Here is a 57,671-nt window from a genome sequence, read left to right as displayed (position 1 = left end):
GGCACGGCGGCGATCGCCTCCGGCTACAGCAACCTGATGGACTACCTGCAACAGCTGTTCTCGTTCTTCAACGCGCCGCTGTTCGCCACCTTCATCCTCGGTATGTTCTGGAAGCGGATGACGGCGACGGCCGGCTGGGTCGGCCTGGTCAGCGGCACGTCGACCGCGATCCTGGTCTTCGTCCTGTCCGAGACCGGCACGATCGACCTGCCGGGCCAGGGCGCCAGCTTCGTCGGCGCCGGCGCGGCCTTCGTGGTCGACATCCTGGTCAGCATCGTCGTGAGTATGGCGACCAGACCGAAGTCGGACGAGGAACTCAAGGGCCTGGTCTACTCGCTGACCCTCAAGGAGGACCGGACCGAGGTGGCCGAGGAGGGCGACCACGGCTGGTACCGCAAGCCGACCGTGCTGGCCGGTATCGCGCTGGGTATGGTCGTCGTCCTCAACATCATCTTCGCCTGACCCGGAAGGAGTAAACGAGATGGCAGAGAAGAAGAAAGCCGGCGCGTTCGACATCCGGGTGGTGATCGCGCTGCTGATCGGGATCTACGGCGCGGTGCTGACGATCCTCGGTCTGATCGCCGACCCGGCCGAGGTGGCCAAGGCCGACGGTCTGAACATCAACCTGTGGGGTGGGATCGGCATGCTCGCCTTCGCCGCCCTGTTCACCTTGTGGGCCCGGCTGCGCCCGATCGTGGTCGCCGCGGAGCCCACCGACTGACTGCGTGTCCGTTTGACGAACATCGGCGTCCGGGCAGATCCTGCTGCTCGGGCGCCGTTGTTCCTAGGCTCGGAGGTACCCGATCAGGAGGGATCCGAGATGACGATCACGCAGCATCGAGCGGAGCTGCCGGCGCTCGCCGCGCAGTACGCCGAGCAGGGTTTCGTGCTGGTGAAAGGCCTGCTCAGCAAGGCAGAAGCAGCGGCGTACCGGGAGACCAGCCATGCGCTGCTGGCCCGGCTGAACCGCGACGACGACCCGACCTGGCAGTCCGCGATGGGGATGTCGGACGCCAAGACCCGGCTCCAGCACCTGCACGACGCGCAGTTCTACGACGCGGCCTTCTCGAAGCTGCTGGTGGACCCGCGCTTCACCGATGTGGCCGCCGCGGTGATGGGGGTGGAGGACGTCCAGCTGCACCACACGAAGCTGTTCGTGAAGCCGCCGGAGAACGGTTCGCCGTTCCCGCTGCACCAGGACTACCCGTTCTTCCCGCACAAGTACCACCGGGTCGGCGCCGCGATCTTCCACTTCGACGACGCCCCCGAGGAGAAGGGCTGCGTGCGGGTGATCCCGGGCAGCCATCACGCCGGGCCGCGCGAACACGACCCGGAGGGCTCGTTCCACCTGCCCGACGTGCCGTTCGAGGACGCGGTACCGCAGCCGGCCGAGGCAGGCGACGTGCTGTTCTTCACCTACCTGACCGTGCACGGCTCGGGTGTGAACGTCAGCAGTGAGCCACGCACCACCTGGCTGGTCCAGTACCGCGACCCGTCCGACCCGCCGACCGTCCGCACCCACGAGCACTCGCTGGGCCAGGGCATGATCCTGCGCGGTATCGACCCGACCGGCAGGAGCAGTATTTGAGCCTCCCGGCTTTGGCGACGGCGGACCGGTTCGTCGACCTCGCGGGCTTGCTCGAGTCCTGCGAGGTCGGCGGATTCCGGGCCGACTTCGTCAGCTGGGGGCACTACCGGCCGGAGTACTGGCGGAACTACTCGCACACCCACTCGTTCCACGAGGTCTGTCTGGCGTACTCGGGGGAGGGTCGGTTCAACTGCGGCCCGGCGGAGTACGACGTTGCCGCCGGCGACGTGTTCCTGGCCCGGCCGGGGGATGTGCACGAGATCGAGTCGAGCCGAGCGGCGCCGCTCGGGATCGCCTTCTGGGGTTTCACTTTTCGCCCGGTCGTGGGTGTCGCCGGTACTGGCTGGTGGTCGGGGCTGACTCGCTCTGACGGGCCGGTGCTCTCGCGTGAGCTGGGTGGGCTGCCTGGTGTTGTTGCAGCGTTGGCCGGTGAGGCAGCGGAGCCGCGATCCGGCTACGGCGAGGCAGTGTCGGCTCTAGGGGCCGCACTGGTGCTCGACACCGCCCGGGCCTTCGCGCTGCCGTCGGATCTGTCGGTGGAGCCCGTGGCGCGGGATCGAGGCCCAGTAGTAGTGGAAGCGATGCAGCGGCACCTGCTGGACAACCTGGCTCGGCCGGTGACCGTGCGGGAGGTGGCGGCCGCAGTACATCTGTCGGAACGGCATGCGGAGCGGCTCTTCCGTCAGGCGGTGGGCGCCTCGATGATGGCGACCCTGCGGTGGCTCCGGTTGGAGTTGGCCGCACAGTTGCTGCTGGAGCCCTCGCGCAGCATCACCCAGATCGCTCACGCCTGTGGGTACTCCGACGTGCGGCCGTTCTCCACCGCCTTCAAGCGGCACTACGGCCGGACCCCGGGGGAGTTTCGGAGAACCGGCGGGACGTCGTTCGGCTGATGCGCTAACCTGGTGCTATGCGAGTGAGCCTTCTCCTTAGCTAGCCGTACTGGGCGCCTTCTGAGCGCTGACCACTACGGCGTCCCCTCCCTGTGTGAGGGGTTTTTTCATTTCCGGGCATATGAGAACGCAGGAGTACGACGGTGAGCGACCAGGTGGAGCACGAGGCGGACGACGCGATCGATCGCGGCGGCTACGACTTCAACGCCATGCAGGCCAAGTGGCGGCCGGTCTGGGAGAAGCTCGACCCGTTCAAGGCGAAGGACGACGGCTCGGCCGAGCGCCGGTACGCGCTGACGATGTTCTCCTACCCGTCCGGCGACCTGCACATGGGGCACGGCGAGGTGTTCGCGCTGCACGACGTGCTGTCGCGGTACTGGTTCCAGCAGGGGTACGACGTGCTGAACCCGATCGGCTGGGACTCCTTCGGGCTGCCCGCCGAGAACGCGGCGATCAAGCGCAACGAGCACCCGGCGACCTACACCTACGCCAACATCGAGACCCAGGCCGAGTCGATCCGCCGGTACGCGCTGAGCTTCGACTGGTCGCGCCGGCTGCACACCTCCGACCCGGAGTACTACCGCTGGACGCAGTGGCTGTTCCTGCGGTTCTACGAGCGCGGGCTGGCCTACCGCAAGGCGTCGTACGTGAACTGGTGCCCGAACGACCAGACCGTGCTGGCCAACGAGCAGGTCGTCCAGGGCCGCTGCGAGCGCTGCGGCTTCGAGGTGACCAAGCGCGAGCTGACCCAGTGGTACTTCAAGACCACCGACTACGCCCAGCGGCTGCTGGACGACATGGACCAGCTGGAGTGGCCGGAGGAGATCCTGCTGCAGCAGCGGAACTGGATCGGCCGCTCCGAGGGCGCCTTCACCGGCTTCGTGGTCGAAGGTCACGAGGAGCCGATCAAGGTCTTCACCACCCGGCCGGACACGCTGTTCGGGGCCACCTTCCTGGTGGTCGCGCCGGACTCCAAGCTGGCCGCCGACTTGGTCACGCCGGAGCAGCAGGAGGCCTTCGACGAGTACCTGAAGGCGGTCAAGGCGTCGACCGAGATCGAGCGGCTGAGCACCGACCGGGAGAAGACCGGTGTCTTCCTGGGCGCCTACGCGACCAACCCGGTGACCGGTGAGCGGATCCCGGTCTGGGCCGCCGACTACGTGCTGTCCGACTACGGCACCGGCGCGATCATGGCCGTGCCCGGCCAGGACTCGCGCGACTGGGAGTTCGCCGAGAAGTTCGGCCTGCCGATCGTCCGGACCGTCCAGCCGGACGAGGGGTTCGACGGCAAGGCGTTCACCGGCGACGGGCCGGCGATCAACAGCGCCAACGCCGAGATCAGCCTGGACGGGCTGGGTGTCGCCGAGGCCAAGTCGACGATGATCGACTGGCTGGAGGACAAGGGGCTGGGCGAGCGGACGATCAACTTCCGGCTGCGCGACTGGCTGCTGAGCCGGCAGCGTTACTGGGGAGCGCCGATCCCGATGATCCACTGTCCCGACTGCGGCGAAGTACCGGTGCCGGACGACCAGCTGCCAGTCGAGCTGCCCGACCTGCGGGGTGAGGCGCTGGCTCCCAAGGGCGTCTCGCCGCTGGCTTCGGCGCGCGACTGGGTCGAGGTGGCCTGCCCGAAGTGCGGTGGCGCCGCCGAGCGGGACACCGACACGATGGACACCTTCGTCGACTCGTCCTGGTACTACCTGCGCTACATCTCGCCGGACTTCACCGAGGGGCCGTTCGACCGGGCCGCGGTGGACCGCTGGATGCCGACGTACCAGTACGTCGGGGGCAAGGAGCACGCCGTACTGCACCTGCTGTACGCGCGCTTCTTCACCAAGGCGCTGCACGACATGGGGCTGCTGAACGCGACCGAACCCTTCACCCGGCTGATGAACCAGGGCCAGGTGATCAACGAGGGCAAGTCGATGAGCAAGTCGCTGGGCAACGGGGTGAACCTGGGCGACCAGCTGGACGCCTTCGGGGTCGACGCGATCCGGCTGACGATGGTCTTCGCCGGTCCGCCGGACGACGACATCGACTGGGCCGACCTGTCGCCCGGTGGCTCGGCCCGGTTCCTGCAGCGCGCCTGGCGGCTGGCCGGTTCGGTCGAGTCGCCGGTCGGGGTGGACTTCTCCACCGGTGACCTGGCGCTGCGCAAGGCGACCCACAAGACGGTGGCCGACGCGTCCGAGCTGATCGACTCGTACCGGTTCAACGTGATGATCGCCCGCACGATGGAGCTGGTGAACATCACCCGCAAGGCGATCGACTCCGGCCCGGGCGCCGCTGACCCGGCGGTCCGCGAGGCGGCCGAGACGGTGGCGATCCTGCTGAGCCTGGTCGCGCCGTACACGGCCGAGGACATGTGGGAGAACCTGGGCCACGAGCCCACGGTCGCCAAGGCGGGCTGGCCGAAGGTCGACCCGGCGCTGCTGGTCGAGGACTCGGTGATCGCGATCGTGCAGATCGCCGGCAAGGTGAAGGACCGGCTGGAGGTTTCGCCCGACATCACCGATGCCGAGCTGGAGCAACTGGCGCTGGCGTCCGAGGCCGTGCAGAAGGCGCTGGACGGCCGGGGTACCCGCAAGGTGATCGTCCGCGCGCCGAAGCTGGTCAACATCGTCCCTGCCTGACACGCTGCACGGATGCGTTCAGAGCTGATCGACGTCGGGACGGGCGGCTGCGAGGTCGTCTTCGATCTGACGAGCAAGTGCGAGCAGTTCGTCACCGCTCAGGCCCACCAGGCCCAAGGTGACGGACTGCTGCACGTGTTCGTGCCGCACGCGACCGCCGGGATCGCGATCCTGGAGACCGGCGCGGGGAGTGACACCGACCTGCTGGCCGTGCTCGAGGAGTTGCTGCCACGCGACTTCCGCTGGCAGCACCGGCACGGCACCCCGGGCCACGGCCGCGATCACGTGCTGCCCGCGCTGATCCCGCCGTACGCGTCGATCCCGGTGATCGGGGCGCGGCTCGCGTTGGGGACCTGGCAGTCGATCTGCCTGGTTGACACCAATGTGGACAATCCGCAACGGCAGGTGCGGCTTTCCTGGTTGCCGAGTTAGCTGCTTTTTCAAGTGACTCGCGGATTGTTCGTGACTTATCGCGATGTTGCCGAATGCGTTACGTATGCGAAACACGTCTCCGCTTGAATACTCGGCATGGCGGCCCTGGAGAACCTGCGTGAGCACTGGCTCGCGGTCGGTACCGAGTTCCTGGTCCACGCGACCAGAGGTATTTGTGACCGCAGTCTGCTGAATGCGGATTCGGGCCGGGCGGTCACCAGTGCGCGGATCGAGGAATGGTCCGGCGTGCTCTCGCTTTACGCCCCGGTCGATGAAGCGAGTTCGGTGCGCGTCAGCGCCTGACGCGGCAATCAATCGCTTGTCCCGCGCAGCGCCCCGAAGTGTGGTCACCGGGTGCGTTCGGGCCCGACACCCCTGTCACGCTATGTTGTGCGGGGGACTGTGAGGCTCTGAAGGGGTGACGGGCTTTGTCGGACGCGGATGGCCGGGCTGAGGGACGGCGTGGTTTTGCCGATCTCTTGCTCGACTTGAGGGTCCAGGCAGGACTGTCGCAGGAGGAGCTGGCCGACCAGGCCGGGCTCAGCGTGAGGACCATCCGCGAGCTCGAAGCTGGCCGGGTTGCGCGGCCGCGCAAGGACTCCGTCCGGTTGCTGGCAGAGGGTCTCGGACTGCGTGACGGTGACGCCGGCCGCTTCCTGGCTGCCGCCGGTCACGCGAGCGTGCGACCCGTGATCGCCATGGCCGACCCGGCTCCGACCGGATTGCGCTGGCGAGGGACCAGGCCGATCCCGGACGGGCTCGTCGGGCGTGACGCCGAGTTGGAGGAGATCGAGAAGCTGCTGCGGCAGAACCGGCTCGTCACGCTGGTCGGCCCGGGCGGGGTCGGCAAGACCGAGCTCGCGCTGGCCGCCGCGGACCGCGTCTCGTCGGTGGACACCGCGGTGGTGGTCGTCGACCTCACGACGGTGCAGCGCGATGCCGCAGTACCGTCGGCGATTCTTGATGCGTTCGGCACCGCTCCTGGTACTTCGGACCTCGACGATGTGTTGTCCGGGCGGAAGCCGGGCGACCTGGTGATCGTGGAGGACAACGCCGAGCATGTGCTCGACGGGGTCGCGACGGTGGCCAACCGGATGGTTCGCAGCTTCCCGGGGATCGGCGTACTGGTCACCTCGCGGATCCCGCTGGGGTTGCCGGACGAGGTGGTGCGGCGAGTGCAGGTGCTCGGCGTACCGGGCAATGACAAGGATCTCGAGGAGATCGCCGCGTCGCCTGCGGTGGAGATGTTCTGCCGGCGGGCGGCTCGGGTCCGGCCAGACTTTGCGTTGACCGCTGAGAACGCGGCAACGGTGGCCCGGCTCTGCCAGCGGTTGGACGGGTTGCCGTTGGCGCTGGAGCTTGCGGCCGCTCGGGCGGGATCGCTGTCGGTCGACACGATCCTGGCGGCTCTGGACGACCGGTTCAGGCTGCTGTCGGGGCCGCGGCGCTTCGGGGCTCCGCACCAGCGGACGCTGGCCGACACGATCGCGTGGAGCGTCGACGCTTTGTCGGATCCTGCGCGGCAGTTGCTGTACCGGGCCTCGATGCTCGGGTCGCCGTTCACCTTGGACGCGGTGGTCGGGGTCTGCACGGGTGAGCCGATCGACCCGCTGGACGTGCCGATGCTGCTGGCCGAGCTGGTCGACAAGTCGCTGCTGCAGCCGGTGATGGAGTTCGAGCAGCTGTACGGCGCGCGGTACAAGATGCTCGAGACGATCCGCGAGCACGCCTACGCGGGGTTGTCGTCGCAGGGGGATGACCTGGTCGAGTTCAAGGACCGCACGGTCACCTGGGGCTCGACGTACGTGGAGGGTCTGGACGGGGCCTGGTCGAGTCCCGATCGTGAGCAGCGCTATCGGGCGGCCAATGCGAACTCGGCGACCTTCGAGGTCGCGCTGGAGCAGGCGACGTCACTGAAGCAGTGGGACACGGCCGCCGCGATCGTGCTCGGGTTCCGGATCGCCTGGCAGTACCAGGCGAGCGTGGCCGAGAGCGGGATCCAGTGGGCCAGCCTGTGTGCTGAGAACGTCCAGGACAAGGAGGTCAGCGGCAGACTGCTGGCCATCGCCGGACGGCTCTCCAACCTGACCGGCGACGTCCGAGCAGCCCGCCGGTACTACGGCGAGGCGCGGACGCTGATCTCGCCTTCCTCCGAGATGGGCCTGATGGCTCGCGGCGGCTGGGTGTCTTCCGGCTCGCTACTGCTCGACACCCAGAGCCTGGCCGAGATCCCGGCGCTGGTGACGGACGCCCGCTCGCATGGCGACGTGCAGCGCTCCGCGACAGTCCAGGCGATCTGCGGACTCGCGCTTGCCCGCTGGGGACGCCTCCCAGAGGCCAAGGAGCTGCTACTCGCCTGGGAAGCCGCGCTGGCCACCCCTGGCGTGCACCCCGACGACACGGCGTACATGGCACTAAGCCGGATCGACCTGGAGCTGGGCAACCTCGACGAGGCCCGCCGCTGGGCCGAGCTCGCCCGTGGCAGCCAAGCCTCCGACGACCCGGAACGCACGAAGGTCGCCGGCTGCCTGGCGATGGTCGAGTTCCAGGCCGGGCATTTCGATCTGGCGCAGACACTGATCGACGAGGCCGACGCGGACATCCGCGGACATCGCGGCTACTTCGACTACTTGGTGATGCTGTACCGAAGCCGCTTGGCCCGGCGTACGGGAGACCTGGAACAAGCCCGAGCCGCCATCCGCGACGCCGTCAGCCGCCTACTCGTCGAGGGCCGAGTCGTCTACCTCCTGGACGTCATGCCAGAAGCCGTAGCCGTCCTGCACGCCCTCAACCACCACGACCAAGCTGACGCCCTGTGTGGGCAACTGCTCTCATGGCAACGCACCATGGACCCGCCCATGCTGCCGACCGCCTGGTCAGTCCTCCAGGAGTCCTGCAGCCGCGCCACGGCCGCCGAAGGCTGGCCCCACCCCAACCCAGCAGAAGCAGTCGGCCAAATGGCCGACGCAGTACTAGCCGCCCTCGCCTAACCCCGCACCGCGCGTCTTGCGCGCACCCGCACCGCGCGTTGCGCGGACCCGCACCGTGCGCGTTGCGCGGACCCGCACCGTGCGCGTTGCGACGCCTACCGCCGCGACCTGGCCGGCATCACCACTCTGCGCACCCCGCCCTTGCGCGCACCCGCCTGCGCCTACGCTCCACCGCGGCGTGCCCACACCGTAGGCATGCCCGCCGCCAGCGCACCCGCGGCGCCGGCTTTCGGGCTGCGGCACGCCGCCAGCCCCCGGCAACGGTCAGCCAACAGCCGTGTCTCCCACGCAACCAGCGTGCTACCCAACCCCCGGCGCCCGCCTCCCCAGGCCCGGCACCCACCCCCCTGCACTGCACCGCGCCAACAACGTGCCTGCGCGCCAGCGCCCATGGCAGCCCGCACCCCCTCACCCCCCGGCAAACAGTCAGCCAACAGCCGTGTCTCCCACGCAACCAGCGCCCTATCCAACTCCCGGCGCCCGCCTCCACCAGCCACCCACCACCACCCCAGCCCCCGCCCAACCCACCCCCGACGACCCACCACCAATTTCGTGACGCCACCCCCCAGAAGCTGCCGGACAACTGCCGGTCCTTCTGCCTCGCCCCCCACCACCCCCCAGAACAAGAATTACCCCCGTAAGACAGGTTCCACGAACCAGAGATCCGAGACCGGCTTCGAGCCAACGAGCAGAGAAAGCGGTGGTGACCATGACAACCAGATCCTGGCCCACCACCCTGCTGGGGAGCACTTCGAATCCGGAGCAGGCGACGCGGAGGGCATCCGACGGCCGGGCGGTGGGGGCGCCGTACGGCTGTCGAGATCTCCGGAGTGCTGGTTCGTGCGGCCCTGTCCTACCTCACACCGGGGGCCGTGCACCGTCAGGGCACGTGACCCGGGGCGGGGTCCCAGCAGTGACCAGGCACACGACACAGGGGACGAGTGCCGGTCCGGTCGATACGGGAAAGCCGGCGGGTTTGGTCACCCACCGGTGGGTCGACCGCTGGGGCTCCCCGGGGGGACTCTTGTGGTGAGACGAACAGGGGACGGCTCACCGCACCAGCCGGTACCGGGTGTCCTGAGTCGAAAGTTCGTGCACATCTCCGGCGCCCAGGCACGCGCCTCGCGGCACTGGCCAAGCATCCACGATGCTCCGCATCGAGGACGCTCGTCCAGCACCGCGATGCACGCACCTGACCACCGGAGCTGAAGCACCAACTTCCGACTCAGGACACCAGCCAAGTGAGCTGACACCGAGGGGGAGTCAGCTCTATCGGCGAGGTGGAGGACCACACAGGGGATGGTCCCTCCACCTCGCCGCGGCGCCAGCTCAGCGCAGTACCGCGCTCTTGTCGTGCGCATAGCCGACCATCCAGTGCGGTTGGAGCCGGCAGTAGACGATCTCCTCGGCCCAGGTCGACGGCGAACTGCCGTAGTGAGCAACCAAATGCGCCTCGATCTCAGCAAAATCCGGGTGCTCGCCGGTGAGAAACTCCACCTGACCGTGACTGAAGACCCCGAGCCGCTCACCATCGACGTACGAAACGCTCGCCGCCGGTCTGGCCTTCAACTGCCGCGCCTTGGCCGCCTGCCCCGACGTCGTGAACACCCACCGAGCATGGAGGAAGTGCCCGTCGACAGCACTGATCCGCGGCTCGCCACCCGCAGTGACAGTCGCCAGGTTGAGCGTGCACATGCCCTGCAGCACCTGCACCAACTCCGCCGCCGTCAGCCGGCGCTCGTCGGAGATGATGTCCCGCAAATGCTCCGTGGACCGCTCGTACGCCCCCTCGAGCAGCCGCTGGAGTTCCTCGATTTCCTCCCGGGTCTCCTTCATTCACCGAGTCTGACACCAGGCGCCGACGAAAACTGTCCGGTAACCTCACTGCATGTCAGCCCGCGTGCACGTCGTCACCGACTCCACCGCGGGTCTGTCGGCGCACGAGGTGCTCCGGCTCCCGCTGACCGTCGTACCGCTGCAGGTGGTGATCGGCGGGACGTCGTACGACGACGGCTCGACCAGTTCGGACGCGGTCGCCGAGGCGCTCAAGACCTTCACGCCGGTCTCGACCAGTCGGCCGGCTCCGCAGTCGTTTGCCGACACGTACGCCGAATGCGCCGCCGCCGGGGCCGAATCCATCGTCTCGATCCACCTGTCCGGAGACATGTCGGGAACGTTCGAGGCCGCCATGATCGGCGCCAAGGAGTCGCCGATCCCGGTGCGCGTCGTCGATTCACGCTCGCTCGGCATGGGACTGGGCTTCCCCGTCCTCGCCGCAGCGGTCGCAGCCGCAGGCGGCGCTGACCAAGCCGACGTCGAGGCAGCAGCCCGTGCCCGGATGGCAGCCGTCTCGTCCTATTTCTACGTCGACACCCTGGAGTACCTCCGCCGCGGCGGCCGAATCGGCGCAGCCCAAGCACTCCTCGGTACTGCGCTCGCAGTCAAGCCGCTGCTCACCATCAGCGGCGGCCGGATCGTCCCGCTGGAGAAGGTCCGTACCTCGAGCCGCGCGATCGCCCGCCTGGCCGACATCGCCGTACAGCGGGCCGGCGACGGTCCCTGCGAGGTCGCGGTCCATCACCTGGCCAACCTCGACAAGGCCCACACCCTCGCCGACGGCCTGGCCGAACGCCTCCCGCAGGCAGACGAGGTCGTCCTCCGCGAGGTCGGCGCCGTGATCGGCGCCCACGTCGGCCCGGGAATGCTCGCCGTAGTCATCGCTCCGCGCTGATCGGCCTGATTCACCCGGTTGTCCCCAGGCTGACAAGTCGATCCGCCGATCACCGGAAAGACTCGTAACTTCCCTGGCGTGAAGCTCCCGCCGACCCCCACCACCGGACCCGGAAGCCCGTCGGCAAGCCCTCGCCCGACTCCACGCCGCGAGTCCCCGACCCGACCCCCAGGAAGCCCCCACCGAACCTCCCGAAGAAGTCAGAGGCGGCTGGACACCATCGCCCACCGCCCTGCCCGATCGCTTGAAGGGATCGCTATGGACCTTGTCACCACGTCATGTGGTCGTGCTCGCCCTAGTCCTGCTCGCCGGCCTGATCTGGGCTGCTTTTACCCTCCTGCGCACCAGCCCCGAGCCGATCCCCAACACCCCCAGCACCCTGACCTCAGGCTCGCCGGTAGCCACGCCTCCGTCCGGTACCGCCCCACCTGGCCCAAGCACTGGCCCAGACTCGGGCCTGGGGACGGCTACGGGCCCGGGCACGGGTACCGCCTCCGCCGGGACGACCGGGAAGCCGGCGACGGTTGTCGTCCACGTGGCCGGGAAGGTCCGAAACCCCGGCCTGGTCCGTACGCCGGCCGGCTCCCGCGTCGCCGACGTACTGGAAGCGGCGGGCGGAGCACTTCCCGGCGTCGACCTGACAACGCTCAACCTCGCCCGCCCAGTCACCGACGGCGAACAGATCGTCGTAGGAATCCCAGCGCTAGTGCCTCCAGCCCCACCGACCACTGGCGCGCCCACCGCAGGCTCGACCGGTACACCGGGCACCTCCACCGCAACGCCGATCGACCTCAACACCGCCACGCTCGCCCAGCTAGACGGCCTGCCAGGCGTAGGACCGGTCCTAGCCCAGCGAATCCTCGACTGGCGTAACGAGCACGGCCGATTCACCAGCACCGACGAATTGCAGGAGGTCCCCGGAGTAGGCCCCAAGAAGTTCGAATCACTGAAGCCCCATGTCCGGGTCTGACGCCGAGAACGGCGGGCAGAAGCACCCCACCGATCTACGGCTGCTCGCCCCGGCAGGCGCAGGCTGGCTGACCGCTGCCGTGCTCCTGGCCACCAGCGCATCAACCGCGCTCTGGGTCGCCGGTGGGGTAGCCGTTCTACTGGCCCTCACTTTGCTGACATTCCGGCTGCGGTGGGCGGGTCGGGGAGCGCGGGGAGGTCTGGGTCGTTGGGGCTTCGTGCGAATGCCTTCGGTGCTGGTGACCGGGGTTGGGATCGGCGTTGTGGTGGCGGGGATGGCGCTGGCCGCTGGGTTACAGCTGGAGCGGCTTCAGGCCGGGCCGGTGATGGACTTGGCCGGGTCGGGGGCCGCGGTGAAGGTTCGGCTGAAAGTGACGGGGGATCCGGCTGTTCGGAGTAGTGAGGGAAGTCGGCGGCCGCCGTACGTGGTGGTGCGGGCGACGGTGGAGGAAGTGGTTGGCAGGGGAGCGGCGACGCGGGTTCGTACGCCGGTGTTGGTAATTGGGGCGATGCAGTGGAAGGAGGTGAGGTTCGGGCAGCATGTGGAGGCGACTGGGCGACTTCAACCGGTCGACAAGGGTGGCGATGTCGCTGCGATGTTGTCGTCGCGAGTGGCTCCGCATGTGCTCGATGAGCCTGCGTGGTGGTTGCGGGCGGCTGAGCGGGTTCGTGCTGGGCTAAGGCAGTCGGTTGCTGATGAGCCGGAGTCGGTGCGCGGCTTGGTGCCGGCTTTGGTGATGGGTGATGAATCGGGTCTGCCACCTCAACTGGCGGAGGACTTCCAGACGACCGGCCTCACGCATCTGTCGGCAGTGTCCGGCACGAACCTCACGTTGCTGTTGGCGTTCGTGCTTCCGCTCGCTCGACTTCTCGGGGTGCGTGCCCGCGGACTGACCGCGGTCGGGCTCGTCATGGTCGTCGTGTTCGTGGTGCTGGCACGGCCGCAGCCCAGTGTGCTCAGAGCAGCCGTGATGGGGCTGGTCGCCTTGGCTGCGATAACGAGCGCCGCCGGAGCACGGCGGGCGGTGCGGAGTCTGTCGGTCGCGGTGATCGCGTTGCTGTTGGTGGATACGTCGCTCGCGAGATCCGCCGGGTTCGCATTGTCCGTGCTCGCGACCGCGGGCATCGTCTTGTTCGGGCCGGGCTGGCGTGATGCACTGGCGCGTTGGATGCCGATCCGCCTGGCGGAGGCGGTCGCCTGCCCGCTGGCCGCGCAGATCGCCTGTACTCCGATAGTCGCCTGGCTGTCAGGGCAGGTCTCGATGGTCGCCGTCGCGGCAAACCTGCTGGCCGGTCCGGCGGTGGGACCGGCGACGATTCTCGGCTTCGGTGCGGCAGGGGTCGCCTTGCTGAGTGCAGATCTGGCGCGGCTCGTCGGCTGGTCGGCAGGCTGGCCGGCTCGATGGATCATCCTCGTCGCTGAGCGCGGCGCCGACCTGCCTGGTGCCTCGAGTGACTGGCCGGTCACCGTCGTCGGCATCGTCGTCCTGACTGTGCTCTGTATCGCGCTGGTGCTCGGACTGCATCAGATCCTCGCGCGCCCGATCGCGATGCTGCTCGCCGTCGTCCTGCTGGCGGTCGTCGTACTGCGTCCGGTCCGCTCGCCGGGTTGGCCACCCGCAGACTGGCTGATGGTGGCCTGCGATGTCGGCCAAGGTGATGGGTTGGCCCTGCACGCAGGCCGCGGTACTGCGGTTGTCGTCGACACGGGGCCGGACCCGGCAGCCATCGATCGCTGCCTGCGTGAGCTCGACGTCAAGTACGTGCCTGTCGTCGTGCTCACTCACTTCCACGCCGACCATGCCGGCGGGCTGGCGGGAGTACTGAGCGGAAGGACGGTCGGCGAGATCGAGGTGACGCCGTACTCCTCCCCACCAGCCGAGTACAGGCGTGTCCTGGAGTTGGCAGCTCGACATGGGATCCCTGTTCGGACAGTGAGCTACGCAGAGAAGCGCACGGTCGGGCCGGTGGCCTGGACTTCGTTGTGGCCGGCCAGGGTGCCCGCGCTCGCCGGTGGTTCGTCCACGCCCAGCTCGGACGAAGGCTCGCCCGAGAACAACGCCAGCATCGCCATGATGACCGAGGTCTCCGGCCTCCGGCTGCTGCTCACCGGTGATCTGGAGCCTGAATCCCAGCGAGCCATCCTCGCCACCGGCGCCGATCTCAGGGCCGATGTCCTGAAGGTTCCGCATCACGGTTCCGGCCGGCAGGACCCCAAGTTCATCGCCGCGACGAAGGCGAGACTCGCCGTCATCTCCGCAGGTCTCAACAACGACTACGGTCACCCGGCACCGCGCACTCTCGACCTCCTCCACCACCAAGGCATGAAGATCGCCCGCACCGATACCTCTGGCTCGATCGCCCTGCAAACCCCTGACAACCGACTCGTCCTGACCACCAGCGGCCCTCGCCCCTGACGACCGGTGTGCCGTCCCTGATGGCTGGCGGGAGGAAGTCGGGAAGGCAGCGGGATCGTTGTGGGTGTGCCGGTGGGGATTGTCGGTGCGACATGGCATGCTGGCCGTCGTTATGGCTGCTCGAAAGAACTCTGCGCCGAAGCTCGGCGACGTCCTGCTCATTACCGGTCCGGAGGCGTTTCTCGCCGACCGGGCTGTTCGGTCTGCGATCGCGGCTGTCTCCAAGGGCGGTGCGCAGATCGAGGTGACCGAGCTCGGTGGCGCCGACCTGGATGTCGGGGTGTTCGCCGAGCTGACCGGACCATCGCTGTTCGCGGCCGAACGGGTGATGGTGCTCCGCACTCTGGAGAACCTCCCCGCGGAGATGGTCCCGCACCTGCTCGAGTACGCCGGTGCGACGTCGGAGGACGTGCTCGTCATCCTGGTCCACTCCGGTGGGCAGAAGGGCAAGGGCGTTCTCGACAAGCTGCGGAAGGCCTCGGTCAACGAGGTGGTCGCAACCGCGCCGAAGACCTGGGAGCTGCCGCAGTTCGTCCTCGGCGAGATCAGGTTGCTCGGCGGCAGCATCGACGAGCGGGCCGCCACCGCCTTGGTGGATGCGGTCGGACACGACCTGCGAGCGCTGGCCGGCGCGTGTTCCCAGCTGGTCTCGGACTCCGACGGTCAACCCGTCAGCCCCGAACTGATCGGCCAGTACTTCGGCGGTCGCGCCGAGGTCACGAGTTTCGCAGTGGCAGACGCCGCAATCGCCGGCCGTACCGAGCCCGCGCTCGAGCAGCTGCGCTGGGCGCTCGACTGCGGCGTCGCCGCGGTGCTGGTGACAAGCGCGATGGCAGGCGGCCTCCGCGGGCTGGCGAAGTACACCAGCGCGCCGACCGGTTTGCGCGAAGCCGACCTGGCGCGCGAGGTCGGTGTACCGCCATGGAAGTTGAAGACCCTCAAACAGCAGGCACGCGGCTGGACCGCAGGCGGCCTCGCCACCGCGATCAAGGCAGTCGCCCAAGCAGACGCCGACGTCAAAGGCGCCTCAGGCGACGCCGGCTACGCGCTGGAACGCATGGTGATGACAGTAAGCCGCGCCCACGGCCGCCGCTGACCCGCGGCTGCACGCTTCGGCCGGAGCCGGCTGGCTCAGCCCGCACAGCCGCTGATTCCCTCAGGTGCGAGAGGCCAACTGAAGCCAGCTCGCACGATCACGCCGTCGGGACCGACGGTGATAGGCACAAGACGACAATTCACGGCGCCAAAGTACCTCGTCTGCGGTCGGCAAACGACCGGCAGGGCGGCTCACCACCGGTGAGAAGCGGGAGTTGGCAGGTGACGGCGCTGGGGCACTGTCGGCCGTCGCGTACGGCTTGCGCGGAACGGTTGCCGGCAACTGCGGGCCCGTACGCCGTTGCGACGATCGTGTGGTCGGCGGGTACGAGCTGGGGGGAGGCGACCGTTGGGCAAGAGATGGGCGGGTGCGCTGTTGCGGCTATCCCGTGGGCGTTGGCTAAGAGCGGCGGGGTCGACCGTTGGCAGATCAGACGGACGAATCACCGGCGGAGCGTTATCAGCAGTCTCGTGGCTGTTAGCACGCGTCCGCGAGCACGTATGGTGCCGCCGGGTAGTTAGCACGCATCCGCGAGCACGCACGGGCCCGCGCGGAACGCAAGCACTTATCGGTACGCAAGCTTGTGCGGGCGCGCAAAAACGATCGGCCTCGGTCCGGTGGTGAGGAGGCCGATCGTTAGGCGTGGTTCAGAGGGAAGCGGCCTTCTTGAAGATGGACGACTTCCGGTTCGCAGCCTGGTTGGCGTGGATGACGCCCTTGCTGGCTGCCTTGTCCAGGAGACGGGCGGCCACGCGGGCCTGCTCGGCGGCCTTCTCGGCGTCGCCGTTGTCAGCAGCCTCGCGGAACCGGCGAACGGCCGTCTTCAGGGTCGACTTCACAGACTTGTTGCGAAGCCGCGCCGCCTCGTTCTGGCGGTTGCGCTTGATCTGGGACTTGATGTTCGCCACGGATGCAGAGCCTCGATCAGTTTTGGGATCAGTACAGGAAAGAGTGGTGCCGTGCACGGGTGACTACCAACGCACACGCGCGATGAAACAGATTAGCAACAAGGCGCCGTCTGCACCAAACCGAGCCTGGCTCGGTGGTCTGGGTGAACCGCGGGAGGATCTGTCGGTTCCGCTCGGAGTGCAGGTGCGGGGCGGGGCGGTGGAGCGCGGGGTTGAGCGGGGCGTACGGGGTTAGGTGAAGCATGCGGGGGTTGCGCGGGGTTAGGCGAAGCATGCGGGGGTTAGGCGGGGCATGCGGGGGTTAGGCGGGCGTGCGGGGTTGGGTGCGGGGGCGGCGGAATGCGCGGGTTCGGCGGGGCGCGTGAGGGTTGGGGTTCGGGGTTGGGCGAGGCGTGCGGAGTTGGGCGGGGCGGGGTAGGCGGGGGCCGCGGGGTTGGGCGGGGCGCGCGGGGGTCTGCCTGGCTAGGTGGGTAATTCCAGGCTGGTTTTCAGGTTGGCGAGGGTTTTGTGGATTCCGTACTGGTTGCGTTTGGCTCGGTCGCCGAAGATCCAGCCGAAGGCGGTCCGTAGCGCGGCCGGGCGGTGATCGGTCCACGACTCGGTGACCAAACAGTCCCCATCGCTGCCAGTAGTACCGCCGCCATCAGCAGCGCGGCTGGCAGAAGCACCGCCGCTGGCAGCGTCCTCGGTGACTGGGGTGGTGAAGGTGTAGGTCCATAGGGCTATTGGGACCGGGCCGAAGCGGATTCGGAAGGAGAATCGCTCGCCGGGTACGGCCTCGACTACCTCGCCCTGGGTGAACCATCGGATCGCGCCGGCTCGGTTGTGGCCGATGAAGCGGGAGCCGAGCGCTGGTGGGCCTGGTGAGGTCCAGGTGACCCGGGTGCATTCGGGGCTCCACTCGCCCATTCGGGAGAGGTCGCTGACTTGGGCGTAGACGTCGGCGGGTGGGGCGGCGATGGTGATCGACTCGCTGAAGTCCGGCATGTCGGGTTCCCTTGCGGTGACGGGCAATTCCGCGTGACACGGTACCGACAGAGCGTGACATCGCGGTGGGGCGCGGGCATACTCGGGCCCTTCAGTGACGCCGATACACCGCACGGGGGTGGTGCCGGCGGCCGTGCTTCCGCCTGCCTAAAGGACTCCCGTGCCTGTTCCCGCCCGTCGTCGTGCCCGCTTGCTGATGGCCTCGACGGCTGCCGCCGCCCTCGCGATCGCAGCCGCTGCTCACGCCACCGCAGCCTCCCCGGCGACGAGCCCCGCCACGGTGACAACCTCCCCGATGAGCTCCGCGGCGGCGACTGCTGTCCCGACGAGCTCGGCCTCGGAGCCAGCCTCCCCGGCAACGAGCCTCGCCGCGGAAACGCAGACAGCCGCGGAGATGCATGCAGCCGCGGAGACGCAGGCAGCTTCAGACACGGAGACAGCCGCAGACACGCAGGCCAGCAGCCCGGTCAAGGAGTCCACCACTGGCGCCTACCTCGTCCAGCTCGACGACTCCCCGGTAGCGGAGTACGACGGCGACATCGCCGGACTACCAGCCACCCGCGCGCTGCCCGGCGGCAAGCTGCTCACCGGCGCCACCCAGGTCACGTCGTACCTGCAGCACTTGACCAACGAGCGCAGCAACCTCCTCGCAGCAGTACCGGCCGCCAAGAAGCTCTACGACTACAGCTATACCTACGCAGGCTTCTCCGCCCGCATGTCGTACGACGAAGCCACCAAGCTCGCCAAGTCGTCCGGGGTGAAGAGCGTCGAGCCCAGCGAGATGCAGCACCAGGACACCGTCGACACGCCCCGGTATCTCGGCCTCTCCGGCAAGGGCGGCGCCTGGCAGCAGGCCGGCGGCATCGACAAGGCCGGGGACGGCGTGATCATCGGCATGATCGACTCCGGCTTCGTGCCCGAGCGCGCCGACTTCGCGCCGATGAAGACGACGAAGCAGTCCGATGCCCTGATCGCCAAGAAGTGGAAGGGCACCTGCCAGGTCGGCATCGAGGCCCCGGTGACCTGCAACAACAAGGTGATCGGCGCCCGGTACTTCGACCAGGGGGTCGGTGACAAGCCGATCGCCGACGAGTTCCGGTCGCCTCGCGACTATGTCGGCCACGGCACCCACACAGCCAGTACTGCGGCCGGCAACCACGGCGTCGCGATGAGCGTCCTCGGCCGCAACTACGGCAAGGGCTCGGGCATCGCCCCGCACGCCAGGCTCGCGATCTATAAGGTGCTCTGGGCCCAGGACGCCTCCGGCGGCGGTTCCGGCACGGACGCCGACATCGTGGCGGGTATCGATCAGGCCGTTGCGGACGGCGTCGACGTGATCAACTACTCGATCTCCGGCTCCGGTTCGACCTTTGTCAACGCGACCGGTCTCGCCTTCCTCCGTGCAGCCAAGGCCGGCGTGTTCGTGGCGACCAGCGCCGGCAACACCGGTCCCGGCGTCAGCACGGTCGGCAAGAACTATCCGTGGGTGACGACCGTTGCCAACGGCACCCATGACCGCGAGGTCCGGACCACCATCACCTTGGGCAACGGTAAGACCTATACCGGCGCAGGCATCGGAGCCGGTACGCCGAGCAGCCCGGTGATCCTGGCCAAGGACGCCGGCCTGCCCGGCGCGAACCCGGCCAACCTCGCGCTCTGCATGCCCGACACGCTCGACCAGGCCAAGGTGACCGGCAAGATCGTTGTCTGTGACCGCGGTGTCAGCGCACGGGTCGACAAGAGCCTGCAGGTGAAGAACGCCGGCGGCATCGGCCTGATCCTGGTCAACCCGACCGCCAGCACGCTGGATGCCGACCTGCACTCCGTCCCCACGGTCCACCTCGATCAGGTGGCCAACCCGGAGATCAAGGCCTATGTCTCCGGCGCAGCCAACCCCACCGCGCAGATCGGCGCAGCCCAACCTGTCCGCGTGAACGCGCCGAAGGTCGCCACTTCGTCGAGCCGCGGCCCGTCGCTGGCCGGCAACGGCGACCTGCTCAAGCCCGACGTCATGGCACCGGGCACGAACGTGCTCGCCGCGACCAGCCCACTCGCCGCGGCCGGCGGCCAGTACGCGTTCCTCAGCGGTACGTCGATGGCGGCGCCGCACATCGCAGGCGCGGCCGCGGTGCTGAAAAGCAAGTACCCGACGTGGTCGCCGATGGCGATCAAGTCGGCGCTGCTGACCACCGGCACCTCGCTCGACACCGCCGGCGATCCGATCAAGAACGACTCCGGCTCGGACGCCAACCCGTTCGGGTACGGCGCCGGCATGATGCAGCCGAAGCAGGCGATGGACCCGGGACTGGTCTACGACTCGTCGTACGACGACTGGGCCCGGTTCGTCTGCGGAGCGGGTCAGGTCCCGCAGACGCACGAGCTGTGCAGCAAGGGCAAGCTCGACCCGAGTGACCTGAACTACCCGACCATCGCCGTCGGTGACCTGGCGGGCCGGCAGACGGTCAAGCGGACCGTGCGCAACGTCAGTAAGCTCCCCGAGGTCTACTTCCCGAAGGTGGAAGGCCTGACCGGCATCAAGGTCACCGTCTCGCCCAGGGTTCTCGTCGTGCTTCCCGGCCGTACTGCGTCGTACACGGTCACCTTCCAGCACGACGGCGCTCCGTTGGAGCAGTACGCGTTCGGCAAGCTCAACTGGCGCTCGTCCAAGCACGTGGTCAGCAGCACGCTGGCGATCCGGCCGCTGACGGTCAAGGCGCCGGTAGAGGTCACCGGTACCGGTACCAGCGGCTCCACCGAGGTCCCGCTCACCTCTGGTTACACCGGCACGCTGGCGACCTCCGTCAGTGGCCTGACGCCGGCTACGGTTGCCGACGCGGCCCTGAAAAACCCCGGTGGAGTCTCCTTCCCGACCACCAACCCTCAGGCCAACGACCACGTCGCGAAGTACACGGTCCAGGTCCCGGCCGGGGTCAAGCACGTCAGGTTCTCCACCTTCGACGCTGACTACCCAGCAGGCACAGACCTCGACGTGTTCGTCTACAAGTCCGGTACTACGGCAGTGCTCGGCAGCAGCACCGGCGGCTCAGCTGAGGAAGAGGTCAACCTCGCAGCACCGGCAGGCGGCTCGTACGACGTGTACGTCGACCTGTTCGCCGGCGCTGCCACTCAGGTCGTCAAGCTCAACCACTGGCAACTCAACGAGCCGGTAGGCAACCTCACGGCCACCCCTGCGTCCCAAGCCGTCACTACTGCCAAGCAGCTCTCGGTGACCGCCGCCTGGTCCAACCTGACCGCAGGCACCCGCTACCTGGGCCGCCTCACCTACACAGACGGCGCCGACGGCTCCGGCACGACCCTGGTCCGCATCACGAGCTGAGTCGCTCCCGCAACCAGTCGAGATGCAGCAGCGCTGACTCACGCTGCCAAGCACGAACGGTGGGCAGCCCCGCAGGCGCCGGCTGGTGGCTGCCCCACCACTGCCCACCGGCGACGGCTGCGATGAACCCAGTGATCCCCACATCGTCAGGCAACGCGGGAAGCTCCACTGCGCCTCGCATATCGGCGTGCAGGATCACTGTGTCCGTCCAAGCTGCACCGGTCGCCGCATGAGCCCAGTCGACGAACACAACCCGCTGCTCGGTCAGCAGGATGTTGTCGGCCCGCAGATCCCAGTGCACCAACCCATCGCCCTCAGCCAACGCAGCCCGCCCGACCCTGGCCAGCTCGGCGAACTCCTCTTCACGCCCAGCCATCCAGGAAGGCACGCCGAGCCCGTCGGCGATCACCAGCTCCCAACGGCTCAGATAAGCCTCACTCCGTACTGCGGCCGCCGGCGCCTCCGCCCAAGGTGACGGCTGCAATGCGGCCGTCAACTCGCTCAGGGCATCGAGCACCCGACCCGCGTCTCCCGGATGCCACGGATGCGGCGGGAGGTACCCATCGATGTCCTCCATCAGCAACCCCACCCAGTCGCCGTCGTCGTACACGTCGTACAGGAAAGGGATATGCGGCGACGAGTGTGCGGCCAGCCCCTGCATGGCGGCGATCTCGTTGCGGAACAGAGTCGGACTGTTCGGGTTCAGCGACGAGCCGACGGCCTTCAGGAAGGCCCGGCGGCCGGTTCTGGTCACCAGCCGCGCCGCGACACCAGGCGAGAAGCCGCCCTGCTGGGTCACCGCCGACACCACGGACGATCCCAGTGCGCGGTCTACCCAGCCGAGAACTGACTTGGGAAGCCGCTCGTAGGGCAGACGAACCCCAGCTGCGTGTGCCATGCCTCCAGAGCGTAGGTGCCGGAGGCACCTGGCCGCCCAGGATTTACGGATAACCGAGGTCGGGACCGAGCGAGCCAGGTCCTTGGGGACCGTCCTGGATGCGTTCACAAGCGCCGCTGACGACATCGCAACGCAGCGTCAGTTGACGGTCGGTGGCGAGACCTGCGGCCTGGATGAAATGGGTGGAGTCTTCCCAGATCGCCCCGTAGTCAGGAGTAAGGATGGTGGAAGAGATGGTGAAGGCGGTCTTGGCGCCGGTCTCGACCAGATAGCCCTGAGCGGCCGGGCCGTTCTCGGCGATCAGTAGCCGGCCGTCAGGGGACAGCGCCGCGCTGGTGCCACCGCACTTCTCCAGCAGGGTGTTCAGCTTGCCGCCCTCCAGAGTCACCACCCGGACACACGAGTTGGCGCCCTCGCTGAGCAGCATCCGGTCCGTACCCCGGTACGCCGTCAGGTGGTGATCGCCGGTCTCCACGCTGACCGGCGCGTTGCCCGGCCGCCACAACTGGGTCAGCGACTTGTCCCGGTCCGGCATGAACCAGACGCCGTGACTGTTCCAGCCGAGTATCTCGGTGTTGCTGCCGGCCTGGGTGGCAGCCAACCGCTTGCCGGTGGCAACCGACACGGTGACCACCTCCGCGGCGGGCGTGAGATAGGCCAACTGACTTCCATCCGGCGACAAGGAGGCGGTGTCCCCGGTCACCGTGCCCAGCGATCGGTACTTCCCATCTGTGGTCAGCACGCCTGCCTCGTCGACCTCTTTGCCGAACTTCCGGGAAACAACCCAGCCGCAGGAGATCCGGCCGAGGCTATAGACCACTTGCCCATCGGCGAGCGGCACCCGCACCCCGAGATCCTCGAGGTAGCGCCCGTTCCACTGCAGGTCCCTCGTCATCGTGAACGGCACCCGAGGCGGGCCACCGAACGGCAGCTTGTTCAGCTCCGCGTTCTCCGCACCGGGGTACTGACGCTTCTCGTACGTGAGCGGGCTGACCGTCGGCGACGCGGGACACACCCCGGTAGCCGGCGCCGTCCTGTTGTGCGCGATCACGAGCGGGATCGCGACCGCGGTCACCACCGCGGCCATCGCCACCCCGATAGCGAGGACCGGCGCCCAACGCCGTTCGGCGGGCGGCGCGGGGAACAACTCCGGCGGTACTGCGTTGTCCGGCACGGTCCGCGCGGCGGCGTCGAGAGCCTCCGACAACCGCTCTTCGAGGTACTTGGTCATCGGTCCTCCCTCAACTTGTGGCCCAGACTCTTCAACGCTCGCGACGCGGTCGACCGCACCGACACCTCGCTGATCCCGAGGGTCTGCGCGATCTCCGCGTCGGACAGGTGCAGATAGAACCGCATCACCAGTACTTCGCGCCGCCGGGCAGGCAGCGTCGCGAGTGCCGCGAGCACCTCCCGGCGGTCCTCCCCGATCATGGCCGCGCTCTCGGCCGACCAAACCGCCGGCTCGGGTTGTCCCCGGTGCAACAGCGCGAGCTTGCGCCGCCGGAGTACGGAGCGACTGGTGTTCAGTACGGCGGACCGCAGGTACGCGTCGACCCGGGTGCCGTCCTTGATCTTGTCCCAGCGCCGGTACATCGCCGCGAACGCCTCCTGGACGGCGTCCTCCGCCGACGGCCGGTCGCCGAGCATCAGTAGCGACAGCCGGACCATGCCGGCCCACTGCTCCCGGTACAGCCGGGTGATCGCGCCCTCGCGATCCGGATCCGGCGCGGGCGGAGGACCAACCGCACCAGGCGCGCCAGGCGCGCCAGGCGCACCAGCGCTGCCGCCCCCGCTCACCATCATGTCGCTCACAGTAAAGAGACACCGGCTCAGCGCTTTTGTTGCACGCCGAACCGGTGTCTCTTCCCTTCACTGCGATCGGATCAAGGACTGACCAGCGCGTCGAGGGTGTCCGCCCCGTCGACGGTCACCAGCACCTTGCACTCGCCCGTGGCGACACCGCAGCGGATCACCTTCGGCGCCGCGTTCTTGGCCGTGGACTCGCCGGCCAGGATCACGTTGGCCGGGTCCTCGAAGATCGGCTTCATGGAGCCCTGGTATCCGGCGGGCAGCCGGAGCTTGGTGACCTTGCCGGTGGCCACGTCGAGCGCCGCCCCGTGGCTGAAGGCGACCGTACGCCCGTCCGGCGAGATGCCGACGAAGATGGCGCGGATCCCGTTGTCAGGGCAGTAGTTGTGCTTCAGCTCGAGCCCGTTCGCACCCAGCGGGCCGACTCTGAAGCATCCCTTGTTGTCCTTGAAGGCCAGTTGCACGACCGTGTCGACGCCGCGGCCGACGGTCAGGTTGCCGGCCACCTTCCCGAGCGCACGGGGTTCGGCCGATCCGGGCTGCCAGACCGACACCGGCTGTCCGGGCTCGAAGGTGCTCAGGTGGATCCAGATGCCGTCCTTGTTCCAGCCGAGCGGGCCGAGATTCGGACTCTGCAGCGTGATGGCGGCAGCCTCCTTGCCGTCCTCGACGTTCACCACCACGATGCGGCTGGTCTTGTCTCCGAACGGCGCGACCGAGACGGCGATCTGCTTGCCGTCAGGGGAGACGACCGGACTGATGGAGCCGACGGGACCGAGCGGCTCGAGCTTGCCATCGGCGGTGAGCAGGGCCGGCTGGGACTTCTTCGGATCCGGGTAGCCGGTCATCACCAGCCAGCCGTCGCCGAGCCGGGACAGCACCTGGCCCTTGGCCCCCGGGTTCTTGACCTGTTGCTTGCCGTCGTGCAGGACGGCCCACCAGGTGTCCAGCGGGTTGTCAGGGTTGTTGTGGACGAGGGTCGTGTAGGGGATCTTCGGCGCAGCTGTCGAGACCGGTCCGGTCAGCAGCTGCGCGGCCGGTTCCGGCTGGTTGCCGCCGAGGCTGCTGAGGAAGGTGACCGCCAGGATCAGCACCGCGCCGATGCTGGCGGCGGCCAGCGCCATCGGCATCCAGCTGCGGCGGGCCGAAGTACTGGCGACGTCGAGCTCCAGGCCCGGACCGTGGTCGGCGTTCGAGACCGTGTCGGCCTTGGCGTTCAGGTAGTCGCGCAAGCGGGATTTGGTGTCGTTCATCGGACTTCCTTCAGCTTCTTGGTCAGGGCCGTCAGGCCGCGCGACGCGGTGGCCCGGGCGGTGGAGGCGCTGATCCCGAGGATCTGGGCGATCTCCTCGAACGGCAGGTCGAGGTAGTAGCGCAGTACGAGGACCTCGCGGGGGCGGGCCGGGAGCGACTGCAGCGCCCGTTGCACCTCGAGACGTTCCTCGCTGAGGACGGCGGTGCTCTCCGCGGAGTCCTGGGGCGGCTCGTGCGGTGGCGTGTAGAGCCGCGCCACCCGGCGTCGCCGCAGCGTCGAGCGGCCCGCGTTGAGCACGACCGTCCGCAGGTAGGCGAGGGCTTTGTCGGAGTCCTGCAGAGGCCAGCGCCGGTACAGCTGGGCGAAGGCTTCCTGGACTATGTCTTCGGCTGTCTGTCGGTCATCGATCACCAGGACGGCCAGGCGCAGCAGCCCACGCCAGTGCTGGCCGTAGAGCGCCGAGATCGCGGCTCGCGCGTCGTCGGCGGCTGGCGCCTGGTGAGGGTGCCCGATACTCACCACTAGGTTGGTCACACCCTTAGAGACGTGTCGGCCGCTGAAACGCTGTAGTATCACTGTGCGGGTTCACCGGTGACTCGGTGTGATCAAGGCCGGGTCGAAAACCGGTCGTGCGGCATGGGATGATTGGTTGATCGCCGCGGAGCCTTCCGCGCGCCTGGATCGACCACCCGAGACGAACTGGATCCCTTCGTGCCCGCTGGCCCCCCGTCCGTTCCGCAGCCCGGTCGCACCGACCCGACGCTGATCCGGAACTTCTGCATCATCGCCCATATCGACCACGGCAAGTCGACGCTGGCCGACCGGATGCTGCAGATCACCGGTGTCGTCGACGGCCGGGACATGCGGGCCCAGTACCTGGACCGGATGGACATCGAGCGTGAGCGCGGCATCACGATCAAGTCGCAGGCGGTGCGGCTGCCGTACGCGCCGCAGCCGGACTCCCCGGGCGGACTGATCGCCCCGGACGGTACGACGTACATCCTGAACATGATCGACACCCCCGGCCACGTCGACTTCACCTACGAGGTGTCCCGGTCGCTGGAGGCCTGTGAGGGCGCCGTGCTGCTGGTCGACGCGGCGCAGGGGATCGAGGCGCAGACGCTGGCCAACCTGTACCTCGCGCTGAACGCGGACCTGCACATCATCCCGGTGCTGAACAAGATCGACCTGCCGGGCGCCCAGCCGGAGAAGTACGCCGCCGAGCTGGCGCACATCATCGGCTGCAAGGAGTCCGACGTACTGCGGGTCTCGGCGAAGACCGGTGAGGGCGTCGAGGCGCTGCTCAGCGAGATCGTCGCCCAGGTCGAGCCGCCGAAGGGCGTCAAGGACGCCCCGCCGCGGGCGCTGATCTTCGACTCGGTCTACGACACCTACCGCGGCGTGGTCACCTACGTCCGGGTGGTCGACGGCGAGCTGAACCACCGCGACAAGATCAAGATGATGTCCAGCGGCGCCGTGCACGAGATGCTCGAGGTCGGCGTCATCTCGCCGGACCCGAAGAAGTCGCCGAGTATCGGCGTCGGCGAGGTCGGCTACCTGATCACCGGCGTGAAGGACGTCCGCCAGTCCCGGGTCGGTGACACCGTCACCTCGCACATCCGCGGCGCCACCGAGGCGCTCGGCGGGTACAAGCACCCCCAGCCGATGGTGTACTCCGGGCTGTTCCCGATCGACGGCGACGACTACCCGACGCTGCGGGACGCGCTGGAGCGGCTGCAGCTGAACGACGCGGCGCTGCAGTACGAGCCGGAGAGCTCGGGCGCGCTCGGCTTCGGCTTCCGCTGTGGCTTCCTCGGCCTGCTGCACATGGAGATCGTCCGCGAGCGACTCGAGCGCGAGTTCGACCTGGACCTGATCTCGACCGCGCCGAACGTGGTCTACCGGGTCGAGATGGACGACGGCTCCGAGCACGTGGTGACCAACCCGAGCGAGTTCCCGTCCGGCGGCAAGATCGCCGACATCTACGAGCCGGTGGTCCGGGCCACGATCCTCAGCCCGAAGGACTTCATCGGCGTCATCATGGAGCTGTGCCAGACCAAGCGGGGCAACCTGCAGGGGATGGAGTACCTGTCCGAGGACCGGGTCGAGCTGCGCTACACGCTGCCGCTGGCCGAGATCGTCTTCGACTTCTTCGACCAGCTGAAGTCGAAGACCAAGGGCTACGCGTCGCTGGACTACGAACCGACCGGCGAGCAGGCCGCCGACCTGGTCAAGGTCGACATCCTGCTGCAGGGCGAGACCGTCGACGCGTTCTCGGCGATCGTGCACAAGGACAACGCCTACGGGTACGGCGTGGCGCTGGCCGGCAAGCTCAAGGAGCTGATCCCGCGGCAGCAGTTCGAGGTGCCGATCCAGGCCGCGATCGGGTCCCGGATCATCGCCCGCGAGTCGATCCGGGCGATCCGCAAGGACGTGCTGGCGAAGTGCTACGGCGGTGACATCACCCGGAAGCGCAAACTGCTGGAGAAGCAGAAAGAGGGCAAGAAGCGGATGAAGATGGTGGGCCGGGTCGAGGTCCCCCAGGAAGCCTTCATCGCGGCGCTCAAGACCAGCGAGTCACCGGGCGACAAGAAGAAGTAGTGCCGGTCGAGATCCCCGCGAAGTTCCTCGAGGTCGGGTCGCGCGGTCCCGAGTGGGCCGCGTGGCTGGCCGGGCTGCCGCGGCTGGTCCGCGATTTGCTGGCCGAGTGGGAGCTGCGCGAGGACGGCGTACCGGCGTACGGGAACTGTGCGTTGGTGGTGCCGGTGCTGGCCAAGGACGGTACCTCGGCGGTGCTGAAGGTGCAGTTCCCGCACTGGGAGGCCGAGACCGAGCATCTGGCATTGCGCGCGTGGGACGGGAACGGCGCGGTCAAGCTGCTCCGGGCTGATCCGCGGCGTTTCGCCTTGCTGCTGGAGCGGTTGCAGCCGCGCGACCTGACGACGGTCGGCGACCTGGAGGCCTGCGAGATCGTTGCCTCCAGCTACAAACGGCTGCACGTCGCGGCCGGGCCGCAGTACCGGACGTTGTCGGGTGAGCTGAAGCGCTGGATCGAGGGCTTCCGGCAACTACCCGCGTCCGCGCCGGTGCCACACCGGTACGTCGAACAGGCCATCTCGCTGGCCGCCGACTTCGCCGCCGACCCGGCCTGCGACGGCACGCTGATCCACACCGACCTGCACTACTTCAACATGCTGGCCGCCGACCGCGAGCCCTGGCTGGTGATCGACCCGAAGCCGCTCTCCGGCGACCCGCACTACGAGATCGCGCCGCTGATCTGGAACCGCTGGGACGACGTGGTCGCGTCCGGCGACCTCCGCTTCCGGATCCGCCAGCGCTTCTACACCGCCATCGACACCGCCGAACTCGACGAGGACCGAGCCCGCGGCTGGGTGATAGTCCGCCAAATGCTCAACGTCCTCTGGACCCTCCAGGGCCCCGACGAAACCCTCCCGCAGGACTGGCTCACCCGCAACATCGCCATCGTGAAAGCCATCCAGGACTAAAACAGTAGTAACTGCGCGGCCCGCGGGGCAGCATGGAGACATGCGCGTGCTGACGGTGAATGTGGTGGAGGAGTTGATTCCGGGGCCCAAGGAGTCCGGGTTCACGGCGATCGACAAGCGGCCGCAGGCGCGGCGGGTGCCGGTGGGGGAGTTGGGGTTGCTGGGGGATCGGGTCTGTGATGTGAAGAATCACGGCGGGCCGGATCAGGCGGTCTACGTGTACGCCGAGGAGGATGCCCGGTGGTGGAGTGAGCAGCTCGGGCGGGAGATCCCGTCGGGGTTGTTCGGGGAGAATCTGCGGACCGAGGGGGTCGACGTCAGCAACGCGTTGATCGGTGAGGTGTGGCGGATCGGGCCTGAGGTCGAGGTGGTGGTCCGGGCGCCGCGGATTCCGTGCATCACCTTTCAGCACCGGATGCAGCTGAAGGGGTGGGTGAAGCAGTTCCACCAGGCCGGGTGTCCGGGGACTTATCTCAAGGTGCTGAAGACGGGCACGATCGGCGCCGGTGATGCCGTCGAGGTGCTCAGCCGGCCTGATCACGAGGTCACCGTCGCGGAGATGTTCGCCGCGCAGGACTCGGCCAAGATGCAGGGGATGCTCGACTCCGGGGTCGAGTTGATGGACGAACTCCGGGAAATCGCGCAGCGGGTCGCCGGCCGGAGCTGATCGACCTGCGAGAGTGGCAGGCATGTTGGTAACCACTCCTTCCGGTCAGGTGCGAGGCGAAGCCATCGCACACGGCGCCGTCTTCCGGGCAGTCCCGTACGCCGCGCCGCCGGTCGGCGACCTCCGGTTCCAGCCGCCAGCAGCGGCCAAACCGTGGAGCGAGATCAGGGACGCCACACGTCCCGGCCCAACGCCGCCACAGGCTGAGGCGTCCGCGCAGCTGTCGGACCTGCTGCCGAACATCGTCGTACCAGGTGACGACTACCTGCACGCCAACGTCTGGACGCCGGACCCGACCGGGTCGGCTCCGGTCGTGGTGTTCATCCACGGTGGCTCGTTCACCAGTGGCTCCAACGCGCTCCCCGGTTACGACGGTACGGCGTACGCGCGCGACGGCATCGTCTTCGTGACGATGAACTACCGCCTCGGCGCCGACGGCTTCCTCTGGCTCGGCGACGGCGTACCGAATCTCGGCCTGCTCGACCAGATCGCCGCGCTCACCTGGGTGCGCGACACGATCGCGACCTTCGGGGGCGACCCGAACTGCGTCACCGTGATGGGCGAGTCAGCGGGCGCGATGAGCATCGGCGCGCTACTCGCGATGCCGGCCGCCAAGGGACTGTTCCACCGGGCGATCCTGGAGTCCGGCGCCGGACACCACGCGATCTCACCATCAGCCGCGAGCAACGTCGGCCGCCGCCTCGCGAAGGTACTGCGAGTGCCACCGACCCGCGAAGGCGTCAGTACTGCGAGCTCCGCCGACCTGATCGCGGCGCAGTCGCAGGTTTCCGCACAGTTGCCGAAGGCACCCTTCCGGCGGGTCTGGGGTGACGTGGCAACCAACCTGATGCCGTTCGAGCCGGTGATCGACGGCGAGGTGCTGCCGGTGTTGCCGATCAAGGCGATCGAGGCCGGCGCGGGGTCGGAGGTCGACGTGCTCGTCGGGTACAACACCCAGGAGGCCCGGCTGTTCTTCCTGACCACGCCCGAGAGTGGTGTCGTCACGCGGGCGCTGACGGTGGTGCTGAGCCGCTTGTTCAAGCTGACCAGGAAGGACCGGGCGGCCTACCGAGGTTGGGCGACTGGGCCGAGCCGGGACTACGATGCGATGATCGCCATGCTGACCGACGCCGTCTACCGGATCCCCGCGCTGCGCTTGGCCGAGGCGCACGGCCGGGCGCATGTGTATCGATTCGCGTGGCAGTCATCGGCGCGCGATGGCCGACTGGGCGCCGCGCACGGGCTCGAGCTGCCGTATGTGTTCGACAACCTGGACAACCCCGACTGGCGTGGGATGTTGCAGGACGCCGGCGACGCGGAGCTCGCGACCGGCATGCACGCGAGCTGGGTGGCCTTCGCCAAGACCGGAGATCCCGGTTGGCCGACGTACACGCCGGCCAACCGGGTCGAGCGCGAGTTCAGCGGCGTGGACGGGGTGGTCACCGACCACCACCCCGCCAGCCGCGAGCTCTGGAGCGGACGCCGCTAGGACACCGTGATCTTGTCCGTGTTCGGTCCACCGTTGGCGGTGGTAGCGACAGCTTTGATCTTGTTGCTACCAGCTACCAAATTCACCGTGACGGTCTTCGTCTGCCAGGTCGTCCAGGCGCCGGTACCGGCGAAGGCCAGCCCGGCGGAGACGACCGTGCCGTTGACGGACACGTTCATCGGCCGGTTCACCGTCGTACCGTTCGCGTAGCGCAGCTCGACCGTGGCCGGGCCGGCCTTGGTGGCGTTGACGGTCCACTCGACCGTGCTGCCGACCGCGTTGTCGTAGTTCACGAAACCGCGACCGGAGAAGCCCGCGTGGTTCGACTCGACCAGACCGGCCGTGATGGTGGCGTCCTCGGCTTCGTAGACCACCGGGTCAGGGTTGGTGGGGCCGCCGCCGTTGCCCGGGATGGTCTGCGTCGCCGTGTTGTAGCCGGTGATCCGGACCGAAGGCGCAGCGCCCTTCAGATCCGAGGTCCGGTACGTCGCCCGCAGTACGGTCGTCTCGCCGGGCCACAGCGAGACCGCGTTGTCGTTCCACTGGATCGGCAGCACCGGTTTGCCGCCCGCGCCGACGACATGCGCGTCGAGGTAGAACGCCGCCGTCTTCGCCGTCGAGGTGTTCTTCAGCGTCACCGTGGTCGTGGTGGTGTCGCCTGCGGCCGTCGTCGAGGCGTTGGCCGAGACCGGCGTCTGGGCAAGACTCGACAACCCGGTCAGGTCGGCGTAGCTCGTGGTCGGCGTGTAGTACCAGTCGGTGTTGTTCCAGTCCAGCGTGTCCGCCTTCGTGGACAGCCAGTACACGTTCCGGCTCACCTCGACGCCGGCCGAGTCGGTCAGCACCAGCTTCGCCAGGTACGTCGCCGACAGGCCGCTGACGGCCGGGATCGTCAGCGCCGTCGCCTTGCCGCCGTCACCCGGGACGGTGACCGCCGCCGACTGGGAGAACTTCTCCGTACCGTCGACGTTGAACAGCTTGACCGTTGCCGTGAGCCCGGACGCTGCCGCGTGGTTCTGGTTGATCACGGCAACGGACTTGGTGTCGTAGGAGTACTGGACGTGCAGCGGTTCGTTCGCCTTCTTGGCGCCGTAGTACGCGCCGTTCTGGTCCAGGTAGGCGTCGAAGAGCTGCCAGTGCAGGGAGGTCCAGCCGCTGTTGAGCATCCAGTAGATCAGCCCGGTGGACGGGTTCGAGGCGTCGGTGAAGTTCCGGTTGTGCGACTCGAACTCGGCCCGGACGTTCTCGTACGCCGCCAGCTGGGCCTTCTTGACGTAGTCGGTCAGGCTCGCGGGAGCGCCGTACCGGCCGGCCAGCGCGTTGCCGAACAGCTTGAGATTGCCGAAGGTGGTCGACGAGGACCGGTGGTACTGGTTGGCCGCCGGGTTCTTCCAGAGCACCTCGAGCTCGGCCGGCGTCATCATCCGGTTCAGCGTGTCCAGGGTCGGGATGTCCGGGCCGGCCGAGGTCTCGGAGTTGAAGCCCCAGGCGCCGCCGGAGTTGCCGTGTGCTTTGTCGTACCAGTAGTTCGGCGGGATCCAGTCGTACGGCCCGTTCATCTTCATCCCGGAGGTGCCGAGCTGCGGTGACGCCTTGGCGGACGCGGCCGGGATCACCGGGGTCTGCCAGTCGGCGGCGTTGAGCGCGTCCAGGTAGTTCCGCTCGGTCGCCGCGTTTGGGGCGAAGTCGCTGCCGATCAGGAAGGTGAAGACGCTCGGGTGGTTGCGCAGCCGCTCGGCCTCACCCGTCATCGAGTCCTTCGCGATCCGCTGCTCCTCGGTCGTCCAGGTGCTGCCGTTGGACTGGCTCTCCCACTTGTCGCAGCACTCCCAACCGGGCATGGTCAGGATGCCGAGCTGGTCGGCCAGGTCGAAGAACTCGTCGGGCTCGATGTGCCCTTCCAGCCGGACCGTGTTGAGGCCCAGATCCTTGACGTACTTGAGCTTGTCGGCCGCGTTCGTCGCATCCCAGCGCAGGAACAGATCGGGCGACCAACCGCCACCCTTCACCAGCAATGGACGGCCGTTGATCGAGTACGCCCGGCCACCACTGCTGTTGAGCGGCGCCTTCACATCCCGTACTCCGAACTTGGCCATCGCGCTGTCGGACGCAGTACCGGCGACCGATGCGGTCAGGTCGATCGAGTAGAGCGGCTGCCCGCCCATCCCGGCCGGCCACCACACGTTCGGGTTGTCCAGCCCGATCGTCGCGAAGGTGACGGTCTTCTTCTCCTTGGCCGCCAGCGAAACCGTCTGACTGACCGGTACTCCGGCGACGCTGCCGCTGACCGTGGTCGACACAGCCGCGGTGGAGTCGTTGCGGACGTCAACCTTCGGGGTGAGGTCCACGTGGTTGAGCGAGGGGACCGTCAGCTTGGTGACGACGTGAGCGCCGCGGAGCGCGACTGCTCCACTGCGCCGGACGAGGATGTCGCGTACGAGACCCATGTTCTGGTCGGGCGGTGTCTGGGCCCAGTCGATCCAGCCCATGGTGAGATCGCGGTTCGGGTCGTTCGGGTAGACCTTGAGAGCGATGCTGTTGCTGCCGGCATGCACCTGCGCGGTGATGTCGAGGTCGTGCCGGGTGTAGGCGCCGGCGACCTGGTTCTTGTCGGCGACCCGGACGCCGTTGACCCAGACATCAGCGCGGGACAGGACGCCGCTGAAGTCGAGGTACGTGCGCTGGCCGGTGTCGGCGACCTGCAGGTCGGCGCGATACCACCACGGCACGCTGAACTGGGTCCTGTCGACGTTCTTCATGTTCGTCGAGAAGAACGGGTCCGGGTACTTGTTGTTCTGCAGCAGCCCGGCGAACACGGTCGAGCGGGACGAGACCGGCAGCCAGCCGGTGGTCGGGAAGCCCGGCTTGGTGACGGCGGAGTCGTCGGAGACCTGCGCGGAGGTCTGCAACAAGAAGCTGGGGATCGGGGCGACCGAAGCCGCGGCCTCGGCTCGGGGTGGGGCGCCGGTGGCGGGAATCGCGGAGCAGACACCGGCGACCAATGCGGTGGCCAGCAACCAACGGGACAGACGTTTCATCGAGCAGGCCTCCTGGGGCGGGAGCGGGCACTGATCGTTAAGAAGGTTTCCTAATAATCACTGCCGATGCTAGACCTGCCCGAGGGCTGCTGACAACGGACTGTTCAGGAATGACCGCGCAGCGTTAGTGCGTCGGCTCCATGTAGCCCAAAGCTGCGGAGATCTTGCGAGCCGCCTCGATCGCCGCCGGTGCCATCAGGGCGACCTGGGCGATCGACTGCTCGAGGGACAGCGTCGAGATGCTGACGGCGGCGATCGCAGTACCGGTGTGGTCGTGGATGACCGCCGCGACACAGCGGATGCCGGGCTCGTTCTCCTCGTCGTCCAAGGCGTAGCCGCGCGACCGGACCTGGGCCAGATCGGCTTTCAGGGACGCGGCCGTGGTGTGCGTCAGGGGCGTGCGGGCGGGCAGACCGGTCCGGGTGACGAGCGCGTCGAGGCCCTCGTCGTCCTTCTCGGCGAGCAGTGCCTTGCCGATCCCGGTGCAGTGCAACCAGAACGCTTTACCCACCCGGGACGGCATCCGGTACGGCTTGGGGCCGTCCAGGCGGGCGACGTAGATCGCCTCGTCGCCGTTGAGCAGGCCGACGTGGACCGTGCAGCGGGTCTGCGCGACGAGGTCGGCCAGTACCGGCCGGGCCACCGTCGCCAGGTCGACGTTGGTGAGCGCGTGGCCCGCCAGCCGCAGCGCCTTCGGGCCCGGGTGGTACGAGCCGTCCTCGGACTGGGCGACGAAGTCGTGCTCGACCAGCGAGGCCATGATCCGGTGGACGGTCGACTTGGCCAGGCCGGTGGCCGTCACCACGTCGGTGAAACGGGAGTGCTCGAGGACGGCGTCGAGCACCATCAGCGTCTTGTCGATGGCCGAGGGCGAACTCATGTCGCTCATCCTGTCACCTCTTATCTGGCTAACCAGCCACCGTCGACGGCCAGTACGTGTCCGTTGACGTAGTCGGATGCCACGGAGGCCAGGAAGACGGCCGCGCCGACCAGGTCTTCGGGCTGTCCCCAGCGGCCGGCCGGGATGCGATCGCGGATGGCCGCTTCGCGCTCCGTGTCGGCTCTCAGGTCGGTGGTGTTGTCGGTGCTGATGTACCCCGGGGCAATTGCGTTCACCTGGACCCCGGCCGGTCCCCACTCGTTGGCCAGCGCCTTGGTGAGGCCGGCGACCGCGTGCTTGCTGGCCGTGTAGGCGGGCACGGTGACGCCGCCCTGGAAGCTCAGCAGGGAGGCGATCGTGATGATCTTGCCGCTGCCTTGCTCGACCATCGCCGCACCGATCGGGCGGGTGACGGCCCAGGTCGAGTTCAGGTTGACGTCGATCACGTGCTGCCAGTCGGTGGCCGCGGTGCTGGCTGCCGGGGCACGCCGGATGGTGCCGGCGTTATTGACGAGGATGTCGATCCGGCGGCCGGCGGCTGCCGCGTCGGCAACCGCTGTGGTGGCGGCTGCCTCGACGGCTGCGGGGTCGGCGAAATCGGCGGTGACGACCGTCGCTTGGCCGCCGCCGTTCTGCTTGATCGCTTCCAGCGTGTCCTCGAGCGCCGCGTCTCGGGCCATCAGGATGAGATCGGCGCCGGCGGCAGCCAGGCCGGCCGCGATCGCCGCGCCGATTCCGCGCCTAGCACCGGTGACCAGCGCCGTCTTGCCTTCGAGGCTGAAAGGTGAGGGTTGAGTCACCGCAGGTCCTTCGCATCGACACCATCCATGTCGGTGAAGGCCTGGTTCTCGCCGGCCATCGCCCAGACGAAGCTGTACGACGAGGTGCCGACGCCCGAGTGGATCGACCAGCTCGGCGAGATGACCGCCTGGCGGTCGGCGATCAGCAGGTGCCGGGTCTCCTCGGGCTCACCCAGCAAGTGGACGATCCGGTCGGACTCGGGCAGTCCGAAGTACAGGTAGCACTCGGTACGCCGGTCGTGCGTGTGCGCGGGCATCGTGTTCCAGGTACTGCCCGCGTGCAGCGTCGTCACGCCGAGCACGATCTGGCAGCTCTTGACGCCGTCGGCATGGATGTACTGGTCGATGGTGCGGCGGTTCGCGGTCTGCTGGTCGCCCAGCTCGAGCCGGTTGCCCTCGCCGGGCTGGACCAGCGTGGTGGGGAAATCGGTGTGCGCGGAGGCGGAGAACAGGTAGAAAGCGGCTTCGCTGCCCTCGAAGACGACCTCGCGGGCGCCGCGGCCGGCGTACAGGCAGGCGCCGGTGGTCAGCTCGAACTTGGTGCCGTCGACCGTCACGGTGCCGGGGCCGCCGACGTTGACGATGCCGGCCTCGCGGCGCTCGAGGAAGAACTCGCTGCGCAGCTCGGGCCAGGTGCCCAGCGTCAGCGGGCCGCTGACCGGGCGGGCGCTGGCCAGCACGATCCGGTCGTGGTGGGTGAGCACGGCGGTGATCGTGTCCGGGGTGAACAGGTCATCGACCAGGTACTGCTCGCGGAGCGCGGCGGTGTCGAACCCGGGGACCTGTGCGGGGTGGGTCGCGTACCGGACCCGGAGAGGCGAATTCATGGAACTAAGTTCTACTAGACAGAACCAAGAGTCAAGAGTACAAATGCTTCCCAACTAGAAGTTCCGCCTTGTGGCACCAAGTTCCGCCCTCTTGGAGGTTTCACATGACAGCGCTCGACTGGACGGTGCTGGCCGGTTATTTCGTGCTGATGGTGCTGATCGGCCTGTGGTCGCGCACCAAGATCAAGACCGTGGTGGACTACTTCACCACCGGCGGCCGGATCCCCTGGTGGTTGTCCGGCATCTCCCACCACATGTCCGGCTACAGCGCGGTCATGTTCGTCGCCTTCGCGGCGGTGGCCTACAACTACGGCATCACCGTGTACGTCTGGTGGGCCCTGTCGATCGGCGTCGGCGTCGGCATCGGCGCGTTCCTGTTCGCCGCCCGCTGGAACCGGCTGCGCGCCAAACACGGCGTCGTCTCGCCGCTGGAGTACCTGGCCCAGCGCTACAACCTGCCGACCCAGCAGGTGCTCGCGTACTCCGGTGCCGCGCTCAAGGTGGTCGACATCGCCGCCAAGTGGGTCGCGATCGCCGTCCTGCTGAACGGCTTCACCGGCGTACCGATGCGCTGGGGCATCCTGCTCACCGGCGTGGTGACGATGCTCTACGCGACCCTGGGCGGGCTGTGGGCCGACGTGCTCACCGACTTCGGCCAGTTCATCATCCAGGCCGCGGCCGGGATCGCGATGTTCGTCGGCGTCCTGACCCACCTGGACGGCATCCCCACCCTCTGGAAGATGTGGGACCAGTTGCCCGAGGGGCACGGTGACGCGCTGAACGGGCCGTACACACCGATCTTCCTGATCGCGTTCCTGTTCATCAAGACCTTCGAGTACAACGGCGGGATGTGGAACCTGGCGCAGCGCTACATGGCCGCGCCGTCCGGCTCCGAGGCCAAGCGGTCCGCGCTGCTGTCCTCGTTCCTGTGGCTGGTCTGGCCGTTGGTGCTGTTCATCCCGATGTGCGCCGCGCCGCTGCTGGTCCCGAACCTGGCCAAGGCCGAGCAGTCGTACGTCGAACTGGCGCAACTGCTGCTGCCCAGCGGCCTGATCGGCCTGGTGCTGGCCGGCTTCTTCTCGCACACGATGGCGATGGTCGCCTCCGACGCGAACGTGATCTCCTCGGTGATCACCCGCGACATCGGCCCGGTGCTGGTGCCCAAGCTGCGCCGGCTCTCCGACGTGGCCACCTTGAAGTTCGCCCGGATCACCACCTTCACCTTCGTCACGGTGAGCATGCTGATCGCGATCATCACCAACGGTCAGGGGGTGGTGCTGAAGATCGTCGTGGACCTGGTGGCCGCGACCATGGGCCCGATCTCGATCCCGCTGATGCTCGGTCTGCTGCCCTGGTTCCGGCGCTCCGGGCCCCGGGCGGCGATCGCCTCCTGGGCAGCCGGCCTGACCGTCTGGGCAGTGGTCAAGTGGGGGATCGGCTCCACCGACACCACCATGGTGGTTGCGTTGCCACTGGCAACATCCCTGGTCGTGTACGTCGGCCTCGGGTTGCTGCTGCCGGAGCGCCGGGACTCCGTCGACGTGCTGCTCGAGTCGCTGAACCACGACCCGGACGAGAGCGACGAGGTGCTCGCCAGGCGAGCAGCCGCCGTGAACTAGTCAGACCACGTGGAACAATGTTCCGCAGTACAGAACTTGCCATCGATCTCTGAGGAGCTCCGCCTTATGCCGAACATCACCGTCGAACTGCTCTCCGGCCGCACCCTCGACCAGCGCCGCGAGTTCGTTGCCGCCGTCACCGACTCCGCGATCGCGATCCTCGGCGCCAAGCGCGAGGCGGTCCGGATCGTCTTCCAGGAGATCGAGAAGTCGGATGTCGCCAACGGCGGCGTTCTCGTCTCCGACAGCTGACCTCTGCCTTCACCATGCCTCCGCTGTGCCGGGATCGGCCTCCCGGCACAGCGGTGTTCTTTCAGTGGAACGCGGCGGAGACCGACTGCTCGGCCACCTGTACGAGCTGATCCTCAGCCAGGCCGACCTCGTTGACCGCAGCCCGATGCTCCTGCGAGAGCTTGACGTCGCTGACCCGTGGGTTGTCGGTGTTGAGCGTGACCGGGACTCCCGCGGCCAGCAAGGTGTGGATCTGGTGCTCCGCATAGCTCGGCGCGGCACCTGTCTGGGTGTTGCTCGTCAGTGACACCTCCAGCGTGATGTTGTGCCGGGCCAGATGCTCCATCAGCTCGGGATCCTCAGCAGCCCGTACGCCGTGCCCGATGCGCTCGGCCTTGAGATGCCTGACTGCATCCCACACGCTCTCCGGCCCCGCCGCCTCACCCGCGTGGATGGTGACGTGAAGCCCCGCGTCCCGGGCCTTCTGGAAGGCCGGCGCGAACAGCTGGGCCGGGAAGTTGGCTTCGTCACCGGCCAGATCGACCGCACAGAAGCGATCCCGGCGCGACAGCAGCGTGGTGATCTGCTGCTCGGCCGACTCCGCGCCGAGGTGTCGGACGACGATGCCGATCAACCCGACCGGCAGCCCGCGCCGCGCCGACCGCTCGGCCACGGCATCCGAGACCGCGTCGATCACTGCCTCGGGTGGCAGACCGGTGTCGTGGGCAATGATCCCTGGGCAGTAGCGCAGTTCGAGGTGGTCGAGCCCGTCGTCGAAGGCATCGTCGACCGCCTCGGCCGCGGCGCGACTCCAGTCGTCCAGCTCCGTCAGAACGCCGATCGCGACGTCCACCTTGTCCAGGTAGGGCAACAGGCCGCCCTCGGAGCCATCGGCGACGAGCGCAGTACGGGGCTTGGAGCGGGTTGCCAGCGGGTGCCCGGTGCGCTCGGCGATGTCGAGGACGGTGCTGGTCCGGATCGACCCTTCGAGGTGCCGGTGCAGGTCGACCAGTGGTAGTGAACGCATAGCTGATGTTCTCACTCTGCAACCCGTCGCCTCAGCCAGACTGGACTCTCACTTAGGCTGGTGCTCATGCGAGTAGGAGTGTTTGGGGCAACCGGTCAGGTCGGCGGCGTGATGCGGCAACTGCTGGTGGAGCGAGAGTTTCCGGTCGACGATATCCGGTACTTCGCCTCCGCCCGGTCGGCCGGCAGCCAGCTGGCGTTCGGCGACGTGAAGATCACTGTCGAGGACTCGGCCACGGCCGACTTCAAGGGTCTCGACCTGGCGCTGTTCTCCAACGGGAAGACGGCCTCCAAGGAGTTCGCCCCGAAGGTCGCCGCGGCCGGCGCGGTCGTGGTGGACAACTCGTCCGGCTGGCGGATGGACCCCGAGGTCCCGCTGGTCGTTGCCGAGGTCAACCCCGGCGATCTCGACCACTTGCCCAAGGGCATCGTCGCCAATCCCAACTGCACCACGATGGCGGCCATGCCGGTGCTGGCCCCGCTGCACCGCGAGGCTCGGCTCACCCGCCTGATCGTCTCGACCTACCAAGCAGTCTCGGGGTCGGGCGGCGTCGGCGTACGGGAGCTGGAGGAGCTGACCCAAGCGCTCGTCTCGGGCGCCGGCCGGTTGGCGCAGGGGACCGACGGGATCGCGCTCCCGCAGCCGCAGGTCTATGCGGGTCCGATCGCCTTCAACGTGCTCCCGCTGGCCGGCTCGATCGTTGCCGACGGCTCCGGTGAGACCGACGAGGAGCAGAAGCTCCGCAACGAGAGCCGCAAGATCCTGCACATCCCGGAGCTCCTGGTGGCCGGCACCTGTGTCCGGGTGCCGGTCTTCACCGGTCACTCGCTCAGCATCCACGCCGAGTTCGCCGACCCGATCACGCCTGAGCGCGCGACCGAGCTGCTGGCCGCCGCGCCTGGTGTCGAGCTGGCCGAGCTGCCGACCCCTTTGCATGCCGTCGGCAACGACCCGTCGTACGTCGGCCGGATCCGTCAGGACCAGTCCGTCCCGGACAATCGCGGACTGGTCCTCTTCGTTGCCAACGACAACCTGCGCAAAGGCGCGGCGCTCAACGCGGTACAGATCGCCGAACTGCTTCAGCAGCGGTAGAAGTCCTTGGTGTAGATGCCGTTGACGGCCGCCAGGGTGTGGTCGTAGCAGCCACCGGTGCCCGTGCTGCGATAGCGGACGGTCTGGGTGCCGGTGGCGTGCCGTTGGTCGCGCGGGACGTTGTAGATCCACGACGCGCGGCCGTCGTACGTCTCCTCGGTACGCCGGTCCGCCAGCGTCACCGGGCCGAGCCGGCTCGTGGTGTGGCTGCGGTCGACCAGATCGAGATCCGTGATGACGTCGTAGCCGTCCGGGATCGTTGCATGCGGCAAGAAGCTGAGGTAGCCATTCTTGCTGTAGGTCAGGTCGGTGCGGTCGACCCGCAGGCCGCTGGTGACGGTGGAGAGGTCGCGCCAGGTGGCGTCGAGGGCGTCGCGGGACTCGCCGGCCTCCCAGACGTGCTTGCTGTTGTTGGTCAGCGACCGCTCGACCGTCGTCCGGACCCGGCCGGCCGACGTGTTGACGTATCCGCTGATCTTCAGGGCGCGGGAGGCCTTGGTCAGCACGGACCCGGCCGCGCCGCTCGCGCCGGTGACGTCGTCCGACTTGGTCAGCGGCGTCACGGAGTACGAGGTCAGCTTGCCGTGGGTCTGTTTGAGGATCGGGTCGGTCCAGACGTGCAGGTTGGGAACGGTGAACCAGCCGCTCTGCCCGGCCGGTACGCCGACCACGTGGACCTTGTACTCGTGTGGCTTGCCGTCGGTGAGCAGGCCCGCAAACGGGGTCAGGTCGTAGGTCAGGGGCTTGATGTCGAACGCCCGCGGCGCGGGGGAGGGACGCCAGGAGTACGGGTTCGACCAGCCGCCGGTGTAGATGTACGGGTAGGGCAGGGCGATGCCGGCGATCTTGCCGTCGATCTCGACCTCCACCTCCCGGTACGGCGAACCGTCCGGGCACGAGTAGCCGGTCGAGGCGGGGGCCGAGGTGTCCCAGAACTCTTCGCAGCCACCGCCGGAGCCGGTCACGTAGACCTCGCCGACCAGGCGGGAGGTGTTGCGTGGGAGGGTCGCAGTACCGACCAGGTCGGAGTCTTCGCGGCGTTGGTCCTGCAGGGGGAGGACGGCGTTCGCAGTACGGGCTGGGGGTGCGCCGTGGCCGGTTGTGTAGAAGTCGAGCGTGACGACGATGTCCAGGACGCCGGTGTAGGTCTCGTTGACGACGTTGCCGAGCTCCATCACCACCGGCTGCTGGGTGCGCAGCAGCGGGCTGTACGCCGTGAGGTCCTTCTCGACCTGCCAGCTGATGCCGTCGGTGCTCGGCTCGGGGGTCGAGGTGCGGAAGATGCCGACGCCGCCGATCGTGATGTGGCCGAGGCGGTCGTACTGGACGCCCTTGACCGAGCCCTGCATCCGCAGCACCACCTTCGACCACGGTCCGCGGCAGCCGGCCGGGGGCGTGTAGGTGGAGGTGTACGGGTCGAAGTTCTTGAAGCCGTTCCGGACGATTTCGACCGAGCAGTGCCTGGTGTTCGGCACCGCGACCGGCGGCGCCGGCGTGCGGGGATCGGAGTAGTCGCTGCCGAACTCCGGCGGCGGCGGGGCCGCGGTCGCCGGGGACAGCAACCCCAGGGAGAGGACTGACAGTGAGATCAGAGCCACAGACCGTACGCGCATGTTGCGGAAACGTAATCGAGATGGTGCGGCTGGGCAAGCGAGGACCATGGCCAGCGCTGGCCGATCCCATTACTGTTCGGTTACTTGACCTTGTGGAGGCCAAAATCATGAAGCCCGTTGCCGACGGTCCCCAGCTCGCGCTGCTGAGTAATCGCAAGGAACACCTCGCGCAGATGTTCCTCGACCGGGTCGCTGCGACCCCCGATCTCGAGGCGTTCAGAGCCCCGGCCGCCGACGGGTGGCAGACCGTCACCTGGCGGCAGACCGAGGACGTCGTACGGCGTCGCGCCGCGGGGCTGGTCGCGCTCGGCGTCGAGCCGGAGCAGCGGGTCGGCATCGCCGCCAGCACCCGGCTGGAGTGGGTGCAGTGCTACCTCGCGTCGGTGCTCGCCGCAGCCGCGACCACGACGATCTACCCGACCACGATGGCCGCCGATGTCGCGTACATCGTCGCGGACGCCGAAGTACAGGTCGTCTTCGCCGAGGACGCCAGCCAGGTCGACAAGTTGCGCGAGCACAAGTCGGAGACGCCGTCGCTGCGCAAGGTGGTGCTGATCGACGGCACGCCGGACGAGCAGGACGGCGACTGGGTGATCACGCTGGCCGCGCTCGACGAGCTCGGCGCGAAGCGGCTCGAGGAGCAGGCCGACACGGTCGACGCGCGGATCGCCCAGGTGCTGCCCGAGCACCTCTGCACGCTCGTCTACACCTCCGGCACCACCGGCCGGCCGAAGGGCGTGCGGTTGCCGCACTCGGTCTGGACGTACGAAGGCGCAGCCGTTGAAGGCATCCGGGTGCTCAGCCCGGACGACCTGCAACTGCTGTGGCTGCCGCTGTCGCACGTGTTCGGGCAGGTGCTGCTGGCCGTGCAGTTCCAGATCGGCTTCGCGACCGCGATCGACGGCCGGGTCGACAAGATCGTCGAGAACGCCGCGATCGTCCAGCCGACCTTCATGGCGGCCGCGCCGCGCGTCTTCGAGAAGGCGCACGGCCGGATCGTGACGATGATGGAGGCCGAGGGCGGGGTCAAGGCGAAGCTGTTCCACTGGGCCTTCGGCGTCGGCGCGCAGGTCTCGGCGCTGCGGCAGCAGGGCAAGGAGCCGGGCGGCGTGCTCGGCGCGCAGTACGCGCTGGCGGACAAGCTGGTGCTGTCGAAGATCCGGGCGCGGTTCGGCGGACGGATCCGGTTCTTCGTGTCGGGCTCGGCCGCGCTGGACAAGAAGCTGGCCGAGTGGTTCCACGCTGCTGGGCTGTTGATCCTCGAGGGGTACGGGCTGTCGGAGACGGCGGCTGGGTCCTCGCTGAACCGGCCGGACCAGTACCGGTTGGGCAGTGTCGGACCGATCTTCCCGGCGGCGGAGTTCAAGATCGCCGAGGACGGCGAGATCCTGATCAAGGGTCCGGGCGTGATGAGCGGGTATCACAACCTGCCGGAGCAGACCGCCGAGGTGATCGACGCCGACGGGTGGTTCCACACCGGCGACATCGGGCACTTCGAGGACGAGTTCCTGTTCATCACCGATCGGAAGAAGGACCTCTTCAAGACCTCCGGCGGGAAGTACGTCGCGCCGCAGGTGATCGAGGGGCGTTTCAAGATGATCTGCCCGTACGCGAGCCAGTTCCTTGTCCACGGCAACCAGCGGAACTTCGTCAGCGCCCTGGTGACGCTGGATCCTGAAGCGATCCAACCGTGGGCCGAGGCGAATGGCTTGGCTGGGAAGTCGTATGCGGAGATCGTGACGTCTCCCGCGGTACAGACCCTGGTACAGGGCTACGTGGACGAGCTGAACGCGGGGCTGAACCGGTGGGAGACGGTGAAGAAGTTCACGATTCTGGATCGGGACCTGACGGTCGAAGGCGGCGAGATGACGCCGTCGCTGAAGCTGAAGCGGAAGTACGTCGAGACGACGTACGGCGATCTGCTGGACAAGATGTACGACTAGGCAGTTCTTTCCCGCGCCACCCTGGGCGCCGGCTCCTGCGTCGCCTGCTTGGTGAGGGCGGAGGTGTGGCGCTGCAGTCGCGCGGTGGGTGGCTGGGGCGGTGCTGCCGTCGCTCAGGGGTTTGGTGCTTGACGTGGTGATGGACTCGAGAGCTAAGTAACCAGCTGTTGATTTACCGAAAGCTGGCTCTCCGCCCCACCCGCACTCCACGCCGCCGGCGGGGGAGACCCGCTCTCGCCCGAGCGCCTGCAGCAACACCGCGACGCCCTCCAAGCCGCCGTCCGCAGCCTGGTCGAGCCCCGCTAGGCGACGCGACCTCAGGCGAGGTCGGACAGGTCGAGCGCGAAGCGGTAGCGGACGTCGTTGCGACGCAGCCGGTCCAGGGCGGTGTTGACCTCGGAGGAGGGGAGCACCTCGACGTCGGCGGTGAGCCCGTGCGCTGCGCAGAACTCCAGCATGGCGGCGGTTCCGGGGCGGCCGCCGCTGCCGGACGAGGTGAGTTTCTTGCGTCCGCCCAGCAGGTCCATCGTCTCGACGGTCATGGCTCCGAGGTAGCCGACCTGGCTGAGGGTGCCGTCCATCGCGACCAGTCGCAGGTAGGGGCTGAGGTCGTGTGGAGCGGCGATCGTGTCGATGATGACGTCGAACGAGTCTCTTGCCTCGGCCAGCTGTTCCTCGTCGGTGGAGACCAAGAGTTGGTCGGCGCCGAGTCGGGCGACGTCTTTGGCCTTGTCGGCAGTGCGGCTGACCACCGAGACGCTCGCGCCGAGCGCCACCGCCATCTTCACCGCGAGATGTCCCAACCCGCCCAGGCCGGCGACGGCGACCCGGCTGCCCGCGCCAACGCCAAGGGCGCGCAACGGTTCCCAGACAGTCACCCCGGCGCAGAGCAGCGGCGCGGCGCCGGCCGGATCCAGGCTGGCCGGAAGGTGGTAGGCGAAGCGATCCCGGACGACGAACTCGCGGGAGTAGCCGCCGAGCGTGGTGGAGCCGTCGTGACGATCGACGCCGCCGTAGGTCAGCGTGGGGAACTCGTGGCAGAAGTTCTCCTGGCCCGCCACGCACATCGGGCACTGCCCGCAGGAATCAACGATGTTGCCGACCGCAACGGGATCTCCGACCTCGAAGTCGCCGACCTCGGGGCCGACCTCCGTCACGACGCCGGTGAACTCGTGCCCCGGCACCAGTCGCGCCGCTCCGTCGTGCTGGTCGAGGGCGTGCACATCGGTATGGCAAACCCCGCAGAAATCGATCCGGATCGCGAGGTCGTGGGGACGTAGGTCCCGGCGTTCGAGGCGCGTCTTGCGCACCCGCCCGGTCCGGCCGCCGGCTTCCCAACCCAGAGTGGATCGCATCAGAACTCCTTAAACAGACTATTCGGTCTATTTCACCGTACGTCGCTGAGCGGCGATCGGCAAACCAACTGGTCTGTCTGTAGAGTGGGTGGATGCCCGACCAGCCCAGCACCGCCCGCGGCACTGCGACGTACCAGCGCATCCTGGAGGTGGCGACGGCGGAGTTCGCCGAGCACGGCATCGCCGGCGCGCGGGTGGACCGGATCGTGGCCGCGGCGCGGACGAACAAAGCCCAGCTCTACGCGTACTTCGGGAACAAGGAGCGGTTGTTCGACACCATCTTCCTGGCCTCGCTGGAGCGGATCACCAACGTGGTGCCGATCGACGCCGGTGATCTCGCGGACTGGGCCACCCAGCTGTACGACGAGTATCTGCGCCGCCCCGACCTGATCCGGCTGGCCACCTGGGCGCGGCTGGAGCGGCGGCCGGTCGGTCATCTGGTCGACAGCCATTCGCAGTACGACGATCGCAAGCTCGGGATCATCGCCGATGCCCAGGCCGCGGGGCGGGTGACCGCGGGCAACCCGTTCGACGTGATGGCTCTGGTGATCGCGATCTCGATGGCCTGGTCACCGGTCAGCAACGTCTACGCGGCCACCGCCGACGAGGCCCCCGAGGTGCATCAGCAGCGGCGTGAGCTGATCCGGGCCTGCGTCGAGCGCGCGATCCTGACCGGCTGAGGAGTTTGTTGCCCTCAGCACCAATACCTGGTCAGGGATTGCCGACGGTAGCTCGCTGGAAAGTGATCGCGGTGCGGAACGCCCGGGAGTGGCGCGACCAGGTGAACACCTATTTCTTCCGGATGAGCGGGGTGCCGGACGCCGACGGGCGGACCGTCTACCGCTGACCGGCCAGTAGGGTTTTGTTGCCCCCGACACCTATTACATTGAGTAGGCGGATCGCTACTCCATGTGGTATCCAGGTGAAGGCTCTCGCCACAGGTGCGACTGAACGGGGACATTGGGATGGCTGGTCGGTTGCGCCTGGTGCTGGCGTTGCTGTTGGTAGCGCTGACGGGATTGGTGCCGCAGGCAACTGCTGCCGCGGAGACGATCCGGACCTTCGGCAAGGTGTTCGGGGCGCAGGTGAACGGCGCGATCCGGATCACCGGCAACTCGCTGGAGACCTGCGACACGACGGTCACCACCTGCAAGGCCGCGCTGGCCGGCAGTACGGCGAACGCGTCGAACAACGAGTGGGCGATGCGACTGCTAGACGCGGACTCGGACACCTCGACGAAGTCCTCGTCGGCGGCCACGGTCAGCCTGCCGGACGGCGCGAAGGTGCTGTACGCCGCACTGTTCTGGGGCTCCAGCCGCGCCGCGGGCACCAACGGCACGGCGAGCACTGGCGACGGCAAGACGATCAAGCTCCGGGTCCCCGGCCAGACGGCGTACCAGACCGTCACTGCGGGGCGCACCGACTACCTGAGCGCCGCGACACAGGACTATTCGTCGTACCTCGATGTCACCTCTGTCGTGCAGACGGCCGGCAACGGCGAGTACTGGGGTGCGGACATCGCAGCCGGCACGGGCGCCGACCGGTACGCCGGGTGGAGCCTGGTGATCGCCTACGAGCACCCGAACGAGCCACTGCGCGACCTGAGTGTCTTCAACGGCTACGCGCGGGTGACGACGGGCGACGTGATCAAGACCAGCATCTCGGGCTTCCTGGCGCCACCGAGCGGGCCGGTGAACGCGCGCTTCGGCAGCGTCACGTACGAGGGTGACGCGGGGATCAGCGGCGACTACTTCGCGGTGAACGGCACCCGGCTTGCGGACGCGCAGAGCCCGTCGGCGAACTTCTTCGGCAGCCGGGTGACCGACGCGGGGGTGAACCTCGCCAACCGGACCCCGGCCAGCGTGAACAACCTCGGTCTGGACGCGAAGGTCGTGGACGCGGCCGGCATCCTCGCGAACAGCTCGACCAGCGCCGAGCTGACCTTCGCCAGCACCGGCGACTTCTACTACCCGGCCGCGCTGACCACCCAGATCGACCTGTACGCGCCGGCGATCCACGGCACCAAGACGGTCCGCAACGTGTCGGGCAACGACCCGGCGAAGATCGGCGACACGCTCGAGTACACGCTCAGCTACGCCAACACCGGTGACGACGCGGCGCTCAAGTCCGTCGTACGGGATGCGCTGCCGCCGAACACCAGCTTTGTCCCCGGCTCGCTCAGCGTCGTCACCGGTGCCGGCATGGGGGCCAAGACCGACCAGGCCGGCGACGACCAGGCGGAGTACGACGCTGCCTCGCGCACGGTGCGATACCGCGTCGGTACGGGCGCGAACGCGACTGCCGGTGGGCGGCTCGGCACGAACGACAGCAGCACGGTGCGCTTCCGGGTCACGCTCGACGACGCCTCGGCGGGGACGACGGTGGTCAACACCGGGTATCTGGACTACACGGCCGAGACGCTGAACAAGCCGTACAGCTACCGGGCCGACGAGGTGCGGACGCCGGTCGGGGAGTCGGCCGATGTCGCGCTGACCAAGACCGGTACGCCGGAGGTCGTCCAGGCCGGCGGCTCGGTCACCTACAAACTCGTTGCTCGCAACAACGGTCCGAGTACGGCGCGCGGGGTCGTGGTCGCCGATACGCTGCCGGACGGTGTCGAGCTGGTGTCCGCTGAACCGACGCAGGGTTCTTGCACCGGCAAAGTGGACTGCGACCTGGGTGATCTGGCATCGGGGGCCGAGGCAACCATCACGGTGGTCGTCCGGGTTCCTGCGGCCAGTTCTGCGACGGGGCTGACCAATGTCGCCACGGCCACGAGCACCACCTCTGACCCGAACCAGAACAACAACAGTGCCTCGGTCACCACGCCGGTGACGCGCGCCGCGGATCTCTCGATCGTCAAGGCTGTCGCGCCGACTGATCCGGCGCCGGGCGAGGTGGTCAACTACACCCTGACGGTCGTCAACAACGGGCCGTCGGACGCAGAGCAGGTTCGGATCGCCGACTCGCTCCCGGCGGGGCTGAGCCTGGTCAAGGTCGACGCTCCTGCACCTGCGGGATGTGCTGCGGCGGGCCAGGACATCACTTGTGAGACCGACCGGTTGGCGGGGAAGGCGACGCTGGTCATCACGGTCACCGCGACGCTCGATTCGGCGTACCAGGGTGGTCCCTTGGTCAACACGGCCCGGGTCGGCAGCGTGACGCCGGATCCGGAGCCGTCGAACAATGTCGACACAGCGACTGTGACTCCGGGGACGCCGAAGGCAGACCTGGTCGTCGGCAAGAAGACGCTCACGGCCCCGGTCGTCGCGGGGAAGCCGGTGACGTACCAGATCAGTGTGCGGAACGACGGGCCGTCGGACGCGAAGGCCGTTGCGGTTGCTGACGATCTGCCGGCCGATCTTGCTGATGCCAGCGCGGATACGACCGCTGGTACATGCACGGTGTCCGCCGGGCAGGTGCGGTGCGCGCTCGGTGATCTCGGGGCGGGATCGACTACCACGGTAACGGTGACCGCGACTGTGGTTGCGACCGCGACCGGCTCTTTGGTGAACACGGCCAAGGCGACCAGTACGACGCCTGATCCGGAACCGTCGAACAACAGCGACCGGACGACCGACGACATCGCGACCAGCGCCGATCTGGCGATCACGAAGACCGCTCAGCCGGTGCCGGTGCAGGCTGGGAAGCCGGTCACTTACACGCTGAAGATCACGAACAACGGGCCGTCCGCGGCGAAGTCGGTGACCGTGACCGACCCGGTGCCGGTGCCTTTGAAGTACGTCTCTTCGACCACGTCCCAGGGTGACTGCGATCAGGCTGACGGCACGGTCACTTGCGCCGTCGGCACGGTCGAGCCGGGTGCTGTTGTGACGGTGACCGTGGTGGCGAACGTGCCGTCCGGTACGCCGCCGAACCAGCTCGACAACACGGCGAAGGTCGCGTCGCCGACTCCAGATCCGGTGCCGGACAACAACACCGCGACGTACACGCTGCTGACCGGAGCGCAGGCGAACATCACGCTGGTCAAGACCACCAGCCCGGATCCGGTGGTGGCCGGGACGGCGATCACGTTCAAGCTGACGGTGGGGAACGCGGGGCCGTCCGATGCGCAGGACGTGACGGTTGACGACGCAGTACCGGCTGCGGTGACTGGCGCGACTGCTTCGGCAACTGGCGGGGCTTCTTGCGAGGTCGTTGCTGGCAAGGTGCATTGCTCTGTTGCGACGCTCGCCGCTGGTGACAGCTTTGTGGTCACGGTCAACGGAACGGTTGCCGCGGAAACCAAACCTGGTGAACTGGCGAACACGGCGACCGCTGGGTCACGGACTCCGGAGGACCCGACCGAGTCGGACAACACCTCGACCAGTACGACGACGGTGGTGGCCAAGGCTGATCTGTCGGTGGTCAAGACCGCTCCGGCGACTGTTGTTGCGGGCAACCAGTTGAGCTATGAGTTGACTGTTCGCAATGCTGGGCCGTCAGATGCTGTGGCTGCGGTTGTGACTGACACTTTGCCGGCCGGTACGACGTACGTCCGTGGTTCTGGTCCGGCCGGTAACTGCGTGCAGGATCCGTCTGTTGCCGAGCCGGTGGTGATCTGTCCGGCCGGGCGGCTGGCGCCTGGTGCCGAGGTGGTGGTGACGATCGTGGTGATCGTGGCGCCCGACGTACCGGCGGGGAAGCTGACGAACCGGGCGACAGTGAGCTCGCAGACGCCGGATCCGAATGATCAGAACAACACCGGTACTGCTGAGACGACGGTGGCGGCTTCGGCTGATCTGTCGATCGTCAAGACGGTGGATCCGTCGCCGCTGGTTGCCGGTGGCGAGGGTGTGTACACGCTGACGGTGCGCAACTCCGGGCCTTCGACAGCTCAGGCGGTTGTTGTCACGGACACCGTGCCGAGTGGGCTGACGTTGCTGACGGCAACCAGTGCGGACGGTAGTTGCTCGGTGAGCGGATCGGCGGTCAGCTGCGCGCTGGGCACAATGGCTCCTGGGTCCGAGGCGGTTGTGCTGCTGCGGGTGAAGGTTGCTTCGGCGCAGACGGGTGCTATTACCAACAGCAGCAGCGTTTCTTCTCAGACACCTGATCCGGATCCGTCGGACAATACGAGTTCGGTGACCACTGAGGTCGTCCAGGCGGCTGATCTCGAGGTGATCAAGACCAGCGACGAGAAGTCGGCGACTGCCGGCGGGGGAGTGGTTTATCGGGTCGCGGTAATCAACCACGGGCCGTCGGATGCCACCGCGGTCACGGTCACGGACACCTTGCCCGCTGGGCTGACGCTGATCAGCGCGGAGACCGGGCAGGGTTCTTGTACTACGGCTGGGCAGGTTGTCAGTTGTGCGGTTGGCACGGTGGCCGCAGGTGGTACTGCGAGTGTGGTGATCACCGCGGCGCTGGACTCCGGCTACAGCGGTTCCACAGTCGTCAACACCGCCACTGCGACCTCGCCGGTGCCTGACCCTGACGATGAGAACAACAGCTCGACCGTCACGATCCCGGTTGGTACCAGCGCGGATGTGGTTGTCACCAAGCAGGCGGAGCCTTCCGGCCTCACGCCGGGCAGCACGTTCGACTACGCGATCGTGGTGACGAACAACGGTCCTTCGGTCGCGCGCTCGGTGGTGGTGACCGACACGCTGCCGGCCGGACTGACCGTGGTGTCGGTCGGCCAGCCTTGCGTGGCTGATGGGTTGGCGATCCGCTGCGAGCTGGGCGACGTACCGGTGGGGCAGGTGATTCTGTCGCTCCGGGTGCGGTTGGCGCCGGGGTACGACGGGGCGACGCTGACGAATACTGCTACGGCGACTTCGCCGACTCCTGATCCGGTGCCGGACAACAACACCGGCAAGATCGTCTCGCCGGTCACAGCTTTGGCCGACCTGGCGATCACCAAGACGATGAGTCCGGGGAATCCGGTGTCGGGTCAGCCGGTGAAGTTTGTGCTGACGGTGCGGAACCTGGGGCCGTCGGATGCGCGGAAGGTGGTCATCACGGATGAGTTGCCGCCCGGTCTGACGAAGGTGTCGGCTTCTGGTGCTGATGGGGTTGGTTGTGTGTTGCTTCCGCCGACTCGTACCGGCTCGGCTGATGCGCCTGAGGCTGGGACGGTCCAGTGCGGTGTTGCGTTGCTTGCCGAGGGTGCTTCGGTGACGGTGGTTGTTTCTGCGACTGTTGCAGCTGGGTTTACTGGTGCGTTGGAGAATGTGGCTCGGGTGGGTGCGGCTACTTCGGATCCGGTGATTGGCAACAATGAGGCGAAGGCTGGTGGGCGGACCACGCAGTCGGCGAATCTTGGTGTGGTCAAGACGGCGTCAGTGGCGAGTGTGGTGGTTGGGCATGAGTTCAGCTACACGATCGCGGTGCGGAACGCCGGGCCTTCGGCTGCTGTCGGGGTGACTGTCACGGATGAGTTGGCTGCTGGGCTGCGGTTGCGGAAGGCGCCGGCTGGGTGTGCGGTCGCTGGGCGGGTGGTCAGGTGTGATCTCGGCCGGATCGACGCTGGTGCGACTGTTCGGATCGGGCTTGAGGTTGCGGTTGATGCGGCGTACGGGAAGGACTCGGTGACTAACACGGCGAGTGCTTCGTCGAAGACGCCGGATGCTGATCCGTCTGACAACATCAGCTCGGTGACGGTCAAGGTGACGAAGTCCGTGCCGAGCCCGACGCCGAATCCAACCCCGACCCCGACCCCGACTCCGACGCCGACACCGCCGATTCCGACCCCGACTCCTTCTCCGAAGCCGGGCGACGACCTGGGCGACACCGGCGCTCCGGTGGGCTTGGGCTATGCCTTGGCCGCACTGGGCCTGGTACTGGTCGGCGGCTTCCTCGTGGTGGTCACCCGGCGTCCCGAGCGCAGGTGATTTAACCCGCGCTGGCTCCGCCGTCCGCTCCTTCGTCGCGTCCGCGTTCGCTAGCTCCCACCCGCCCTGGGGCGCGTGCTCCTGCGTCGCCCGCTTCGTGAGAGCGAAGTGTGGCGGACCGGTCGCGTGTTGGGTGCTTGAGGTGGTTGCTCGTTCCGCGGCGGAGTCCCGTGTTGGCTGGCCGAGGTGGCGGGTGTCGGGTCAGGCTGCTTGATGCGGTCGGGTCTCGCGGGTGGCCGGGTGTTGAGTGCTTGAGGTCGTGTGGTCTCGCGGGGTGCAGTTGGCTGCGAGTATGGCTACCCGTGGTGAGTGGCAGGTCCGTGGCGGCGGCTGCGGTGCAGAAAACGCAGCTCTGACACCCCCCGGGAATACATGCGCGCTCATGTTGTTGAACTGCATGCGCAGTCATGCAGTTTGCTGGCGCGTGGGTCAGGAGGATGAGATGCAGTTCGGAGTGTTCACGGTCGGTGATATCGCGCCGGATCCTGTCACGGGGTCCACGTACAGCGAGGCCGAGCGGATTGACAACATGGTTCGGGTGGCTGAGCGGGCCGATCAGGTGGGGCTGGATGTGTTCGCGGTGGGGGAGCATCACAATCCGCCGTTCGTGCCGTCGTCGCCGACGACGTTGCTGGGGTATGTCGCCGCGCGGACCGAGCGGATCATGCTGAGTACTTCGGTGACGTTGATGACGACCAACGACCCGGTCAAGATCGCCGAGGACTACGCGATGCTTCAGCATGTCGCGAAGGGGCGGCTGGATCTGATGGTCGGGCGGGGGAACACCGTGCCGGTTTACCCGTGGTTCGGCAAGGACATCCGGCAGGGGGTGGCGTTGGCGTTGGAGAACTACAACCTGTTGCACCGGTTGTGGCGCGAAGACGTGGTCGACTGGGACGGGAAGTTCCGTACTGCGTTGCAAGGGTTCACCTCGACGCCGCGGCCGTTGGACGACGTGCCGCCGTTCGTTTGGCACGGGTCGATCCGGACGCCGGAGATCGCCGAGCAGGCGGCCTTCTACGGGAACGGGTTCTTCGCCAACCACATTCTGGCGCCGAACTTCCACTTCAAGCCGCTGGTGGACTTCTACCGGCAGCGGTTCGAGCACTACGGGCACGGGACCGCGGCGCAGGCGATCGTCGGGCTCGGTGGGATGTCGTTCATCGCGAAGCGTTCGCAGGATGCGGTGAAGGCGTTCCGGCCGTACTTCGAGAACTACCCGATGTTTCGCGGATCGAGGCTCGAGGACCACATGGCCGGTACTCCGCTGACGGTTGGCAGTCCGCAGGAGGTCATCGACAAGGTGCTGACCTTCCAGGAGGGGTTCGGCGACTACCAGCGGCAGTTGTTCGCGGTCGACGGGCTTGCGTTGCCGATCGACGTGGCGCTCGAGCAGGTCGAGTTGCTCGGTACCGAGGTTGTCCCGGTACTGCGGAAGGAAATGGAGTCGCGGCGGGCACCCGGCGTACCGGATGCTCCTACGCACGGCTCGCTGGTGCGCGCGAAGTACGGCGACGCCGAGCCGCGGCAGCCGCGGCCGAACCCGAACCGTGGCGACAACCTGTCCGGCACCTCGCCGTACCAGGACAGCGACCCGGCCGTCGAGGCGAACTTCCCGGTGGCGTTCTGATGGACCGTACTGCGCGACTCGCGAACGTGGCCTGGGAAACGATGTTCCGTGCCCAGGCCACGCTGGCCCGGGAGTTCGAACGCGAAGGGGATTGGGGCGATCTGTTGCCGCGGGAGTACGGCGTTCTGTACGCGCTGTCGACGGCGGCCGACGGGTTGCGGATCATCGATCTGTGTGAGGACGCGCTGCTGACTCAGGCGGGAGTCTCGCGGTTGGTCAGCCGGCTCGAAGGGCGTGGGCTGGTGGAGCGCAGCGCGGATCCGGCGGACGGGCGTGCGTTTCGGCTTCGGCTTACCGCTGAAGGGCAGGAGGTGCAGCGTCGGGTGGGGCGGGCGCATGCGCGGCAGGTGACGACGGCGATGACCCGGGCGCTGACGCCGGCGCAACTCAAGACGCTGCAGGAGCTCAGCGCAGTACTGCTTGCTGAGGCCGAGGCTGCCAGTGGACCGATCTCTCCGTACTCCGAAAGGAGAACTTCATGACTGACATCACTCTGGCTGTGATCAGCGCGGGGGTCAGCGATCCTTCGTCGACCCGGTTGCTCGCCGACCGGGCGGCGCAGAAGGCGGTTGACACTCTGCGCGCGTCGGGTGCCGTGGTGTCGGTCAGCGTCATCGACCTGGCGCCGATCGCCGTCGACATCGCGCGCTCACTCGTCTCGGGCCTGCCGACACCTGCTGTGCAGTCGGCGATCGACCGGCTCGCCGCCGCCGACGCGATCATCGCGTCGACGCCGGTCTACAAGGCTGCGATCAGCGGGCTGTTCAAGTCGTTCGTCGATCTGCTCGACAACGATCTGCTGCTCGCCAAGCCGGTGATCCTTGCCGCGACGGGCGGCACGGCCCGGCATGCGATGGTGGTCGACGATCAGCTTCGGCCGTTGTTCGCCTTCCTGCGGGCGATTCCGGTGCCTACTTCGTTGTATGCGGCACCGGAGGACTGGGGTTCGCCGGAGCTCGGCAAGCGGATCGCGCGGGCTGCTGCTGAGCTGTCGATGCTTGCGCTGAGCGGGGTCACCAATCAGATTGCCGACGACAACTGGTCGGGGTATCAGCATCAGTTCGCTGGTAATGCGACGCGGGCCGAGCGGTCTGTTGGTGATGTCGACTTCGACACCGACCTGATGCGGCTTGCCACCGGGGGCTAGAACAACCGAAGCACCCCGGAGCAGAGTCCTCACGAACTCTGCTCCGGGGCACCTCCAAGCTCAGGAGAAAGGCGACGGACCAGGCAACGCCGGCCCCAACCCATGCACCGCCGGACCGGGCAGCGCCGGACCCAGCCCGTGCGGCACTCCGTCAGGAACCGGCGCAGGTGCCGGTGCCGGAGCGGGCACCGGTGCCGGTGCGGGAGCAGGCGCCGGAGTGTCGTCGATCACCGCGTTGTACCGCCGGGCCACGTAGTCACTGTTCGGATGCCCGTCCAGGAAATCCTGGTTGATGTTGGCCGTGTCGTGGCTCACCGGGGTGTTTCCGAAGCTGTAGTACGAGAACGTGCCGGCCTCCTTGTCGATCCACTTCTCGAACAGGAACACGTGCTGCTTGGCCGCGGGAATGGTCGAGCGCGAGTTGAGGATGTCGCCGGCCTGGAGGTCGTCCCGGCTGATCTCCGACGAGACCTCGGGCAGGGAGCCGGTCCAACGGTTCTCGCCCAGGTGCCAGGCCATCGAGATGTAGCCGGAGCAGTCGAGGCGGTAGCGGGGACCTTCGCCGGGACCCCAGTTGTACCCCTCCTGGTCGTAGCCGCCGGGCTGGTTCTTCACCCATTCCTGCGCGCGCTTGATGATCTCGTCCCGCGAGATCGGCTGATCGGTCTTGTCGCACTTCGAACCGTCCGACTCGGTGCACGACAGACCGGTGTAGTCGAGTCGGTTCACCGGGTCGTTCGCGGCGTAGGCGTAGCGGTTGAGGCCGATGTTGCTCTCCCCGTCGATGACGGGGTCGGGGGAGATGAACCGCCCGAGCGCGGGGTCGTAGTACCGGGCGTTGAGGTAGAGCAGCCCGGTCGAGTCCTGACGCTGGGCGGTGTAGCCGCGGGACTCACGGCCGAGCGAGCCGCTGGAGCCGGCGATCTCGCCGAACGGCCGATACGTCTTGCGGTGAACTTCCTGGCCGGCCGCGTTCGTCTCGGCCTGGACGGTGCCCTGGTGGTCGGTGTGCAGCCAGTACTTCGCGCCGCCGTCGACCCTGGCCACCGGTGTGCCGCTGATCGTGACGTAGCGCGTGCTCGTGTTGTGGGTGACGTCGACCTCGTAGTCGGCGCCGAGGTAGCGGCGTACCGTGCCGCCTTCGACCTGCTCGACGCGCGCGCCGTCCGCGTCGTAGGTGTACGTCGAGGTCACGCCGTCCTTGACGACCGAGGCCAGTTGCCCGTCGCCGTTCCAGGTCAGCGTCCGCCCGTCGCCCGACGTCATGTTGCCGGCCGCGTCGTAGGTGTAGGTGTTGCCGCCCGCCGCGGTGACGGCATGCGGCTTGGTCGCGCCGTAGGTGTAGTCGCCGACCCCGGAGTTCTCGGTGATGTTGCCGGCGGCATCGAACGCGAAGGTCCGGTTGTCCGCCAGGCTGGTACCGCTGACGGCACCCGTGAGCTGGCCGGCTCCGTCGTAGGAGTAGGTCCAGCTCTCGCCCGGGAACGGGCTTTGGGTCCGGGTGATCTTGCCGGAGTCGTCCCGGGTCAGCGTGCTGTCCTGGACCGTCGCCGAGCCGGACAGCGTCTTGATCCCGGTGACCCAGCCGCGCCCGTCGTCGTACGTGCGGGTCGACACGGTGCCGTTGGAGTTGGCGATCCTGGTCACCTTGCCCGCGGCGTTGTAGGCAAGCGCGTCGACGATGCCGGGGATCGTCTTGACCCGGCCGGCGGAGTCGTAGCGCAGCGGAGCTGCCGCGGTACCTTCGACGCCGCCGTCAGGGTACGTCGTCCACAACCGCCGGCCGCCGGCGTCGAAGCCGTACCGGAACTCGTACGGCGTACCCCGGACAGCGCGCACCGCCTTCACGATGTTGCCCTGGGCGTCGTAGTCGATCGCGCTCGTGCCCGCCGCGTCGGTGGCCGAGGTCATCCGGCCGATGTTGTGGTAGCCGGACCGAGCCTGGTCGAAGCCCCAGGTCACGGTGGCCGCCGCGGCGGTGCCCGCGTTGGAGGTCTTCTTGGTCTTGCGCCCCAGCTGGTCGTACTCGAAGACGGTGCGCTGGTTCTTCGCGTCGGTCTGCGCCATCAGCCAGGTGGCGGCGTTCCACTCGTACGTCGAGACGCCCGCATCCGGATCCTCGACCTTGAGGTTACGGCCCAGCGAGTCGGTGGTGTACGTGATCACGTTGCCGGACGGATCCGTCGACTTCGCGAGATTGCCCCGCAGGTCGAACACGTAGCTCGCGGTCCGCGTCTTGCCGTCGACCTGCTGGTCCCGGGCGATGCGATGGCCGTAGGCGTCGGTCCGGTCGGTCGAGACGCGGCCGTTCTCGTCCACGGTGGTGGTGGACCACAGCCCGTAGCTCTTGGTCCGGGCCGACCCGTCCGGCGCGACGACCTTGATCGCCCGATCCAGCGCGTCGTACGTCGTGGCGGTGGCGAACGTCGTCGGTTGTGCCTGCCCGGCCACCCAGTAGTACGGCGCGGTCGTCGAGCCGACCAGGCCGCGCTGGTTGTAGGCCGTGTCGACGTAGATGTCGCCGGTCGCGGCGTCCGGCCCCTGCGTAACGGTGCGGTAGGAACGCTGCATCCCGTCGAGGTAGCGACGACTCCACTGCGCGGTGCCGGTGCCGTCCGCGGCCGGGGTCTCGACCAGCTCGTACTGCGTCGCCGGATTCCCGACGTTGACCCACGTGTGGCGCTCGAACTTGCCGCCGGGCATCGTCGACTGGACCTGCCGGCACAAGGCGTCGTGCGTGACGGTGGTCTGCTGCCCGTTGACGTCGACCACCTTCGTGGGCAGCGCACACACCGGATCCCAGGTGGCAGTTACCTGCCGGGACAACGCGTCGGTCTCCGAGACCTGGAACAGGTGATAGGTCGAGTCGTAGGCGAGCGTCGTCCGCGCACCGACCTCGTTGACCTCCGCGACCAGGTTCCCGGTCCCGTCGTACTCCTTGGCTGTCTCGACGAAGCCGTCCGTGGTGGAGAGCCATCTCGCGTTCGCCGTCGCGTAGCCGGCCGAGGGCGCCTGGTTCCAGGCTGTT

At 67.9% G+C, this 57,671-nt stretch carries 42 protein-coding genes (2 of these 42 only partly in view); 26 read left to right on the top strand and 16 right to left on the bottom strand.

Annotation, left to right across the window (positions count from 1 at the left end; all coding sequences use genetic code 11):
* The 8 genes from AB0P21_RS08770 to AB0P21_RS08735 form a co-directional block, all read left to right on the top strand.
* Window positions 1–462, top strand: the 3' portion of a protein-coding gene (locus AB0P21_RS08770; RefSeq protein WP_363694978.1) for a sodium:solute symporter family protein. The gene continues 1,221 nt to the left of window position 1, outside the view; only the last 462 of its 1,683 coding nucleotides appear in the window; its start codon lies off the left edge, out of view; its stop codon occupies window positions 460–462.
* Between the two features lie 19 nt (window positions 463–481).
* Complete coding sequence (locus tag AB0P21_RS08765) at window positions 482–721, top strand: hypothetical protein (protein WP_363694976.1); 240 nt, start codon at window positions 482–484, stop codon at window positions 719–721.
* A 99-nt stretch (window positions 722–820) separates the two neighbouring features.
* The gene (locus tag AB0P21_RS08760) at window positions 821–1,588 is read left to right on the top strand and encodes a phytanoyl-CoA dioxygenase family protein (RefSeq protein WP_363694974.1); all 768 of its coding nucleotides are present in this window, start codon (window positions 821–823) and stop codon (window positions 1,586–1,588) included.
* Window positions 1,585–2,481, top strand: coding sequence for an AraC family transcriptional regulator (locus tag AB0P21_RS08755; protein ID WP_363694972.1), 897 nt, complete (start codon window positions 1,585–1,587; stop codon window positions 2,479–2,481). The genes AB0P21_RS08760 and AB0P21_RS08755 overlap by 4 nt, the downstream gene beginning before the upstream one ends.
* A 143-nt stretch (window positions 2,482–2,624) precedes the next feature.
* The gene (leuS, locus tag AB0P21_RS08750; RefSeq protein WP_363694970.1) at window positions 2,625–5,114 is read left to right on the top strand and encodes a leucine--tRNA ligase; all 2,490 of its coding nucleotides are present in this window, start codon (window positions 2,625–2,627) and stop codon (window positions 5,112–5,114) included.
* 12 nt (window positions 5,115–5,126) lie between these two features.
* Window positions 5,127–5,546, top strand: a complete 420-nt coding sequence (locus AB0P21_RS08745; RefSeq protein WP_363694969.1) for a YjbQ family protein — start codon at window positions 5,127–5,129, stop codon at window positions 5,544–5,546.
* Between the two features lie 96 nt (window positions 5,547–5,642).
* Window positions 5,643–5,849 (top strand): hypothetical protein, encoded by a 207-nt coding sequence (locus AB0P21_RS08740; RefSeq protein WP_363694967.1) that lies wholly within the window; start codon window positions 5,643–5,645, stop codon window positions 5,847–5,849.
* Between the two features lie 176 nt (window positions 5,850–6,025).
* Entirely contained in the window at window positions 6,026–8,536 is a 2,511-nt protein-coding gene (locus AB0P21_RS08735; RefSeq protein ID WP_363694966.1) for a helix-turn-helix domain-containing protein, read from the top strand.
* Between the two features lie 1,329 nt (window positions 8,537–9,865).
* Here AB0P21_RS08735 and AB0P21_RS08730 read toward each other — a convergent pair.
* Window positions 9,866–10,372, bottom strand: coding sequence for a pyridoxamine 5'-phosphate oxidase family protein (locus AB0P21_RS08730; protein WP_363694964.1), 507 nt, complete (start codon window positions 10,370–10,372; stop codon window positions 9,866–9,868).
* Window positions 10,373–10,424: 52 nt separating this feature from the next.
* Between AB0P21_RS08730 and AB0P21_RS08725 the strand changes: the two genes are divergently transcribed.
* The 4 genes from AB0P21_RS08725 to holA all read left to right on the top strand — a co-directional run bounded on the left by AB0P21_RS08725 (window position 10,425) and on the right by holA (window position 15,749).
* Window positions 10,425–11,267 (top strand): DegV family protein, encoded by an 843-nt coding sequence (locus tag AB0P21_RS08725; RefSeq protein ID WP_363694963.1) that lies wholly within the window; start codon window positions 10,425–10,427, stop codon window positions 11,265–11,267.
* Between the two features lie 286 nt (window positions 11,268–11,553).
* Window positions 11,554–12,237, top strand: coding sequence for a ComEA family DNA-binding protein (locus tag AB0P21_RS08720; RefSeq protein ID WP_363694962.1), 684 nt, complete (start codon window positions 11,554–11,556; stop codon window positions 12,235–12,237).
* A complete protein-coding gene (locus AB0P21_RS08715; protein WP_363694961.1) occupies window positions 12,224–14,653 on the top strand; it encodes a ComEC/Rec2 family competence protein in 2,430 nt (809 codons plus the stop codon). The genes AB0P21_RS08720 and AB0P21_RS08715 overlap by 14 nt, the downstream gene beginning before the upstream one ends.
* A gap of 112 nt (window positions 14,654–14,765) precedes the next feature.
* Complete coding sequence (holA, locus tag AB0P21_RS08710) at window positions 14,766–15,749, top strand: DNA polymerase III subunit delta (protein ID WP_363694960.1); 984 nt, start codon at window positions 14,766–14,768, stop codon at window positions 15,747–15,749.
* 647 nt (window positions 15,750–16,396) lie between these two features.
* Here holA and rpsT read toward each other — a convergent pair.
* Window positions 16,397–16,657: a 30S ribosomal protein S20 gene (gene rpsT / locus AB0P21_RS08705; protein ID WP_363694958.1), complete on the bottom strand. Its 261-nt coding sequence runs from the start codon at window positions 16,655–16,657 to the stop codon at window positions 16,397–16,399.
* 462 nt (window positions 16,658–17,119) lie between these two features.
* Complete coding sequence (locus AB0P21_RS08700) at window positions 17,120–17,644, bottom strand: SRPBCC family protein (RefSeq protein WP_363694956.1); 525 nt, start codon at window positions 17,642–17,644, stop codon at window positions 17,120–17,122.
* Between the two features lie 160 nt (window positions 17,645–17,804).
* Here AB0P21_RS08700 and AB0P21_RS08695 point away from each other — a divergent pair, with 160 nt between their 5' ends.
* Entirely contained in the window at window positions 17,805–20,981 is a 3,177-nt protein-coding gene (locus AB0P21_RS08695; RefSeq protein ID WP_363694954.1) for a S8 family serine peptidase, read from the top strand.
* On the opposite strand, the gene AB0P21_RS08690 is transcribed toward AB0P21_RS08695, so the two are convergent.
* From AB0P21_RS08690 to AB0P21_RS08670, 5 genes are all read right to left on the bottom strand, one after another.
* Window positions 20,971–21,879, bottom strand: a complete 909-nt coding sequence (locus AB0P21_RS08690; protein ID WP_363694951.1) for an aminoglycoside phosphotransferase family protein — start codon at window positions 21,877–21,879, stop codon at window positions 20,971–20,973. The genes AB0P21_RS08695 and AB0P21_RS08690 overlap by 11 nt on opposite strands.
* A 43-nt stretch (window positions 21,880–21,922) precedes the next feature.
* The gene (locus AB0P21_RS08685) at window positions 21,923–23,110 is read right to left on the bottom strand and encodes a hypothetical protein (RefSeq protein WP_363694949.1); all 1,188 of its coding nucleotides are present in this window, start codon (window positions 23,108–23,110) and stop codon (window positions 21,923–21,925) included.
* Entirely contained in the window at window positions 23,107–23,682 is a 576-nt protein-coding gene (locus tag AB0P21_RS08680) for a SigE family RNA polymerase sigma factor (RefSeq protein WP_363694947.1), read from the bottom strand. The genes AB0P21_RS08685 and AB0P21_RS08680 overlap by 4 nt, the downstream gene beginning before the upstream one ends.
* A gap of 80 nt (window positions 23,683–23,762) precedes the next feature.
* Window positions 23,763–24,941 (bottom strand): hypothetical protein, encoded by a 1,179-nt coding sequence (locus tag AB0P21_RS08675; protein WP_363694945.1) that lies wholly within the window; start codon window positions 24,939–24,941, stop codon window positions 23,763–23,765.
* Window positions 24,938–25,477 (bottom strand): SigE family RNA polymerase sigma factor, encoded by a 540-nt coding sequence (locus tag AB0P21_RS08670; protein WP_363694943.1) that lies wholly within the window; start codon window positions 25,475–25,477, stop codon window positions 24,938–24,940. The genes AB0P21_RS08675 and AB0P21_RS08670 overlap by 4 nt, the downstream gene beginning before the upstream one ends.
* 177 nt (window positions 25,478–25,654) lie before the next feature.
* On the opposite strand from AB0P21_RS08670, the gene lepA reads away from it, so the two are divergent.
* From lepA to AB0P21_RS08650, 4 genes are read left to right on the top strand one after another with little or no spacing between them, the layout of a single operon-like run.
* Window positions 25,655–27,544 (top strand): translation elongation factor 4, encoded by a 1,890-nt coding sequence (lepA, locus tag AB0P21_RS08665; protein ID WP_363694942.1) that lies wholly within the window; start codon window positions 25,655–25,657, stop codon window positions 27,542–27,544.
* The gene (locus AB0P21_RS08660; RefSeq protein WP_363694940.1) at window positions 27,544–28,449 is read left to right on the top strand and encodes an aminoglycoside phosphotransferase family protein; all 906 of its coding nucleotides are present in this window, start codon (window positions 27,544–27,546) and stop codon (window positions 28,447–28,449) included. Before lepA ends, AB0P21_RS08660 begins: the two co-directional genes overlap by 1 nt.
* A gap of 40 nt (window positions 28,450–28,489) precedes the next feature.
* Window positions 28,490–29,116, top strand: a complete 627-nt coding sequence (locus AB0P21_RS08655) for an MOSC domain-containing protein (RefSeq protein WP_363694938.1) — start codon at window positions 28,490–28,492, stop codon at window positions 29,114–29,116.
* Window positions 29,117–29,138: 22 nt separating this feature from the next.
* The gene (locus AB0P21_RS08650) at window positions 29,139–30,605 is read left to right on the top strand and encodes a carboxylesterase family protein (protein WP_363694936.1); all 1,467 of its coding nucleotides are present in this window, start codon (window positions 29,139–29,141) and stop codon (window positions 30,603–30,605) included.
* Here the strand turns inward: AB0P21_RS08650 and AB0P21_RS08645 are convergent.
* The 4 genes from AB0P21_RS08645 to kduI all read right to left on the bottom strand — a co-directional run bounded on the left by AB0P21_RS08645 (window position 30,602) and on the right by kduI (window position 36,150).
* The gene (locus AB0P21_RS08645) at window positions 30,602–33,643 is read right to left on the bottom strand and encodes a CBM35 domain-containing protein (RefSeq protein WP_363694935.1); all 3,042 of its coding nucleotides are present in this window, start codon (window positions 33,641–33,643) and stop codon (window positions 30,602–30,604) included. The two genes, AB0P21_RS08650 and AB0P21_RS08645, sit on opposite strands and share 4 nt — an antisense overlap.
* 124 nt (window positions 33,644–33,767) lie before the next feature.
* Window positions 33,768–34,532, bottom strand: coding sequence for an IclR family transcriptional regulator (locus AB0P21_RS08640; RefSeq protein ID WP_363694933.1), 765 nt, complete (start codon window positions 34,530–34,532; stop codon window positions 33,768–33,770).
* Between the two features lie 11 nt (window positions 34,533–34,543).
* A complete protein-coding gene (locus AB0P21_RS08635; protein ID WP_363694930.1) occupies window positions 34,544–35,323 on the bottom strand; it encodes an SDR family oxidoreductase in 780 nt (259 codons plus the stop codon).
* Window positions 35,320–36,150 carry a 5-dehydro-4-deoxy-D-glucuronate isomerase gene (gene kduI, locus AB0P21_RS08630; RefSeq protein WP_363694928.1) on the bottom strand — a complete coding sequence of 277 codons (831 nt, stop codon included), beginning with the start codon at window positions 36,148–36,150 and terminating at the stop codon, window positions 35,320–35,322. Before kduI ends, AB0P21_RS08635 begins: the two co-directional genes overlap by 4 nt.
* Window positions 36,151–36,254: 104 nt before the next feature.
* Here kduI and AB0P21_RS08625 point away from each other — a divergent pair, with 104 nt between their 5' ends.
* Together AB0P21_RS08625 and AB0P21_RS08620 are read left to right on the top strand one after the other, a co-directional pair.
* Entirely contained in the window at window positions 36,255–37,769 is a 1,515-nt protein-coding gene (locus AB0P21_RS08625) for a sodium:solute symporter family protein (RefSeq protein ID WP_363694926.1), read from the top strand.
* 66 nt (window positions 37,770–37,835) lie between these two features.
* Window positions 37,836–38,021, top strand: coding sequence for a tautomerase family protein (locus tag AB0P21_RS08620; protein WP_132194310.1), 186 nt, complete (start codon window positions 37,836–37,838; stop codon window positions 38,019–38,021).
* Window positions 38,022–38,082: 61 nt separating this feature from the next.
* On the opposite strand, the gene add is transcribed toward AB0P21_RS08620, so the two are convergent.
* Complete coding sequence (add, locus tag AB0P21_RS08615) at window positions 38,083–39,027, bottom strand: adenosine deaminase (protein WP_363694923.1); 945 nt, start codon at window positions 39,025–39,027, stop codon at window positions 38,083–38,085.
* A 57-nt stretch (window positions 39,028–39,084) separates the two neighbouring features.
* On the opposite strand from add, the gene AB0P21_RS08610 reads away from it, so the two are divergent.
* Complete coding sequence (locus AB0P21_RS08610; protein ID WP_363696464.1) at window positions 39,085–40,119, top strand: aspartate-semialdehyde dehydrogenase; 1,035 nt, start codon at window positions 39,085–39,087, stop codon at window positions 40,117–40,119.
* Here AB0P21_RS08610 and AB0P21_RS08605 read toward each other — a convergent pair.
* The gene (locus AB0P21_RS08605) at window positions 40,107–41,732 is read right to left on the bottom strand and encodes a peptide-N4-asparagine amidase (protein WP_363694921.1); all 1,626 of its coding nucleotides are present in this window, start codon (window positions 41,730–41,732) and stop codon (window positions 40,107–40,109) included. The genes AB0P21_RS08610 and AB0P21_RS08605 overlap by 13 nt on opposite strands.
* A gap of 107 nt (window positions 41,733–41,839) precedes the next feature.
* Here AB0P21_RS08605 and AB0P21_RS08600 point away from each other — a divergent pair, with 107 nt between their 5' ends.
* On the top strand, window positions 41,840–43,675 hold the full coding sequence (locus tag AB0P21_RS08600) for a long-chain fatty acid--CoA ligase (RefSeq protein ID WP_363694919.1): 1,836 nt from the start codon (window positions 41,840–41,842) through the stop codon (window positions 43,673–43,675).
* A gap of 317 nt (window positions 43,676–43,992) precedes the next feature.
* On the opposite strand, the gene AB0P21_RS08595 is transcribed toward AB0P21_RS08600, so the two are convergent.
* Window positions 43,993–45,030 carry an NAD(P)-dependent alcohol dehydrogenase gene (locus AB0P21_RS08595; RefSeq protein WP_363694917.1) on the bottom strand — a complete coding sequence of 346 codons (1,038 nt, stop codon included), beginning with the start codon at window positions 45,028–45,030 and terminating at the stop codon, window positions 43,993–43,995.
* Between the two features lie 92 nt (window positions 45,031–45,122).
* Between AB0P21_RS08595 and AB0P21_RS08590 the strand changes: the two genes are divergently transcribed.
* The 5 genes from AB0P21_RS08590 (at window position 45,123) to AB0P21_RS08570 (ending at window position 54,643) form a co-directional block, all read left to right on the top strand.
* Complete coding sequence (locus tag AB0P21_RS08590) at window positions 45,123–45,710, top strand: TetR family transcriptional regulator (RefSeq protein WP_363694916.1); 588 nt, start codon at window positions 45,123–45,125, stop codon at window positions 45,708–45,710.
* Between the two features lie 285 nt (window positions 45,711–45,995).
* Window positions 45,996–51,866 (top strand): hypothetical protein, encoded by a 5,871-nt coding sequence (locus AB0P21_RS08585; protein ID WP_363694915.1) that lies wholly within the window; start codon window positions 45,996–45,998, stop codon window positions 51,864–51,866.
* 442 nt (window positions 51,867–52,308) lie between these two features.
* A complete protein-coding gene (locus tag AB0P21_RS08580) occupies window positions 52,309–53,496 on the top strand; it encodes a CE1758 family FMN-dependent luciferase-like monooxygenase (RefSeq protein WP_363694914.1) in 1,188 nt (395 codons plus the stop codon).
* Window positions 53,496–53,978, top strand: coding sequence for a MarR family transcriptional regulator (locus AB0P21_RS08575; protein ID WP_363694913.1), 483 nt, complete (start codon window positions 53,496–53,498; stop codon window positions 53,976–53,978). Before AB0P21_RS08580 ends, AB0P21_RS08575 begins: the two co-directional genes overlap by 1 nt.
* Complete coding sequence (locus AB0P21_RS08570; protein ID WP_363694911.1) at window positions 53,975–54,643, top strand: CE1759 family FMN reductase; 669 nt, start codon at window positions 53,975–53,977, stop codon at window positions 54,641–54,643. Before AB0P21_RS08575 ends, AB0P21_RS08570 begins: the two co-directional genes overlap by 4 nt.
* Before the next feature lie 60 nt (window positions 54,644–54,703).
* Here AB0P21_RS08570 and AB0P21_RS08565 read toward each other — a convergent pair whose 3' ends face one another.
* A protein-coding gene (locus tag AB0P21_RS08565) for an RHS repeat-associated core domain-containing protein (RefSeq protein ID WP_363694910.1) crosses the window boundary here: on the bottom strand, window positions 54,704–57,671 show its 3' portion. The gene runs 2,840 nt beyond the window's last position; only the last 2,968 of its 5,808 coding nucleotides appear in the window; the start codon falls outside the window, past its right edge; the stop codon is at window positions 54,704–54,706.

It is taken from the genome of Kribbella sp. NPDC056861, from assembly GCF_040687575.1.
GTDB lineage: Bacteria > Actinomycetota > Actinomycetes > Propionibacteriales > Kribbellaceae > Kribbella.
This window is presented reverse-complemented; position numbering and strand designations above follow the sequence as displayed.

Coding starts and splice junctions, on each gene's coding strand:
- AB0P21_RS08765 (WP_363694976.1), top strand. CDS start 482: ATGGCAGAGAAGAAGAAAGCCGGCGCGTTCGACATCCGGGTGGTGATC.
- AB0P21_RS08760 (WP_363694974.1), top strand. CDS start 821: ATGACGATCACGCAGCATCGAGCGGAGCTGCCGGCGCTCGCCGCGCAG.
- AB0P21_RS08745 (WP_363694969.1), top strand. CDS start 5,127: ATGCGTTCAGAGCTGATCGACGTCGGGACGGGCGGCTGCGAGGTCGTC.
- AB0P21_RS08740 (WP_363694967.1), top strand. CDS start 5,643: ATGGCGGCCCTGGAGAACCTGCGTGAGCACTGGCTCGCGGTCGGTACC.
- AB0P21_RS08730 (WP_363694964.1), bottom strand. CDS start 10,372: ATGAAGGAGACCCGGGAGGAAATCGAGGAACTCCAGCGGCTGCTCGAG.
- AB0P21_RS08725 (WP_363694963.1), top strand. CDS start 10,425: ATGTCAGCCCGCGTGCACGTCGTCACCGACTCCACCGCGGGTCTGTCG.
- AB0P21_RS08715 (WP_363694961.1), top strand. CDS start 12,224: ATGTCCGGGTCTGACGCCGAGAACGGCGGGCAGAAGCACCCCACCGAT.
- holA (WP_363694960.1), top strand. CDS start 14,766: ATGGCTGCTCGAAAGAACTCTGCGCCGAAGCTCGGCGACGTCCTGCTC.
- AB0P21_RS08700 (WP_363694956.1), bottom strand. CDS start 17,644: ATGCCGGACTTCAGCGAGTCGATCACCATCGCCGCCCCACCCGCCGAC.
- AB0P21_RS08690 (WP_363694951.1), bottom strand. CDS start 21,879: ATGGCACACGCAGCTGGGGTTCGTCTGCCCTACGAGCGGCTTCCCAAG.
- AB0P21_RS08685 (WP_363694949.1), bottom strand. CDS start 23,110: ATGACCAAGTACCTCGAAGAGCGGTTGTCGGAGGCTCTCGACGCCGCC.
- AB0P21_RS08680 (WP_363694947.1), bottom strand. CDS start 23,682: ATGATGGTGAGCGGGGGCGGCAGCGCTGGTGCGCCTGGCGCGCCTGGC.
- AB0P21_RS08675 (WP_363694945.1), bottom strand. CDS start 24,941: ATGAACGACACCAAATCCCGCTTGCGCGACTACCTGAACGCCAAGGCC.
- AB0P21_RS08655 (WP_363694938.1), top strand. CDS start 28,490: ATGCGCGTGCTGACGGTGAATGTGGTGGAGGAGTTGATTCCGGGGCCC.
- AB0P21_RS08650 (WP_363694936.1), top strand. CDS start 29,139: ATGTTGGTAACCACTCCTTCCGGTCAGGTGCGAGGCGAAGCCATCGCA.
- AB0P21_RS08645 (WP_363694935.1), bottom strand. CDS start 33,643: ATGAAACGTCTGTCCCGTTGGTTGCTGGCCACCGCATTGGTCGCCGGT.
- AB0P21_RS08640 (WP_363694933.1), bottom strand. CDS start 34,532: ATGAGCGACATGAGTTCGCCCTCGGCCATCGACAAGACGCTGATGGTG.
- kduI (WP_363694928.1), bottom strand. CDS start 36,150: ATGAATTCGCCTCTCCGGGTCCGGTACGCGACCCACCCCGCACAGGTC.
- AB0P21_RS08625 (WP_363694926.1), top strand. CDS start 36,255: ATGACAGCGCTCGACTGGACGGTGCTGGCCGGTTATTTCGTGCTGATG.
- AB0P21_RS08620 (WP_132194310.1), top strand. CDS start 37,836: ATGCCGAACATCACCGTCGAACTGCTCTCCGGCCGCACCCTCGACCAG.
- add (WP_363694923.1), bottom strand. CDS start 39,027: ATGCGTTCACTACCACTGGTCGACCTGCACCGGCACCTCGAAGGGTCG.
- AB0P21_RS08605 (WP_363694921.1), bottom strand. CDS start 41,732: ATGCGCGTACGGTCTGTGGCTCTGATCTCACTGTCAGTCCTCTCCCTG.
- AB0P21_RS08600 (WP_363694919.1), top strand. CDS start 41,840: ATGAAGCCCGTTGCCGACGGTCCCCAGCTCGCGCTGCTGAGTAATCGC.
- AB0P21_RS08595 (WP_363694917.1), bottom strand. CDS start 45,030: ATGCGATCCACTCTGGGTTGGGAAGCCGGCGGCCGGACCGGGCGGGTG.
- AB0P21_RS08590 (WP_363694916.1), top strand. CDS start 45,123: ATGCCCGACCAGCCCAGCACCGCCCGCGGCACTGCGACGTACCAGCGC.
- AB0P21_RS08585 (WP_363694915.1), top strand. CDS start 45,996: ATGGCTGGTCGGTTGCGCCTGGTGCTGGCGTTGCTGTTGGTAGCGCTG.
- AB0P21_RS08580 (WP_363694914.1), top strand. CDS start 52,309: ATGCAGTTCGGAGTGTTCACGGTCGGTGATATCGCGCCGGATCCTGTC.
- AB0P21_RS08575 (WP_363694913.1), top strand. CDS start 53,496: ATGGACCGTACTGCGCGACTCGCGAACGTGGCCTGGGAAACGATGTTC.
- AB0P21_RS08570 (WP_363694911.1), top strand. CDS start 53,975: ATGACTGACATCACTCTGGCTGTGATCAGCGCGGGGGTCAGCGATCCT.